The 57,137-nt window shown below is 45.6% G+C and carries 57 protein-coding genes, 3 tRNA genes, 1 pseudogene and 1 riboswitch (2 of these 62 cut by a window edge); of the genes and pseudogenes, 40 read left to right on the plus strand and 21 right to left on the minus strand.

Translation table 11 applies throughout. The features are described from left to right. A protein-coding gene (clpA, locus tag J9B83_RS05185; protein ID WP_211535679.1) for an ATP-dependent Clp protease ATP-binding subunit ClpA crosses the window boundary here: on the plus strand, positions 1–727 show its 3' end. The gene continues 1,529 nt to the left of window position 1, outside the view; 727 of the gene's 2,256 nt are visible here — the last part of the coding sequence; its start codon lies beyond the left edge, outside the window; the stop codon is at positions 725–727. A gap of 101 nt (positions 728–828) precedes the next feature. Here the strand turns inward: clpA and infA are convergent, their stop codons facing one another. Together infA and aat are read right to left on the minus strand one after the other, a co-directional pair. Then, on the minus strand, positions 829–1,047 hold the full coding sequence (gene infA, locus J9B83_RS05190; protein WP_012070936.1) for a translation initiation factor IF-1: 219 nt from the start codon (positions 1,045–1,047) through the stop codon (positions 829–831). Positions 1,048–1,275: 228 nt separating this feature from the next. Next, positions 1,276–2,019, minus strand: coding sequence for a leucyl/phenylalanyl-tRNA--protein transferase (gene aat / locus J9B83_RS05195; RefSeq protein ID WP_211535680.1), 744 nt, complete (start codon positions 2,017–2,019; stop codon positions 1,276–1,278). A gap of 571 nt (positions 2,020–2,590) precedes the next feature. Between aat and J9B83_RS05200 the strand changes: the two genes are divergently transcribed. From J9B83_RS05200 to cobA, 7 genes are all read left to right on the plus strand, one after another. Beyond that, on the plus strand, positions 2,591–3,496 hold the full coding sequence (locus J9B83_RS05200; RefSeq protein ID WP_211535681.1) for a hypothetical protein: 906 nt from the start codon (positions 2,591–2,593) through the stop codon (positions 3,494–3,496). Positions 3,497–3,670: 174 nt separating this feature from the next. Beyond that, on the plus strand, positions 3,671–6,445 hold the full coding sequence (locus tag J9B83_RS05205) for a DNA translocase FtsK (protein WP_211535682.1): 2,775 nt from the start codon (positions 3,671–3,673) through the stop codon (positions 6,443–6,445). Positions 6,446–6,525: 80 nt separating this feature from the next. Further along, a complete protein-coding gene (gene lolA, locus J9B83_RS05210) occupies positions 6,526–7,149 on the plus strand; it encodes an outer membrane lipoprotein chaperone LolA (RefSeq protein ID WP_211535683.1) in 624 nt (207 codons plus the stop codon). Then, complete coding sequence (locus tag J9B83_RS05215; protein ID WP_211535684.1) at positions 7,149–8,525, plus strand: replication-associated recombination protein A; 1,377 nt, start codon at positions 7,149–7,151, stop codon at positions 8,523–8,525. Before lolA ends, J9B83_RS05215 begins: the two co-directional genes overlap by 1 nt. Continuing rightward, a complete protein-coding gene (gene crcB, locus J9B83_RS05220; protein WP_211535685.1) occupies positions 8,522–8,893 on the plus strand; it encodes a fluoride efflux transporter CrcB in 372 nt (123 codons plus the stop codon). Before J9B83_RS05215 ends, crcB begins: the two co-directional genes overlap by 4 nt. An 83-nt stretch (positions 8,894–8,976) precedes the next feature. Continuing rightward, positions 8,977–10,278: a serine--tRNA ligase gene (serS, locus tag J9B83_RS05225; protein WP_211535686.1), complete on the plus strand. Its 1,302-nt coding sequence runs from the start codon at positions 8,977–8,979 to the stop codon at positions 10,276–10,278. 81 nt (positions 10,279–10,359) lie between these two features. Further along, entirely contained in the window at positions 10,360–11,103 is a 744-nt protein-coding gene (gene cobA, locus J9B83_RS05230) for a uroporphyrinogen-III C-methyltransferase (RefSeq protein ID WP_211535687.1), read from the plus strand. Positions 11,104–11,107: 4 nt separating this feature from the next. On the opposite strand, the gene J9B83_RS05235 is transcribed toward cobA, so the two are convergent. From J9B83_RS05235 to J9B83_RS05255, 5 genes are all read right to left on the minus strand, one after another. Further along, complete coding sequence (locus J9B83_RS05235; RefSeq protein ID WP_211535688.1) at positions 11,108–11,428, minus strand: TusE/DsrC/DsvC family sulfur relay protein; 321 nt, start codon at positions 11,426–11,428, stop codon at positions 11,108–11,110. Between the two features lie 5 nt (positions 11,429–11,433). Then, positions 11,434–11,721, minus strand: a complete 288-nt coding sequence (locus J9B83_RS05240; protein ID WP_211535689.1) for a DsrH/TusB family sulfur metabolism protein — start codon at positions 11,719–11,721, stop codon at positions 11,434–11,436. 35 nt (positions 11,722–11,756) lie between these two features. Further along, positions 11,757–12,104, minus strand: a complete 348-nt coding sequence (locus J9B83_RS05245; RefSeq protein WP_211535690.1) for a DsrE family protein — start codon at positions 12,102–12,104, stop codon at positions 11,757–11,759. Positions 12,105–12,108: 4 nt separating this feature from the next. After that, positions 12,109–12,501, minus strand: a complete 393-nt coding sequence (tusD, locus tag J9B83_RS05250; protein WP_211535691.1) for a sulfurtransferase complex subunit TusD — start codon at positions 12,499–12,501, stop codon at positions 12,109–12,111. A gap of 87 nt (positions 12,502–12,588) precedes the next feature. Next, entirely contained in the window at positions 12,589–13,242 is a 654-nt protein-coding gene (locus tag J9B83_RS05255) for a Bax inhibitor-1/YccA family protein (protein WP_211535692.1), read from the minus strand. A gap of 246 nt (positions 13,243–13,488) precedes the next feature. Here J9B83_RS05255 and J9B83_RS05260 point away from each other — a divergent pair, with 246 nt between their 5' ends. From J9B83_RS05260 to J9B83_RS05295, 8 genes are all read left to right on the plus strand, one after another. Next, positions 13,489–14,274 carry a DnaT-like ssDNA-binding domain-containing protein gene (locus tag J9B83_RS05260; protein WP_236037123.1) on the plus strand — a complete coding sequence of 262 codons (786 nt, stop codon included), beginning with the start codon at positions 13,489–13,491 and terminating at the stop codon, positions 14,272–14,274. Next, the gene (locus J9B83_RS05265) at positions 14,183–14,992 is read left to right on the plus strand and encodes a replication protein P (protein WP_236037124.1); all 810 of its coding nucleotides are present in this window, start codon (positions 14,183–14,185) and stop codon (positions 14,990–14,992) included. Before J9B83_RS05260 ends, J9B83_RS05265 begins: the two co-directional genes overlap by 92 nt. Before the next feature lie 118 nt (positions 14,993–15,110). Further along, positions 15,111–15,752 (plus strand): response regulator, encoded by a 642-nt coding sequence (locus J9B83_RS05270; protein ID WP_211535693.1) that lies wholly within the window; start codon positions 15,111–15,113, stop codon positions 15,750–15,752. An 18-nt stretch (positions 15,753–15,770) separates the two neighbouring features. Continuing rightward, a complete protein-coding gene (uvrC, locus tag J9B83_RS05275; RefSeq protein ID WP_211535694.1) occupies positions 15,771–17,594 on the plus strand; it encodes an excinuclease ABC subunit UvrC in 1,824 nt (607 codons plus the stop codon). Positions 17,595–17,650: 56 nt separating this feature from the next. Continuing rightward, entirely contained in the window at positions 17,651–18,211 is a 561-nt protein-coding gene (pgsA, locus tag J9B83_RS05280; RefSeq protein ID WP_211535695.1) for a CDP-diacylglycerol--glycerol-3-phosphate 3-phosphatidyltransferase, read from the plus strand. Between the two features lie 96 nt (positions 18,212–18,307). Beyond that, positions 18,308–18,382 (plus strand) — tRNA-Gly (locus J9B83_RS05285). 22 nt (positions 18,383–18,404) lie between these two features. Continuing rightward, positions 18,405–18,478 (plus strand) — tRNA-Cys (locus J9B83_RS05290). Between the two features lie 11 nt (positions 18,479–18,489). Next, a tRNA-Leu gene (locus J9B83_RS05295) sits at positions 18,490–18,576 on the plus strand. Between the two features lie 308 nt (positions 18,577–18,884). Here the strand turns inward: J9B83_RS05295 and J9B83_RS16080 are convergent. The 6 genes and pseudogenes from J9B83_RS16080 to nspC form a co-directional block, all read right to left on the minus strand. Next, on the minus strand, positions 18,885–19,424 hold the full coding sequence (locus J9B83_RS16080; protein ID WP_407944017.1) for a methyl-accepting chemotaxis protein: 540 nt from the start codon (positions 19,422–19,424) through the stop codon (positions 18,885–18,887). A gap of 12 nt (positions 19,425–19,436) precedes the next feature. Next, a pseudogene (locus J9B83_RS16085) lies at positions 19,437–20,198 on the minus strand (PAS domain-containing protein); the annotation flags it as partial. Between the two features lie 377 nt (positions 20,199–20,575). Continuing rightward, complete coding sequence (locus J9B83_RS05305) at positions 20,576–21,058, minus strand: hypothetical protein (protein ID WP_211535697.1); 483 nt, start codon at positions 21,056–21,058, stop codon at positions 20,576–20,578. Positions 21,059–21,130: 72 nt separating this feature from the next. After that, a complete protein-coding gene (locus tag J9B83_RS05310) occupies positions 21,131–21,769 on the minus strand; it encodes a hypothetical protein (RefSeq protein ID WP_211535698.1) in 639 nt (212 codons plus the stop codon). A gap of 163 nt (positions 21,770–21,932) precedes the next feature. Beyond that, entirely contained in the window at positions 21,933–23,171 is a 1,239-nt protein-coding gene (locus J9B83_RS05315; RefSeq protein ID WP_211535699.1) for a saccharopine dehydrogenase family protein, read from the minus strand. Positions 23,172–23,220: 49 nt separating this feature from the next. Further along, positions 23,221–24,318, minus strand: coding sequence for a carboxynorspermidine decarboxylase (gene nspC, locus J9B83_RS05320; RefSeq protein ID WP_211535700.1), 1,098 nt, complete (start codon positions 24,316–24,318; stop codon positions 23,221–23,223). Between the two features lie 289 nt (positions 24,319–24,607). Between nspC and J9B83_RS05325 the strand changes: the two genes are divergently transcribed. From J9B83_RS05325 to J9B83_RS05345, 5 genes are all read left to right on the plus strand, one after another. Continuing rightward, positions 24,608–25,123 (plus strand): PAS domain-containing protein, encoded by a 516-nt coding sequence (locus J9B83_RS05325; protein ID WP_211535701.1) that lies wholly within the window; start codon positions 24,608–24,610, stop codon positions 25,121–25,123. 4 nt (positions 25,124–25,127) lie between these two features. After that, complete coding sequence (locus J9B83_RS16000; protein WP_211535702.1) at positions 25,128–26,606, plus strand: methyl-accepting chemotaxis protein; 1,479 nt, start codon at positions 25,128–25,130, stop codon at positions 26,604–26,606. A gap of 131 nt (positions 26,607–26,737) precedes the next feature. Continuing rightward, the gene (locus J9B83_RS05335; RefSeq protein WP_211535703.1) at positions 26,738–27,325 is read left to right on the plus strand and encodes an NnrU family protein; all 588 of its coding nucleotides are present in this window, start codon (positions 26,738–26,740) and stop codon (positions 27,323–27,325) included. 131 nt (positions 27,326–27,456) lie between these two features. Further along, complete coding sequence (gene yegD / locus J9B83_RS05340) at positions 27,457–28,821, plus strand: molecular chaperone (RefSeq protein WP_211535704.1); 1,365 nt, start codon at positions 27,457–27,459, stop codon at positions 28,819–28,821. A 150-nt stretch (positions 28,822–28,971) separates the two neighbouring features. Next, positions 28,972–29,183: riboswitch (cobalamin riboswitch) on the plus strand. Between the two features lie 76 nt (positions 29,184–29,259). Beyond that, positions 29,260–29,931 carry an energy-coupling factor ABC transporter permease gene (locus J9B83_RS05345; protein ID WP_211535705.1) on the plus strand — a complete coding sequence of 224 codons (672 nt, stop codon included), beginning with the start codon at positions 29,260–29,262 and terminating at the stop codon, positions 29,929–29,931. A 106-nt stretch (positions 29,932–30,037) separates the two neighbouring features. Here the strand turns inward: J9B83_RS05345 and J9B83_RS05350 are convergent, their stop codons facing one another. Beyond that, the gene (locus J9B83_RS05350) at positions 30,038–30,919 is read right to left on the minus strand and encodes a LysR family transcriptional regulator (protein ID WP_211535706.1); all 882 of its coding nucleotides are present in this window, start codon (positions 30,917–30,919) and stop codon (positions 30,038–30,040) included. Positions 30,920–31,030: 111 nt separating this feature from the next. Between J9B83_RS05350 and J9B83_RS05355 the strand changes: the two genes are divergently transcribed. Beyond that, a complete protein-coding gene (locus J9B83_RS05355; RefSeq protein WP_211535707.1) occupies positions 31,031–32,227 on the plus strand; it encodes an MFS transporter in 1,197 nt (398 codons plus the stop codon). Positions 32,228–32,297: 70 nt separating this feature from the next. Continuing rightward, positions 32,298–32,717 (plus strand): tetratricopeptide repeat protein, encoded by a 420-nt coding sequence (locus J9B83_RS05360; RefSeq protein WP_211535708.1) that lies wholly within the window; start codon positions 32,298–32,300, stop codon positions 32,715–32,717. A gap of 62 nt (positions 32,718–32,779) precedes the next feature. Here the strand turns inward: J9B83_RS05360 and J9B83_RS05365 are convergent, their stop codons facing one another. Together J9B83_RS05365 and ppsA are read right to left on the minus strand one after the other, a co-directional pair. After that, a complete protein-coding gene (locus J9B83_RS05365; RefSeq protein ID WP_211535709.1) occupies positions 32,780–34,045 on the minus strand; it encodes an Lcl C-terminal domain-containing protein in 1,266 nt (421 codons plus the stop codon). A 321-nt stretch (positions 34,046–34,366) separates the two neighbouring features. Continuing rightward, the gene (ppsA, locus tag J9B83_RS05370) at positions 34,367–36,766 is read right to left on the minus strand and encodes a phosphoenolpyruvate synthase (RefSeq protein WP_211535710.1); all 2,400 of its coding nucleotides are present in this window, start codon (positions 36,764–36,766) and stop codon (positions 34,367–34,369) included. 216 nt (positions 36,767–36,982) lie between these two features. Between ppsA and J9B83_RS05375 the strand changes: the two genes are divergently transcribed. The 14 genes from J9B83_RS05375 to J9B83_RS05440 all read left to right on the plus strand — a co-directional run bounded on the left by J9B83_RS05375 (position 36,983) and on the right by J9B83_RS05440 (position 49,358). Continuing rightward, positions 36,983–37,786, plus strand: coding sequence for a pyruvate, water dikinase regulatory protein (locus tag J9B83_RS05375; protein WP_211535711.1), 804 nt, complete (start codon positions 36,983–36,985; stop codon positions 37,784–37,786). Between the two features lie 376 nt (positions 37,787–38,162). Next, on the plus strand, positions 38,163–40,769 hold the full coding sequence (rnr, locus tag J9B83_RS05380) for a ribonuclease R (protein WP_211535712.1): 2,607 nt from the start codon (positions 38,163–38,165) through the stop codon (positions 40,767–40,769). Positions 40,770–40,859: 90 nt separating this feature from the next. After that, a complete protein-coding gene (gene rlmB, locus J9B83_RS05385) occupies positions 40,860–41,630 on the plus strand; it encodes a 23S rRNA (guanosine(2251)-2'-O)-methyltransferase RlmB (RefSeq protein WP_211535713.1) in 771 nt (256 codons plus the stop codon). A gap of 45 nt (positions 41,631–41,675) precedes the next feature. Beyond that, positions 41,676–42,743, plus strand: coding sequence for a nicotinate-nucleotide--dimethylbenzimidazole phosphoribosyltransferase (cobT, locus tag J9B83_RS05390; protein ID WP_211535714.1), 1,068 nt, complete (start codon positions 41,676–41,678; stop codon positions 42,741–42,743). 57 nt (positions 42,744–42,800) lie between these two features. After that, a complete protein-coding gene (locus J9B83_RS05395; protein WP_236037125.1) occupies positions 42,801–43,589 on the plus strand; it encodes an adenosylcobinamide-GDP ribazoletransferase in 789 nt (262 codons plus the stop codon). Then, complete coding sequence (locus tag J9B83_RS05400; RefSeq protein ID WP_211535715.1) at positions 43,586–44,170, plus strand: histidine phosphatase family protein; 585 nt, start codon at positions 43,586–43,588, stop codon at positions 44,168–44,170. Before J9B83_RS05395 ends, J9B83_RS05400 begins: the two co-directional genes overlap by 4 nt. A gap of 78 nt (positions 44,171–44,248) precedes the next feature. Next, on the plus strand, positions 44,249–44,863 hold the full coding sequence (locus J9B83_RS05405; protein ID WP_211535716.1) for a trimeric intracellular cation channel family protein: 615 nt from the start codon (positions 44,249–44,251) through the stop codon (positions 44,861–44,863). Between the two features lie 13 nt (positions 44,864–44,876). Then, a complete protein-coding gene (gene cobO / locus J9B83_RS05410) occupies positions 44,877–45,500 on the plus strand; it encodes a cob(I)yrinic acid a,c-diamide adenosyltransferase (protein WP_211535717.1) in 624 nt (207 codons plus the stop codon). 169 nt (positions 45,501–45,669) lie between these two features. Further along, positions 45,670–46,113, plus strand: coding sequence for a tetratricopeptide repeat protein (locus J9B83_RS05415; RefSeq protein ID WP_211535718.1), 444 nt, complete (start codon positions 45,670–45,672; stop codon positions 46,111–46,113). A gap of 154 nt (positions 46,114–46,267) precedes the next feature. After that, positions 46,268–46,888, plus strand: coding sequence for a YitT family protein (locus J9B83_RS05420; protein WP_211535719.1), 621 nt, complete (start codon positions 46,268–46,270; stop codon positions 46,886–46,888). 147 nt (positions 46,889–47,035) lie between these two features. Then, a complete protein-coding gene (locus tag J9B83_RS05425; RefSeq protein ID WP_211535720.1) occupies positions 47,036–47,566 on the plus strand; it encodes a GNAT family N-acetyltransferase in 531 nt (176 codons plus the stop codon). A 26-nt stretch (positions 47,567–47,592) separates the two neighbouring features. Continuing rightward, complete coding sequence (locus J9B83_RS05430) at positions 47,593–48,282, plus strand: pseudouridine synthase (RefSeq protein WP_211535721.1); 690 nt, start codon at positions 47,593–47,595, stop codon at positions 48,280–48,282. A gap of 45 nt (positions 48,283–48,327) precedes the next feature. Next, the gene (locus J9B83_RS05435; protein WP_236037126.1) at positions 48,328–48,696 is read left to right on the plus strand and encodes a DUF2750 domain-containing protein; all 369 of its coding nucleotides are present in this window, start codon (positions 48,328–48,330) and stop codon (positions 48,694–48,696) included. Positions 48,697–48,722: 26 nt separating this feature from the next. Next, positions 48,723–49,358, plus strand: a complete 636-nt coding sequence (locus J9B83_RS05440; protein WP_211535722.1) for a TetR family transcriptional regulator C-terminal domain-containing protein — start codon at positions 48,723–48,725, stop codon at positions 49,356–49,358. Here the strand turns inward: J9B83_RS05440 and J9B83_RS05445 are convergent. Then, on the minus strand, positions 49,355–52,813 hold the full coding sequence (locus J9B83_RS05445; protein WP_211535723.1) for a hybrid sensor histidine kinase/response regulator: 3,459 nt from the start codon (positions 52,811–52,813) through the stop codon (positions 49,355–49,357). The two genes, J9B83_RS05440 and J9B83_RS05445, sit on opposite strands and share 4 nt — an antisense overlap. A gap of 126 nt (positions 52,814–52,939) precedes the next feature. Here J9B83_RS05445 and J9B83_RS05450 point away from each other — a divergent pair, with 126 nt between their 5' ends. Both J9B83_RS05450 and J9B83_RS05455 read left to right on the plus strand, forming a co-directional pair. Then, positions 52,940–53,302, plus strand: coding sequence for a DOPA 4,5-dioxygenase family protein (locus tag J9B83_RS05450; RefSeq protein ID WP_211535724.1), 363 nt, complete (start codon positions 52,940–52,942; stop codon positions 53,300–53,302). Between the two features lie 252 nt (positions 53,303–53,554). After that, positions 53,555–54,037 (plus strand): FKBP-type peptidyl-prolyl cis-trans isomerase, encoded by a 483-nt coding sequence (locus tag J9B83_RS05455; RefSeq protein WP_211535725.1) that lies wholly within the window; start codon positions 53,555–53,557, stop codon positions 54,035–54,037. 84 nt (positions 54,038–54,121) lie between these two features. On the opposite strand, the gene J9B83_RS05460 is transcribed toward J9B83_RS05455, so the two are convergent. The 3 genes from J9B83_RS05460 to J9B83_RS05470 all read right to left on the minus strand — a co-directional run bounded on the left by J9B83_RS05460 (position 54,122) and on the right by J9B83_RS05470 (position 55,981). Then, positions 54,122–54,598, minus strand: coding sequence for a GNAT family N-acetyltransferase (locus tag J9B83_RS05460; RefSeq protein ID WP_211535726.1), 477 nt, complete (start codon positions 54,596–54,598; stop codon positions 54,122–54,124). A 73-nt stretch (positions 54,599–54,671) separates the two neighbouring features. Further along, positions 54,672–55,415 carry an anti-sigma factor gene (locus tag J9B83_RS05465; protein ID WP_211535727.1) on the minus strand — a complete coding sequence of 248 codons (744 nt, stop codon included), beginning with the start codon at positions 55,413–55,415 and terminating at the stop codon, positions 54,672–54,674. Next, positions 55,412–55,981, minus strand: a complete 570-nt coding sequence (locus tag J9B83_RS05470) for a sigma-70 family RNA polymerase sigma factor (RefSeq protein WP_211535728.1) — start codon at positions 55,979–55,981, stop codon at positions 55,412–55,414. The genes J9B83_RS05465 and J9B83_RS05470 overlap by 4 nt, the downstream gene beginning before the upstream one ends. A 225-nt stretch (positions 55,982–56,206) precedes the next feature. Between J9B83_RS05470 and J9B83_RS05475 the strand changes: the two genes are divergently transcribed. Then, positions 56,207–56,758 (plus strand): DUF3455 domain-containing protein, encoded by a 552-nt coding sequence (locus J9B83_RS05475; protein ID WP_211535729.1) that lies wholly within the window; start codon positions 56,207–56,209, stop codon positions 56,756–56,758. Between the two features lie 145 nt (positions 56,759–56,903). Here J9B83_RS05475 and J9B83_RS05480 read toward each other — a convergent pair whose 3' ends face one another. Beyond that, positions 56,904–57,137, minus strand: partial view of a helix-turn-helix domain-containing protein gene (locus J9B83_RS05480; RefSeq protein WP_211535730.1) — the 3' portion only. 420 nt of this gene lie beyond the right edge of the window; 234 of the gene's 654 nt are visible here — the last part of the coding sequence; its start codon lies off the right edge, out of view; the stop codon is at positions 56,904–56,906.

The following is a 57,137-nucleotide window of genomic DNA, read 5'->3' on the forward strand; positions in this document are numbered from 1 at the left end:
TGGTTTGGAGCTTATTCGTTTCGATATGTCGGAATACATGGAGCGTCATGCGGTTTCTCGTCTTATCGGTGCGCCACCAGGTTACGTGGGGTTTGACCAAGGCGGCTTATTAACAGAAGCGGTCACTAAGAATCCTCACAGTGTGGTCTTGTTGGACGAAATAGAAAAAGCGCATCCAGAAGTCTTTAATTTGCTTTTGCAGGTAATGGATCACGGTACCTTGACAGACAACAATGGGCGCAAAGCGGATTTCCGTAATGTGATCTTGGTGATGACATCGAATGCTGGCGCAGAAGAACTGGCCCGCCGCTCGATTGGTTTCTCTAGTCAGGATAACTCAACGGATGGTATGGAAGTGATCAATCGTACTTTCACCCCAGAGTTCAGAAACCGCTTAGATGCGGTGATTCAATTCCAGCAACTTGACGAACGCATTATCTTTAATGTGGTTGATAAGTTCTTGGTTGAACTTCAAGCGCAGTTGGACCCTAAAGGTGTGTTGTTAGAAGTGTCTGACACGGCTCGTGGTTGGTTGGCGAACAAGGGATACGATCGTCAAATGGGCGCACGACCTATGGCTCGTGTGATCCAAGAGCATCTGAAGAAGCCTTTAGCGGATCTTATCTTGTTTGGTGATTTAAGCGAAGGTGGTCATGTGAAAGTGGCGCTAGATGAGAAGAGCGATGAGTTACTGTTTGATGTCATCAAAGAAGCGGTTGTTCATTGATTAGTCTGCTAACGGGCTGATTGTTTAAGACATAAAAAAACCGGATTGAATCCGGTTTTTTTATGTCTTCTGCTTACACTATTGCTAGGCAATAAAGCAAATTAGCGAGCGCGGTAAACGATACGGCCTTTTGAAAGATCGTAAGGTGTTAATTCAACTTTTACCTTGTCGCCAGTCAAAATACGAATGTAGTTTTTACGCATTTTTCCAGAGATATGTGCAATTACAACGTGTCCGTTTTCTAGCTCGACACGGAACATGGTATTAGGCAACGTATCAATGATAGTGCCCTCCATTTCTAAGCCTTCTTCTTTTGCCACAATATGTGTCCTATGGTGTTAACTTTCTATAGTTTAGTAGACGCCGACCATGTCATATTCGAAGGTCTACAGACGAAGAAGAAAAGTGTTCCTCTTGGTCGAATGAGCGCTAAATGTCTACATCATTACGGTGTATTTAGCGACGTCTGAATTTTGATCGAGCGTATTTTGCCTAAAAAAGCGCCGTAAGGCAAATACACTTGCGCATTTACACGGGCTATTTTTCTATTAGATAGGCTGCTTTTGCTGTTTTTCACCTATCTCGATGAGCATGTAGTTTTTAGTTGGTTCGGGGATTAAGCGATCTAAAGCATCACAGAATTGCGCTCGTGACAGATTCTTTGCACCAAGAGACAGCAGGTGATCAGATTCCACCTGACAGTCGATAAGCTGTATTTGGCACGTTTGAGCAAGATCGCAAAACACTTTCAATGCCACTTTGGAGGCGTTGGGCTGCAAAGAAAACATCGACTCGCCAAAAAAGAGATTGCCCATGGCGACGCCGTAAAACCCTCCCACCAAGGCAGTATTTTGCCATATTTCAATGGAATGAGCGTATCCGAGACGATGAAGCTGAGTGTAGGCCTGTTTGATGTCGTTTGAAATCCAAGTGCCTTCCTTATCGGCTCGTAGCGCCGCGCAGTGGTCAATAACTGTCTCAAAGTCTTGGTTTACGGAAAAAGACCAGTTTCCATTTCTTAACGCTTTTTTGAGCGATTTTGAGGCATGAAAATCAGAGGGCACCAGAGTGCAGCGTTCACCAGGGTGCCACCACAAAATAGGGTCTGGGTCGCTAAACCAAGGGAAAAAACCTTTACTGTAAAGATGTAAAAGTCGGTCGGTAGAAAGGTCCCCCCCTACGGCAGACAAGCCTTCAGGGTCTTCCAGTGCTTTGTGAGGATCAGGTGTGTCATAGGGCGACTCTGTCAGTAACACCAGTTCGTGTTGCTCATCGTGTGAAGTATTGGACATATTAGGAAAGAGAATCCTGAATGGTGAAGCATGTAAGTGACAAGATAATAGGCAAATTATAAGCGGTTTAAAAAAGAAAACGATCGCAGAAAAGAAAAAATCAAAAAAAAGTAAAGAAACCCAACCCTCAACCGATATTAAAACTAAGGAAGAAAAAATATTCACCTTGCGACTTGCTGACACAATGTTATGCTTAATTCATTGGAATGTGCATAGAAATAATAAGCACGGTGTCCATCTTGTTCTCTATTGGGTGTTTTTCGATCAAGGAAGAGGGCAAAATGGAAAAAAAAAGAAAAAAAGTGCAGGGAGTACTTGACCGGTTATGGAAAACTTGGTTTTAATCGATGCAGTCTTAAACGGTAGCTCAAAGCATAAGTGAGCATCGTGTTAGGAACTACAAGATAATTTGCTTTTTTGGTAATTGTCACAAAAGTGAAACTGATCGGTTTTAAGATACATGAGTCGTTGATTTAGCAACGTTTCTTGGTTACTAAAGCTTTTTTTAAAGTTAAAAAATCAGTAATACGGTCTACAAGACCACACAATATAATATAAAGGGGAATCTTGAATGAAAGCGATTAAACTTGCTTCTGTGTTTGCGGTATCAGCTGTTGCGGCTGCTGTTTCTACTACGACTCTAGCTGCTGAGCCTGTTTTTTCTGGTTCTGCTGGTCTTTACTACACTTCAAATGAAGAAGCAGGAGAAAAAGATTCAGCTTCTTCTGATGGTGAAGTAAATATCATCATGGATACTGGTGTTGTTTACTTTGACCTTGATATGGAAAATGGTTCGGACGGTGGATTCGATCTTGATGAAGCTTACATAACTCAAGGCGCTGTTCAATTTGGTGATTTTGATGGTTCTCTGATTGATTCAGCTGCTTACAGCGCTGGTGTTTGGGAAGATATCGATGACGCTAAATACACATTAGGTAACGATCTAGGTGTACGTTACGCTGTAAATGACGCGTTATCAGTTTCTGCAGAGATTGTTGAAGGCGAAAACGACGGTAGTCTTGCTTTTGCTTACGAAACGGAAATGGCTGGTTTGACACTTGGTGTATCTGGTGGATTCAACCTTTCTAGTGACGACAAGAAAGAAGGTAAAATCCTAACTCTTGGTGTTAGTGCTCCTTTAGGCATGGCAACCATGTCTACTTTCGTTCAAGTAGGTTCTGATGCTGACAGAGATGTATTGAACACAGGCGTTGGTATTGACCTTCCGTTGTCTGAGCAATTGTCTGTAGCACTTCAGTACTATACTGAGGGCGGTGAGCAATATCAGACAGATGCTAATGACGATGTTGTAACAGATGCAAATGGAAACAACCTGGTAGAAGATAAATCTGATGCAGGTATTACTGAAGCAACTGTTTACTATGCAGTAGGTGACGTAACTTACTACGCAACTTACGTTGCAAAAGAAGCTAAAGATTCTGACTACACTGTAATTGGCGCGACTGTTTCTTTCTAAGGCAGTCACGTTAAGATAATGTCATAACCCATTGTTTATGACTGTAAATCTTACTAAGTAATTGCGAAAGCCAACCCTTTGGGTTGGCTTTTTTTATGGTAAGCTTGGCAAACTTAGTGCTTCTCTTTATGAAGCGAGTTTTGTCTTGATTAGTATGAAATGGGAAGAGACGTTTTGTCAGAAAAAGTGAGTGAGTCGGTACGATCACCAATTTGGGAATTATTTGCCAAACAGGCGGCCTTTATTGCGGCCATGTTGTTTTTTGTTTTTTTTGCGTTAGCAACTTACACCTATAATGCCAATGATGCTGGTTGGTTTTATTCAGGAACTGGCGCCGCGATTCAAAATTCTATGGGGCCCATTGGCGCCACCATCACAGATTTAACCTCCAGTTTCTTCGGTTCTTTATTTTACTCTTTACCTCCCTTATTTTGTTGGGTTGCAATCATTCTATGGCGTAACCCACATGCTCTATTGCCACTGAACAACGCCTTACTTTGTACCATTGGCAGTATCTTGTATCTCTCTTTTGGTTCGGTATTATGCTTTTTACACACAGTCGGAGAAGCCAATTTACAATATGGTACCGGTGGTATTTTAGGCAGTGGGTTAGGACGATTATTGTATTCATCCATCGGCTACGATGGTGCTACCTTAGTGAGTCTGGCCTTAGTCATCCTAGCCTTTACTTTATTATCTCAGCTTAATTGGCTGAACCTCATGGATGGTTTAGGTGAGCGAGTCTATCTTTACAGCAGCCAAATCAAGCAAAAATGGTCGGCGCGTCAAGCTGCGAAGCAACAAGTACGAACCGATGCAGGCAAAGAAAACCAATCTGATACGTTGGATGTGTTTGACGATGAAGCAGAAGAGCCGGCAATCGTCCGCAAAAGGCGCAAAGCAACGATCAAAACCACCAACACAACCAGCGATCCTAACTTTTTAGCTGAAGTTCAGAGCGAGCCAGACATAGAGGAAACGCCTAAGAAAGCGCGCTTTGGTTTATCGTCTTTATTTTCGAAAAAGAAAGACAGCAAAACAGAAGATACTTTTAGTGATGATGCGCCTTTTGAGGCTAAAGCCTCTGTTCATGAAGAGCCGAGCTTTGGCGGTTTAGATGCGTTGAGCATCGACGATGATGAGGTGGATTTTGGCGACACGCTTTATATCGATGAGCCTTGGTCAGGTAAAGAGGTCAAAAAAGCGCCCAAAGAAGAGCGAGCACAAGAAAAAGCCGTCACTCCGCCAAACCATAATTCTCAAGAGTTAACCCCTAATAGTGCGAATGCACGGCTTTTTGACCAAGAAGATAACGCAAAACCAACAGAAGCCGCGCCTTCACATAGCGAATTTGAACAAATTCCGCCAGCATCTAAGCCAGCATTTCGAACGCTGTCTGAAGCCAAACAATTGGATTCTCTCGGTGGTGCGCACTCCCATGAAGAGAACACAAAAAAAACCGCAGAAACCTATTCGTTACCGGATCGCTCTGTTCTTACTAAGCCTAAACCGAAACAGGGCGGCTATTCAGAAGACGAATTGTTGTCTCTGTCTGAGCTTTTAGAGCAACGACTTATGGATTTTGGGGTCAAGGCCGATGTGGTCGAAGTGAACCCTGGCCCAGTGATTACTCGCTTTGAGATCCAACCCGCGCCTGGGGTGAAGGTCTCGCGTATTACCAATTTGGCCAAGGATTTGGCTCGCTCTTTGAGTGTGATGAGCGTGCGCGTAGTCGAAGTCATTGCGGGTAAATCCACCATAGGCATCGAAATTCCTAACCAAGTACGCGACACGGTTTATTTTTCAGAAGTGATTAATTGTGAGGCCTATGATCGATCTTCATCGCCGCTTACCTTGTCTCTTGGTCACGACATTTCTGGTGAGCCGGTGGTGGTCGATTTGGCAAAAATGCCTCACGTGTTAGTGGCGGGTACGACTGGCTCGGGTAAATCGGTCGGTGTGAACGCGATGATTTTGAGCATGTTGCTCAAATCGACCCCAGACGAAGTGCGTATGATCATGGTTGACCCTAAAATGTTGGAATTGTCGATTTATGAGGGCATTCCACACTTGTTAACCCCAGTGATTACCGACATGAAAGACGCCGCCAATGGCTTGCGTTGGTCGGTGGACGAGATGGAGCGCCGCTACAAGTTAATGTCCAAGCTTGGCGTGAGAAACATTGCCGGTTACAACAAAAAAGTGCGCGATGCGATAGACGCAGGCGAGCCAATACAAGACCCCTTATGGCAGCCTGAAATGGCCATGTTCTCAGAAGACGGCGTGGCGCGTACGGTGCCACATTTAGAACCTTTGCCTTACATTGTCATTGTAGTAGATGAATTTGCCGACATGATGATGATAGTCGGTAAAAAAGTCGAAGAGTTGATCGCTCGTATCGCCCAAAAAGCCCGCGCCGCGGGTATTCATTTGATTTTGGCCACCCAGCGTCCTTCGGTGGACGTTATTACCGGTCTTATCAAAGCCAACATTCCAACGCGTATGGCGTTTCAGGTGTCATCGAAAATCGACTCTCGTACCATTTTGGACCAAGGTGGTGCTGATCAGCTACTGGGAATGGGGGACATGCTTTACCTTCCAGCAGGGTTGCCAACGCCGATTCGGGTACACGGTGCCTTTGTGTCTGACGAAGAAGTCCATGGTGTGGTAGAAGAATGGAAGTTACGTGGGGAGCCAAATTATATTAACGATGTGGTGGTCAACCCGGAAGACTTGATGTCTGATGACAACAGTGAAGACAAAGACGCTCTGTACGATGATGCGGTAAAAATTGTCATTGAAACCCGTAAAGCGTCAATTTCCTCTATTCAACGACGCTTGAAAATAGGCTATAACAGAGCGGCGAATTTAGTCGAAGCTATGGAAGCAGCCGGGCTGGTTGGCCCAATGGGAACGAATGGTCAGCGTGATATTTTAATACCAGAGTAGCGTTGCCGACGTGCCGTGAATGTTCGGCACTGTGTGGAAGATGTTTGAGTTGTATTGTCGATTTTTGGAGAAACCCCCTAATGAAAAAAGTAATTGCTCTGATGGTTATGTGTGTCGCTGCGATTTGTCACGCCGCAACGGCTCAGGCGGAAGATATTAGCAAAACCGTTGAGAACTTGTTAGAAAGCAACCGAGATATCGAAGGAGAATTCCGACAAGTCACATATAATGAGAAGGGTAAGCAGTTGCAGGCCAGTGAAGGCGTGTTTTTATTGGCGAAACCGAATCAATTTGTTTGGGACAGCGTGACGCCTTTTGCGCAGCGTATTATTTCTGATGGGCAGTTCATCACTATTTGGGATGTGGATTTAGAGCAAGCGGTGAAAAAGCCGTTATCAGGCGCGGTAGGAAATTCCCCAGCGGCATTGTTGGGTCGACCCGCTGCTGAAGTGTTACCTCACTATACCATCACCGTGTTGGGTGAGCAGAAATTTCGTATGGAACCAAAAGGTGAAGACGATTTATTTCAAAACTTGATCTTATCGTTTCGTAATCAAACCATTTCTGCCATGAGTATTCTTGATGCGTTAGGTCAAACGACGGTGATTGAATTTAAGAACGTTGAAGCTCACGATGGCGTTGCGAAAGAAAATTTTGTGTTGGATCTGCCAGATAACGTCGATGTTCTTGTAGAAGGTCAGTAATGAAGGATCTGTTTTCTGAGGCGCCCGCATCGGCTTATCAGCCATTGGCGGCAAAGATGCGACCAGAAACGCTGGACGATTATATCGGTCAGTCGCATCTTGTTGGCCCAGGAAAGCCACTAAGACGCATGGTGGAAACAGGCCATTGTCATTCGTTTATTCTTTGGGGGCCGCCAGGCGTAGGCAAAACCACCTTTGCACAGCTTTTATCCCATGCGTTAGAGGCGCAATTTATTGAGCTTTCTGCGGTAATGTCTGGTGTAAAAGACATACGTGCAGCGGTTGATCGAGCCAAACAAATGCGGATGATGAACGGGACTCAAACGGTGCTTTTTGTCGACGAAGTTCACCGATTTAATAAATCTCAACAAGATGCTTTTTTGCCCTTCATAGAAGACGGCACTTTTCTATTTATCGGCGCAACTACCGAAAATCCAGCCTTTGAATTGAATTCTGCCTTGTTGTCACGCGCTCGCGTGTATCGCCTTAAAACCCCCACGGACGAAGAAATCATGTTGGCGCTGACCCGTGCTTTGCAGTCCGATCAAAATGGTTTAGCGGAACAGGCGTTTGACATCGATGAAGCCTTTTTATTCATTTTAGCGCAGGCTGCGGATGGAGATATTCGACGCGGCTTGAACTTTTTGGAAATATTGTCGGATCTTGTTGAGCCAGGAACTAAGGTAACACAGGAACAGCTAGAAGACGTATTGGGCGGCAGCTTGCGTCGTTTTGATCGCAAAGGGGATGTGTTCTACGATCAAATTTCTGCTTTTCACAAATCGGTACGAGGCTCTTCGCCCGATGGCGCCTTGTATTGGATGGCGCGCATGCTTGATGGCGGCTGTGATCCCCTGTACATTGCGCGGCGTTTATTGGCCATTGCATCGGAAGATATCGGCAATGCCGACCCAAGAGCATTGCAAATTGGCTTGAATGCGTGGGATGTGTTTGAGCGAGTTGGGCCTGGAGAAGGCAATCGTGCCATCGCCCAAGCGGCTGTATACATGGCGTGTGCACCTAAGAGCAACGCGGTGTATCAGGCGTTTAACCAAGCTATGTCGGATGTGGCTGCACAGCCAAGTTACGAGGTTCCCAATCATTTACGCAATGCACCCACCAAGCTTGCCAAAAACATGGGGCATGGCGAAGGTTATCGCTACGCTCATAATGAAGACCACGCTTATGCGGCTGGGGAAATTTATTTACCAGAGGAGCTGGCGACCAGCCAGTACTATTGTCCCAGCGATCGTGGACTCGAAAAAAAAATTCGCGACAAATTAGCTTGGTTGAATGAGCTAGACACACACAGTACGCGACAGCGTTATTCACTCGATGAGCCACTTGTTGAGTCACATCAAGAGCCAAAACCATGATGTATTTTATGATTGCCTTTGGTGGTGCATTCGGTGCACTTAGTCGATATAGTTTAACCAAATGGATAAATCACTATTGGTCCCATTATTTTCCCTTTGCCACCTTGGTGGTCAATGTTTTAGGGTGTTTGCTTATGGGCATGGTGTTTGTGCTGATTAGTGAGCGCCTGCCGTCTCTTGAACCATATCGTCCCTTGTTAATTGTTGGCTTTTTAGGCGCTTTCACAACCTTTTCGACTTTTTCTTTGGAAATTGTCGCGCTAATCAACATGCAAGCTTGGCTAAGTGCGTTAAGCTATTTATTATTAAGCTGTGTTTTGGGGATCGCGGGCTTAGCGGCCGGCATGACGCTGACTCGACTTTTTTGAAAAGCATTTCTAATGCTTAGTACTCACGTCGTACATCGCCCAAATTTATTTTTATCTATTGTTTAAAGGATACTGTTGCAGAAATGTTAGACATTAAAGCATTGCGCGCTGACCCGGAAGCCATCGCGGCTCAACTTAAAAAGAAAGGCTATGCGTTGGATGTGGCGACTTTTTCTTCCCTAGAAGAGCGTCGTAAAGCCATTCAAATGGAAACGGAGCAGTTGCAACAGGCCCGAAACTCGGTATCCAAAGAAATCGGTCAGGCGATGAAGTCGGGCGATAAAGACAAAGCGGCTGAGCTGAAAGCCCAAACGGCGACACTAGGCGATGATTTAGAAACCGCAAAAGCGCAATTAACACAAGTTCAGCAAGAGTTTGAAACTCTGCTTGAAGGTATTCCAAATCTACCTCATGTGTCTGTACCTGAAGGTGTTACCGAAGACGACAATGTCGAAATTCGTCGTTGGGGTGAGCCAAAAGCCTTTGATTTTGAACCGAAAGATCATGTGGATCTTGGCGAAGCCATGGAGATGTTGGATTTTGCTGCGGCGGTGAAAATCACCGGTTCACGATTTGCGGTGATGCACTCTGATCTAGCGCGTTTACATCGCGCTCTGACACAGTTTATGATCAATACTCATGTGGATTTGCACGGCTACTCTGAAGTGTATGTGCCGTATTTGGTCAATGCACATTCCCTGAAGGGAACCGGCCAACTGCCTAAATTTGAAGCCGACTTGTTTAAAGTGCCTGTGGACAAAGACAGTGGCAACAATGACTTGTATTTGATACCAACCGCCGAAGTGCCAGTGACCAATTTGGTACGTGATGAAATTCTAAATGACGCCGATTTACACAAAAAGTTTGTCGCACACACGCCTTGTTTCCGCAGTGAAGCGGGCAGCTATGGTCGTGATACCCGCGGTATGATTCGTCAACACCAATTCGAAAAAGTCGAATTGGTTCACGTGTGTCGTCCTGATCGTTCAGAAGACGTGTTGGAAGAGTTAGTCGGCCATGCGGAATCTATTCTGCAAAAGCTCGACTTACCTTACCGTACGGTGATTTTATGTGGTGGTGATTTGGGCTTCTCTGCTCATAAAACCTATGACATTGAAGTTTGGTTGCCAGGCCAAGGCAAGTACCGTGAGATCTCTTCTTGCTCAAACATGTGGGATTTCCAAGCAAGACGTATGCAAGCACGCTGGCGCAACCCAGAAACAGGCCGTCCAGAATTAGCGCATACCTTGAACGGCTCTGGTTTGGCTGTAGGTCGTACCTTGGTGGCCGTACTGGAAAACTACCAAAACGCTGACGGTAGTGTTCGTGTTCCTGATGTTTTGGTGCCTTACATGGGTGGCAAAACCGTGCTTAAAAAAGCATAAGTGGCACAAAAATCAAACGAATAATTAAAACAAAAAAAGCCTCTGAAGAGGCTTTTTTTGTGATGAGTGGAAAAGAATATTATGACGGGCAAGGTCTATTTGATTGGTGCGGGTCCTGGTGATCCAGAGTTATTAACGTTGAAAGCACATCGTTTGCTCATCATGGCCGACGTGGTGCTGTATGACCGTTTGGTTGGTAAGGAAATCATCGACCTGATTCCTGAAAACGCAGAAAAGCTGTACGTAGGCAAAGCGAAATCTTTGCACAGCCTTCCGCAAGACCAGATCAACAGTTTATTGGCAGAAAAAGCGAAGCAAGGTCATATGGTGGTGCGGCTCAAAGGCGGCGATCCGTTCATTTTTGGTCGTGGCGGTGAGGAGTTAGAAGAGCTTATTGAAGAAAATGTGCCCTTCGAAGTGGTGCCAGGTGTGACTGCGGCAGCCGGTTGTGCGGCTTATGCAGGGATTCCTTTAACGCACCGTGATTATGCCCAGTCCGTGCGTTTTCTAACGGGTCACTTAAAAGATGGTACGACGGATCTACCTTGGGAAGAGCTGGTACATCCGGCGCAAACCTTGGTGATTTACATGGGTTTAACCGGATTGAAAGAGATCAGCCAATCTTTGATTCGATTTGGTATGGAGCCTTCTATGCCAGTCGCTATCGTCGAAAAAGGCACGACCAAAGAGCAGCGCGTGTTTACCTCAACCATGAAAGACATTTACGATGTAGCAACGAAAAATGAAGTCAAATCGCCTTCACTATTGATTATCGGTGAAGTGGTAACTTTACAAAGTAAATTAGAGTGGTACGGTAAGTATTAATTCGTTATAGACAGTTCGCAGGTTTGGGTAAGCCTGCGATTTTTGCTGCAAGTTTAGGTGGACTGCCAGGAAATAAGGTCATCAAATAAATACTGCGACCTTTTTCTTTGCCAAGCTTTTTTGTCACGGCTTTTACGAGTGGGCGCATGGCGGGAGACACTTCATACTCTTGGTAAAAGTCACGCAGTAAGTGAATGATTTCCCAATGGGCGTCCGTCATCTCGATGTCTACTTCAGCCGCCAGTTGATTGGCCAGTTCTGGTGTCCAATCGCTTAGGTTGAGCAAATACCCTTCTTCGTCCAAAACCAGGCTGTGATTTGTCATTAGATTTACCAACTTATGTTTGCTTCGGCGTTAAAGGTCGTGTTGACCCAGTCTTCGTCTGACAATGCCGTACCAATGTTAGGGGAAAGGCCATATGCAACGGCATCACTTTGTAAGTAATAGACCTCGATGTTTTTACCATCAATAAGCGCTTTCACAGTATTGACTTGATGGACTAAACGTAAAATTCCCGCCTCGATAAAAAGAATATGATCGCCATCTTGTAGGCTGTTTTGCCAGTTAGCTTCCACCGAAGCTGGGTAATCGAGCTGATTGATTTGATGAAGCCGCATAATGTAAACCAAATGTTAAAACTAAAAGTGAAAAATTAAAACCGGAAAACCTGTTGGTACTGTGAAAACAGAGTCTGCCATTGTTCGGTGTCGAGTGGTGTGACGCCAGGCCAGACATTTTCGCCATTTGGGGCTATTTTGTCGCTTTCCACAAATAGGTTGTCGATGTCATAAAACTCCAGACCATCGAGCAACTTATGCAGATTTTTGCCTTGCATGGAGTCGGGTTGTTGCTGGGTCGACAACAGAGACAAAGCAGCGCCGGATAGGCAAAGGTCGACAGGTTGCTCAAAGGTCGCGAGTACCAGTGCAAGGTCGAGTCCTTCTTTCACGGCCAAACTGGAGTAAGGGCTGCTGTCTAGGTGGATCAACGTATGCTTCATGGTGCTACCTAAACTGAATGATTTTGTGGGTGCTGTTCATTAAATCTACCAAGGTACCAAGACCCTCTAGTTGAAAACCATCCGCCAAAGAGTGTTGATCTAGCTCGTAGCGCTGGCTTTCTGTTTTGTTCACTATGCCTCGTCTTACGGCGGCGGCGATGCATAAATACAGCGGCACCTTGTGTTGCTCTGCAGCGGCTTGCCATGCTTGAGTGAGGTTAATCTCATCTCTGGGTGGTTGTGCTAATGTGTTGCCAATCAGTACGGCGTCTTGATAAAAAAATACCCCTTTAATGCTGTCTGGGTAGGCTTTCATAGCAGCGTTTAGAAACCGTAAAGCAGAGTGGCAGGCCTTACTTTGGTAAGGCGAGCCTGTGATTAGCAAGGTGTATTGCATGGTAAGTGTGGCCTTCAAAAATAATGGAATGAATTTTACACATAAAAAAGGCCGCAGTCAGCGGCCTTTCATAAGAGACGTTAGTCATTAGTCACGAGACATGCCGATCAATGACAAAATACTGAGGAACATGTTGTACAAAGAAACATACAGGTTAACCGTTGCTACAATGTAGTTTGTTTCACCACCACGCACGATTTGGCTAGTTTGAAGCAGGATAACGGCGGCAGAGAAAAGCGCGAAACCGGCTGAGATGAAAATTTGCAAAGCAGGCATTTTGACGAAAATACCGGCAATAACCGCAAACAACAATACAAAGAAACCCACGGTGATGAAGCCGTTTAAGAAGCTAAAGTCTTTCTTAGACACTAAAGCGTAAGCAGATAGACCAAGGAAAGATAAACCTGTGATGCCTAAGGCGCTCATGATCATGCTGGCGCCATTCGCCATATTCATATAGGCACTTAGAATGGGCCCAAGGGTGAGACCCATGAAGCCAGTCAGTGCGAAAACACAAAGAATACCGGCGGCGCTGTTTTGGAATTTATGAGTCAAAAACAATAGACCATAAAAACCGACCAAAGTGATAATAAGGCCCGGATGAGGTAGGTTTAACGCCATGCTCATGCCAGCGGTGAAGGCACTGAACAACAAGGTAAGCGACAATAGCCCGTAGGTATTACGGAGCGTTTTGTTTGCCGCTTGTGACGAGTGCGTCGAAAGGGCTTCTGTGTAGCGCATGGAATTCTCCTTTAAGGTTTATAACGATCAATAGACGTAATATGCGGCTGAAAGTTCCAAACTTCAAGCAAGATTCTTATTAATAGGCGTAAAGCCTGCTGCTGTTCATACACGCCTTAATTTCGTTACCATATCTTATTGTTAACCATTGCTGAGCAGAAGGTTATCGTGCTTATAAGTATGGCTTTTGGTAGACTATTAGACTGAATAAACGAAGCGAGATGTCTCTTGGATAATGATTACTTTTTGCCGATATCATTTTCTATGGCCACGCAAATTGGCTTAGAAGAAACGGTATTGCTTACTTTTTTGAAGCAACAAACTTACTTGACGGGATCGTCTGTATTGCGTGTCGAAATGAGTCGATTGAGCGCTCAATTACCCTTTTGGACTGTGCCTATAATGATGCGGTTTTTGGCTAATTTGCAGATTGCTCAGCTGGTCAGTTTTCAGCGCCAAGATGACATCCTTGAAATACAGCTAGCTTCAGCACAAAAGACAGCACAGACAATAAAGCCGTCGCCGAATATGACGCAAGAGGATCCATTGATGGCGAAAATGGATCGGCTGCAAAAAGCATCGCGGGAAAAGAGTGAGGAGTTCACCCCTCAACCAAAAAGTTACCCTGCCAAGCAGCCAGTTCGACAGTACGATATGCCCTCTACACCGCCGGTGGTAAATGATCGTCGTGGTGTAACGGATTTCGATCTCTATTTAGAACAAAAAGAGCGTGCTCGACAGCCTGATCAATGGCAACCTGAAGAAGCGACACTAGAACAAATTGGACAGGCTGGCATTGCTCGTGATTTTGCTTTGTCTTTGCAGACTGAGTTTTTGCTGCGAATCAAAGAACAACGCAAAAATGTCAGAACTTGGAACAGTGAATTTTTTAAATACGTAAAACGTCAGTGGCAATACAAACAATCGGATCGATCTTCTTATGAAGGAACCTCAGGCAGTTCAAAATTTACTAAAACCTCTCGAGAACAAGTTAGCGACGCCCTCAACAACATACACGACACAGACTGGTGAGCAGGGGGCGGGGCATCGTGAATCAGGCCCTACAGCAGCCGAACAGCAGACTCGTGTTCTGGTCAACATGTTATTTGCTCGATTTAAAGCTATTTATACACACAAATTTGCCTCGGCCTACAGCACCACTGATGAGGTAAAGCTCGCCAAACGAGAATGGGCAATTGCCCTTAAAGGCTTTCAAGAGCCATTGTTGGCCTATGCGGTTGAGCGTACTAAAGAAGTGCATCCTTGGCCGCCGACAATTGCGGACTTTTTAAAACTGATCAATACCGCTTATAAAGCCTACGGTTTGGCAGATCCTCGCTCTGCGTATTTAGAAGCATGTGCCTGCCGTTCTGATCCGCTGATGTATAAATGGAGCCATCCCTCGGTATTTTTTGCTGGCTCAGAAGTGGGTTGGTACAAGATTAAGTCAGAAGAGGAGCGGGTGAGCTGGCCCTTGTTTGAAGCGGCTTACGTGAAAGTGGTGGATAGAGTTATAGCGGGTGAGCGCTTGGTAATTCCCAAAGTGACCATGATCGAAAACAAACAGACGCTCAATGTCACCGAGCTGGTTCGTCATATTTCGAGTCAGTTAGATATGCCAGAAGAGCAGGTTTTACCTCTTTTGTACTACACACAAAAAACCCAAGGCTCGGGTATTCGTTTACGCTACCGAGAGATCAGTGAAAAAAAATTACTCGATATGGGCTATAAGGAAAAACTTCCAGAATAACGGTGAGTTTTGAGTCTTTGTTCGATAACATAATTCAAGGTGGCAGGACGCCATTAGCATGCTTCAATCGATCGATGATTGAAATGAACAAGGAAGGGAGAGATTTTGTGAGGCTGTTATGTTGAAAGTACTTATTGTTGATGATCACGATGTGGTTAGCCATGGCATTAGTCGCGTATTGCAAGACGTTCAGGGTGTGAATGTGGTGGGTGTGGTTCACAGCGGTGAAGACGCCATTGTGAAAACAAAAGCCTTGCTGCCAGACATCGTTTTAATGGATGTGCACATGCCTGGCATTGGTGGTTTAGGCGCGACAAAAGAAATTAAACGCTTGTTACCAAAAACCAAGGTAATTGCTTTATCGGCGATGGATGACAACTTATATCCTGTCAAGTTACTTGAAGTCGGGGCATCTGGCTATCTTACCAAAGGTACAAACACGTCTGAGCTGTTAGAGGCCATCCAGATAGTGGCCAAAGGTGAGCACTATATTTCCAAAAGTGTGGCACAAAAAATGGCACTGTCGAAGTTCTCTATCGATGGACAAGGTTCGCCGCTTGGGCAATTGTCTGATCGAGAGTTGCAAGTGGCGCAAATGATTGTCGATTGTAAAAAATCCACTGAAATTGCCGATCATTTAAACGTGAGCCCTAAAACAGTGAGTACTTACCGCACGCGTATTTTTACCAAGCTGAACATAGAAAGCGATGTTGAATTAATTCGTTTGGCGGTTCGCTATCATGTGCTCGGTATGGGCTAGGCGAAAAACGAGGTTTGTTTGAGCCATTTAGAATTTGATCCAAAGCATTTTGTTGCCAACTTAACCACACGTCCTGGGGTTTATCGTATGTACGATGACCAGGAGGTGTTGCTTTATGTTGGCAAAGCCAAAAACCTAAAGAATCGAGTGGCCAGCTATTTTCGCGCCACTGGTTTAACGACCAAAACCATGGCCTTGGTGAGTCGTATCCACTCTATTGAAATCGCTGTTACCAAAAGTGATACCGAAGCGCTGTTGCTTGAACAGACCCTGATCAAGCAACACAGGCCGCCTTATAATATTTTGCTTCGTGACGATAAATCTTACCCTTATATATTGCTGTCTAACCATCTTCATCCTGCCTTGCTGTTTCGTCGCGGTAATAAAACGGACAAAGGCACCCTGTTTGGACCCTTTCCAAGCGGTACAGCGGTGAAAGAAAGCCTGATTACCATGCAAAAGGTATTTAAAGTTCGTCAATGCGAAGACAGTACCTACGCGAATCGATCTCGACCCTGCCTACAATACCAAATCAAACGTTGTTCGGGACCTTGTGTGGGGCTGATCAGTGATGAAGAGTATGAGTCAGATGTGCGCCATGCCAAAATGTTTTTGCAGGGCAAAGACCAAGAGTTAACGGCGGAAATTACCTCACAAATGAGTGCCGCTGCGGCTGATATGGAGTTTGAGCGTGCGGCTGAGTTGCGTGACCAAGTGATCCAACTCAAGCACATTCAAGAGCAGCAGCACGTGTATGGACAAACCGGTGACGCTGATGTGATTGCCTCGATTATTCAACCTGGTGGCCTTTGCGTACATATGATGATGGTGCGAAAGGGTAAAGTCGTTGGCAGTAAAAGTCATTACCCTAAAATGCCTCTTGAAATTAGCGAAGGGGAATTATTATCGTCTTTTATAGCGCAATTTTATCTAGGTGGTATCCAAGAGTTGCCCAAGACGCTTATCATTAGTCATGAATTAGACGATGGTGATGCACTGGTTGCGGGTATTTTTGAAACCACGAAGAAAAAAATTGAAGTAGTCAGTAACGTAAGAGGGCAGCGGGCCAGATGGCTTGAGTTAGCAAGACTCAATGCTGAACAAGGTTTACAGGCTCGTTTATCAGATAAACGTAATCATTTTAGTCGTATTACGGCGTTGCAAAAGCTGCTTGGGTTTCATGAGCCGCCTGCTCACATGGAGTGTTTCGACATCAGTCATTCCAGTGGCGAAGCGACGGTGGCTTCTTGTGTGGTGTTTGGCCCAGATGGGCCAGATAAAAAGCGCTATCGATCGTTTAATATCGAAGGCGTAGAGCCTGGAGACGACTACGGCGCAATGAAGCAAGCACTAACACGACGCTATAAACGGGTGAAAAGTGGCGAGCTCGATGCGCCTGATGTGTTGTTAATCGACGGTGGTAAAGGCCAGCTCACTCAGGCGGAAACCGTGCTGAGAGAGTTAGGGCTAGTGAATATATTTTTGCTTGGGGTCGCAAAGGGCGATACTCGAAAGCCAGGCCTTGAAACCCTATATATAGGTTCAAAAGAAGACGAAGTGGTATTACCACCCGATTCGGCTGCTTTGCACCTCATTCAACATATTCGTGACGAAGCTCACAGGTTCGCGGTGAAAAGCCATCGTCGTCGGCGCGATAAGAAGCGTCGACACTCTGTATTAGAAGATATTCCGGGCATTGGCCCGACCCGTCGCAAAGAACTGCTGATGGCGTTTGGTGGTTATCAAGAATTGTTGTCTGCCAGTCAGGAGGACATAGCAAAAGTGAAAGGAATCAGTGTGAAAAAAGCGGAAGAGATTTACCTTAATCTCCATAAAAGTTAACTCATAGCGTTACGCTTAAATAAGTGTCGGTGCACATACTCATTACTAGGAATAAAATGAACATACCCAATATTTTGACTTCCGTACGAATCTTTATGATTCCCGTTCTAGTCGCTGTGTATTATTTGCCATGGGAAGGGCGTTTTCATGCGTGCGCTATTATTTTTGCCTTAGCAGCCGTTACCGACTGGTTGGATGGCTATTTGGCTAGAAAACTCAACCAGACAACGGCGTTCGGAGCCTTCTTTGACCCTGTTGCCGATAAGTTGATGGTATCTATTGCTTTGGTGTTGCTGGTGGCGAGTTATTCAAACCCCTTACTGACATTAGCCAGTGCCGTCATTGTCGGTCGTGAGATTGTGATCTCGGCATTGCGTGAGTGGATGGCCGAAATGGGCAAACGTGCCAGTGTTGCTGTGTCTTATATCGGCAAGCTGAAAACCACTATGCAGATGTTGGCGATTTTCATTTTATTAGGCAGTCGCCCTGGCAGTTTTGAATCTCATATTGGAGAGGCCGTATTAATAGCTGCCGCGTTATTAACCTTATGGTCTATGTATATTTATTTAAAAGCGGCATGGCCAGAGCTAATGCCTAAAGAGTCGGTTGAAAAGTAAACAGATTTTTAAAAAATGCCTAAGTTATGAATTAATTTGAATTTTTCCCTTGACGTGAAAGCTCAAATACATAGAATAGGCCACGTCTTTTGAGACGCGGGAATAGCTCAGTGGTAGAGCACAACCTTGCCAAGGTTGGGGTCGCGAGTTCGAGCCTCGTTTCCCGCTCCATTCAAAAGATGATCTGATAGAAGGCCGGATGGCAGAGTGGTCATGCAGCGGACTGCAACTCCGTGTACGCCGGTTCGATTCCGACTCCGGCCTCCAATATCAGATATGCCCGGGTGGTGAAATTGGTAGACACACAAGACTTAAAATCTTGCGCTTTAACGAGCGTACCGGTTCGATTCCGGTCCCGGGCACCATTTATGGTGCCTTTTTTTTGCCTTAATTTTGTTATCCTCTTCAATCCCTCGTATTTCCTATCTTTCAGCCTTTTAATTGATTTCTCCGAATACATTCCGGTCTTTATCAATAATTTTTTATGACTTTTAAGCGTCTAAACGTCTGTACGCAAGTTGTCCATCAAATGGGTTGCTTCGAGCCATTGAATTATTCCTGAAGAGCTTTTGAAATAGAGATATCGCTAACGAAACGATTTTTGCTTAGTGCTTCGTTAGCCTTGCTTTAAGTGATGGTGAGTAGGATGTTGGTTGTGTAAAGGGGTTTGTGATTACCGCGCTTTGTTGAATTGGCCTACGGCATTGACGACTTGTTGAGACTCTAATTGAATGTCATTCATAACGTTGCCAGTATCGGTCGCTAGGTCGAGTGCCTGATGCGCTTTATCCATGCCACGCTCAATCAACAATACGGCATTTTCGGTCAGTGTTTTGTTGTCATCGACCACGTTAATGATTTCTTGAGTGGCTGTGCTGGTTCTTAGGGCAAGCTGTCTGACCTCGTCGGCGACCACAGCAAAGCCTCGGCCTTGTTCACCAGCTCTGGCTGCCTCGATGGCGGCGTTTAGTGCTAGTAGGTTGGTTTGGTCGGCAATGCCTCGTATGCTGTCTACCAGTTCACTGACTTTAATAGACTGGGTGCTTAACTCAGATACGCCCGTGCTGGCGTGTTTCATCTGTTCGGTCAATTCATTCATAATAGAGATTGTTGATGCAATCACGTCTATGCCTTTTAACGCGTTTTCATCTGTTTTCATGGATGTATCATAAGCAATCTGTGCTGCGTCAGAAACAGCGAGCTCTCGATCCATTTGTTCGGTAATCACGGTTGCGAGCTTGATAACCTTGTATAATTCACCGCTGTCGTCGTGTACGGGGTTATAAGAGGCTTCTAACCAGACCGCATTGCCTTCACTATTAATTCGTTTGAATCGCTGCGAGATAAACGCACCAGAGCGCAGTTTATGCCAAAAATCCTGATAGGCTTGTGATGACACCTCTTGTGCATCACAGAACATTTTATGGTGCTTGCCTATGACTTGGCTTTTTGTGTATTGCATGCTTTTTAGAAAGTTATCGTTGGCGTTTAAGATAATGCCATCTAAACTGAACTCAATCACTGCTGAAGAGCGGTTCAGGGCAGTTAGCATGTCTTGTGTTTCTCGAGATTGTGAAATGGTTCTGGTCAGCTCGGTTGAATAGACTTCGAGCACGGTTGAGTTGTTTTCTAGTTTTTTCGGCTGAATAATAGCGCGATACCACATTTCTTTGTTATTTTTACCTTCAAGCTGCATTGCACCATGCCAATGATGTTTACCGACGATGCTCGCCAACATGCGTTGGCAGTGTTCTTTTTGAAGAGATTTTCCAACAATAAATTGTTGGATGTTTTTGCCAATTAGTTCGTCTTTTTTTGAGTCAAAAGACGCAAGAAACAACCCGTTAGCAGACAGGATAGTGCCCTCTGAGGACATCGAAAAATACAACATTTCTTGTTGTAAATCGTCTTGCGTTTCTTGAAATGAGAGCAGTGCTTTTTCTAATTCATCGATTCGATTGAGTAATTTCTTATTGCGTAACAGCATGGCTTGAGCCTCGGATGCGTGGTGTTGAGCTGAGTAGGGTGTTTTACTGCCGCCACATCCAGTGAAGGGCTTTCTAGAACGTAAATCAGTTTACGTTGTAAGAAATCCATTCTTTTTCTGCCTCTTTGTACTTAGCTATTTAAGCAGCTTTATACTTTGCACTTGATGAAATAGGTCTGTTGTAATTTTTTGTTAACAGCGCTTTTGATTTTACTGCATATTTGGTGAATAGCGTATAAGAATTGTAGAAATGAAAGGGAAAACTTTCCATTTTGAAAGGTATCCCTTTTTTTACTGTATTGGGGAGTGTGGAAGGAATGATAATGCGCCCGCTAGTATAATTAGGCGCATTATCAATGATTTAAAGAAAATCTTTGTTACTCTATCGTTTCTATATTCTGTTCTTCATCGTTTTCCCGAACATTTTCTTCAACTGTAGCGACGTTATCCAGATCCTCTTCAGTATTCTCTGTTGCAGTAAGTGCAATGATTTTCTGCTCTAGTAAGGCGTTGTAAGCATTTTGACGTTTGAGCTCTGTTGTTAAGGTCTGCTGTGCCTGGATTGCCGCTTGTTGTTCGCTCAATTTACTCTCAATAAAAGTGACAAGGCGGTTGCCTTGTTGCTCGAAAGTGAGATCACGGTTGTCTTCTGCGTCCAAAGCTTGAGTGATGCTTAGCAGAATGTTTTCGTAATTAACCAGATAGCTCTCATAATCTTTTTGTGGCAGAGCCTTGAGTGTTTTGACGGCCACAGCGATGTTTTCCGCTCGACGGATGGAAAACATAACCTCTTCTGTATTCGCCTTAATTTGCTCTATTGCACGAGGCTGAGCTGCGATAAAGGCCGTGGCTGAGGTCAATGAGGCCGATACCTGGGATAAAGCGTTAGGCGCGTGCTGAGGTGCGTCAGTTTTAAGCAGTTTATCAAAGGCTTATTTTGCATCGGTTAAATAAATAGCCGTGACTGTTTTGACTTCCAGTGTGCGTTGTTGTGCTACCAAAGCAGGTTGCGCAGCTAGGGCGCTGTCTGTTTTGCCATCGGCCACTTGGTCAACCAGTTTCTTAAGCGTTTTGTTTAACTCTTCAACAGTGCTTGGAAAATACTCTTGAGCATCGATAAGTGTTAATTGAGTGCGGTAGTCAAACGCATCGGTAAGAATGTCAAGTGCCGTTGCCTTGATGTCTCTAGCGCTGGTTAAATGTGTGTTGAATTGCACGATGGCGTCTTCAGTTGCGCTAATATTAGTCTGTGAACTAAAAAAACCAGTGCTTTTATTGGCTTGCGTCGGGTCCATTTCGAACTCAGCATAGTACTTTTTCGCTTCCGCTAAGGCTTTATTGGCGGCGTCCATGTCGTTGCTAGCAAACCAGCTTAGTTCCTCTTCAGTAGCTTGTTTTATTTGACCTTCTGCCTCGGTAATGGCTTTTCTAACGGCGTCAATCTGAGTGATGGTTTGTGTTTGTTCGGCGTCTGTTGCAAGACTAGACGCGGAATCTGGACTGCTCGCACAGCCGGCGAGCGTTAACGTCGCGACCGCGATTAGTGCCGCTAATTGGGGTTCCTTTTTCATAACAATGTTCCTTAAGCTGTGTGGGGAGGAAATAACAATACAAATGATTGTAAAGAGGTGGGATGAGTTTTGTAAGGCTTTAGATCAGCTTCTGTGGCTATTTGCCAAATAAAAAATAACCCCGCAGCGCGAGGTTATTGGGTAACGCTTAATGGCATGACATTTAAAGCGTAAAAGGACGGTCGCCGTTTTCGTCTTTGATGCGGGTTGGTAAGCCCATGTCATTTAGCAGGCCCAAGAAAGGTTTTGGGTCAAGTTGCTCGACGTTGCGCATTTCTTTTGCATCCCAAGTGCCGTTCGCCACTAGGATGGCGGCAGCAACCGGTGGCACGCCCGCGGTGTAGGAAATGCCTTGGCTGCCCACTTCGTTGTAGGCGTCTTTGTGATCGGCTACGTTATAGATAAAGACTTCTTTCTCTTGACCGTCTTTAATGCCTTTTACCACATCGCCGATGCAGGTTTTGCCAGTGTAATCTGGTGCCAAAGAGGAAGGGTCAGGAAGCACCGCTTTAACCAATTTTAATGGCACCACTTCTAAGCCCTCTGCGGTTTTCACAGGTTGCTCCGATAACAGGCCTAGGCTTTTTAGTACGGTGAAAACATTGATGTAATGCTCACCAAAGCCCATCCAAAAACGCACATTTGGCACGTCTAAGTTTTGTGAAATGGAATGCACTTCGTCGTGGCCCGTCATGTAGGCGGTTTGTTTACCGACCACAGGTAAGTCGTCTGTGCGGCTCACTTCAAACATTTTGTTTTCTTGCCAAGCGCGGTTTTGCCAAGAGTAAACACGACCGGTAAATTCGCGGAAGTTAATTTCTGGGTCAAAGTTAGTGGCGAAGTATTTACCATGGCTGCCGGCGTTGATGTCGATGATGTCGATATCACTCACGCTGTCAAAGTAGTCGTTATAAGCAAGCGCCGCGTAGGCGTTTACCACGCCTGGATCAAACCCTACACCAAGAATAGCGGTGACGCCTTTTTCTTTACAACGCTCGCGGCGTTGCCATTCGTAGTTGGCGTACCAAGGTGGGGTTTCACAAATTTTCGCAGGATCTTCATGGATCGCGGTATCTAAATACGCCACACCAGTTTCAAGACAGGCTTCGAGGACAGACATATTGATGAACGCCGAGCCGACATTGATGACGATTTGGGATTCAGTTTGTTGAATCAGTTTTACTGTTGCTGGCACGTCAAGAGCGTCAAGAGCGAATGCTTGAATGCGGCCCTCTACTTTCATGCTGCCTTTGTCGAGGACACTGGCTACAATATCGTCGCATTTCGAAACGCTGCGCGAAGCAATTGCGATATTGCCCAGTGTGTCATTGTGTTGGGCGCATTTGTGGGCCACAACTTGAGCCACGCCTCCGCCACCAATAATGAGGACATTTTTTTTCATAATAACGCTATCTCCAAATAAAAAAGTGTTGAATTGTCTTAACTTGTGATCAAGACAAATTCTGTTCGAAATCGTTGTAATCGAATTCCCTAACGAGTTCGATGCTGCCATCCAGTTGGCGAATGGCAATCGACGGCATTTTGACGCCGTTGAACCAGTTCTTTTTCACCATGGTGTAACCGGCCGCGTCTTGAAACGACAAACGGTCACCCACTTGCAGTGTTTTATCAAACTTGAATTCACCGAAAATATCACCAGCAAGGCAGGATTTTCCGCAAATCATGTATTCATGTTCGCCATCACAAGGCGCCATTTTCGCATTTTCGCGATAAATTAATAAGTCCAGCATGTGCGCTTCAATCGAGCTGTCGACCACGGCGAGATTTTTGCCGTTAAACAAGGTGTCGAGCACAGTGACTTCAAGGGTAGTGCTTTTGGTGATGCTGGCTTCACCCGGCTCAAGGTAAACTTGGATGTCGTATTTTGCCGCGAAGACTTTTAAGCGTTGGCAAAATAGGTCGAGCGGGTAATCATCGCCGGTAAAGTGAATACCACCGCCCAAGCTGACCCATTTTACTTGCTCTATTAAATGGCCGAAGCGCGTTTCGATCAGAGTAAGCATCTCATCAAAGCGAGCAAAGTCGTCGTTTTCGCAATTATTATGGAACATGAAACCAGAGATATCGCCGATAACCGTGGCGATTTTTTCAGGATCCCATTCGCCAAGACGGCTAAAAGGGCGCGCTGGATCAGCAATTAGAAACTCTGAGGTACTGACTTGAGGATTGACCCGCAAGCCTCTCGTTTTGTCTTGGCTGATGTCTTTGAAGCGATTGAGTTGGCCAATAGAGTTGAAGATCACCTTGTCCGAGTGATCGAGAACTTCTGCTATTTCATCGTCGGCATAGGCCACGCTGTAAGCATGAGTTTCCCCATTAAACTTGGTTTTGCCCAGTTTGACTTCATACAAAGACGACGAAGTGGTGCCGTCCATGTATTCTTGCATTAGGTCGAATACAGACCAGGTCGCAAAACATTTAAGGGCGAGTAAAGACTTGGCTCCGGACTGCTGACGTACATAAGCAATTTTCTCTAAATTTTTGAGAAGGGCGGCTTTGTCGATTAGGTAATAAGGTGTCTTGATCATGGCGACCTGTCTGCGTATCAAAACGCAGTATTCTAGAGCAAAGGCAGGGGCTTTTTCTAGTTTTAACAAAAGTATTTTAGTGCTGTTTTATCGTTATTTAGGTACTGATCAGTTCGGCAAGTGTTGAGCTGAAAAAAGAGCCATTTCTAATTGCATAGTGTAATTTTCGCTCGGGAAAGGCTTATTAGCCGTTATGAATAAAAGATTTTATATCAAAAGTCTTTTTAAGATAATATCTACTTTATAAAGTGCTATTCTTAATGAAACTGTATCTGACTCGGTAGTATGTATGTCTAAAGAAATTACTTTTTTGCCCGAAGAGCTTATTGTGAGCAAAACCGATTTGAAAGGAAAAATCACTTATTCAAATCGTGCGTTCATGCGGATTTGTAACTTTCCTGAGAGCGCTTTATTAAATCAACCTCACAACTTGATTCGCCATCAAGACATGCCTAGAGGGGTATTTTATGGAATGTGGCAAGCCCTTCAGGCCGGTAATGAGTTTTTTGGTTTTATAAAAAACAGCACGTCAGATGGTAATTACTATTGGGTGTTTGCAAACGTGACGCCAGATTACGTTGGTGAACAGAAAGTAGGTTATTACTCAGTGAGACGAGTGGCGCCACCAAACGCTTTAACTGCAGTCGCAGATCTGTACAAAAAGATGAGAGAGATAGAGGCCAGCGGCGACAAAACCACGGCCGCGAAAAAGAGCTGGCAATGGCTAAACAATTATTGCCAAGAGAAAGCGGGAATGAGCTACGACGCATTTATCCTTAATCATTATCAAAGTTTCAGGCAGTAAAATAATGGCAAATAACAGGCATATCAGTAGAAACATCCCCTTTATGCAACAAAAATACGCCATCACCTGTGTGGTATTTTTTGTTCTTTCTGTGCTAATCAGCCTCGTAAATTTGTGGCAATTTGGCTTTAATTATTCCGACATTGTATTTCCTATCCTTGTTGGCATCTTTGCGGTGATTGCTTGGAATGATCACCGTAAGCCAGTTATCGCTCTTAAAACCATCAAGAGTACGCTAGATGAGGCGAAGCTTGGCAACACTCATATTCGTGTGACCGATACAAAGGGTCTTGGTGAAGTGGGTGAGGTGGCGTGGGCGCTTAACGATTTTTTAGACATAGTAGAAAGCAGTTTTAAAGAATTATCGAACAGTTTTTACGCCACAAGCAACAGGCACTTTTACCGAAAAGTACTGACTGACGGTATGCCGGGTGAGTTTGGCAAAATGATGAAAAACGTCAACGTAGCTATTAAAGGCATGGAAGATGCGGACAATTTTTCTCGTCAAAATAAATTATTAAGCCAACTTCACAGCCTAAATACTTCTAATTTGCTGGTTAACTTGAAAAACAGTCAATCCGATTTGAGTTTATTATCATCAAAAATGGACGACGTATTAAACATTGCATCGGAAAGTCGAGACGGTGCTGAAAAAGGTCGAGAAAGCGTTTCTAGTTTACGTACTTCGATAGGAGACGTTAACGAGCGCATGGCCAGTGTGGAAGTGAGCGCCCATGAGCTAGAAGAGCAGAGCCACAGAATCGCCGACACCGTTAAACTCATCAGCGACATTGCAGAGCAAACCAATTTGCTTGCCTTAAACGCCGCTATTGAGGCGGCAAGAGCAGGTGAAGTTGGCCGAGGTTTTGCGGTTGTTGCCGATGAAGTGAGAAATCTCGCCACACGGACTCGATCGTCAACGGAAGAAATCAGTGATGTTATAACGGAGCTAAGAGCCCAAATTGACACCATGGTCACACAAACACTGACGGTCAGTAAGCAAACCAAACAAATTGGCGGCGAAATTGATACTTTTCACAGTAACTTTGACGATGTAGCGACCGCCTCCCAATCTACTATTACCCTGATGACCCAAACCAAGGACCGAGCTTTTGCATCGCTTGTTCAGCTTGACCACGTGATTTACATGCAAAACGGCTACATAGGTTTGGAAAGTAACGGTCAAGGCGCTGAAGCAGAAGCCACCCAAGTCGATCACTTCAATTGTCGATTAGGAAAATGGTACTACGAGGGTGTGGGTAAAGACGCCTTCAATCATACAGCCGGCTATCGGGAGTTAGAGGCTTATCATGCGCGAGTGCATAAGCGTGTTCAAGCGGCCATGTCCTTGGTCAAAGGGGGTTGGATGAACGATGATGCCGTACTGGATGAGCTTGTTGAGAATGTGCGTGATGCAGAAGAAGCCAGTAAAGGCGTGATGTCTTGTATCACGAATATGGTCAGTGATAAGCATTATATGTAAGTCTTTTACACAGAGTAAAAATAGCCAATACAGGAATTGTATTGGCTATTTTTTTGTTTGTAGTTCATAAACCTATTCCCTAGTAAATGTTATAAACTCGGTGAAAAATCAAAGTTAAGGAAATGTTTGGTATGTTGGTGTTAGTAATTGGTTTGGTGATTTTCTTTGGTGTGCATTCGATTCGTATGTTTGCCCCACAATGGCGAGAACGAGCCATGGCTCACGACGGGGCACTGCGTTGGAAGTTACGTTTTGGCATGATTACTTTAATTGCCACAGGTTTTATTGTGATTGGTTATGCACAACTGCGCCTTGCGCCAACTTGGCTGTGGTTTCCACCTATATGGACACGTCACTTATCGGCATTGTTGATGCTGGTGGCCTTGTTCTTTGCTGGCTCGGCCTTCATTCAAAATACGACGATGAAAAATAAAATGGGCTATCCATTTTTAATTTCTATAAAAGTGTGGACCTTGGCACATCTGTTGAGCAACGGCACCTTGGCGGATGTCATACTTTTTGGCAGCTTCTTAGTGTGGGCGATTATCGGCTTTGCTGTATACCGTCGTCGTGATCGTAAAATGGGCGTGGTATACAAAACATCGGAAGGCTCAAGTTTGCTGCCTAATGTCGTCGCCCTAGTGTTTGCTGTTGTGTTCTGGGTTTTGATTGCCTTTCATTTACACCAAGCTTTGATCGGTGTGCCGGTGTTTTTATAACGCTTTATGTTTGATTTGAGAGCGCCCGACCGATGGTATCGATTGGGCGTTTTTTTGGCGATGGCTTTTGTTGAATCTTGTATTCTGCTATCTTTCGCGCCCCTTTTCTTGGTGATATCAGGTAGTAATAAATGATTTGTGGATTTGATTACGGCACATCGAACTGTGCGTTAGGTACGGTACAGGATTCAGAAGTGCGTTTGGTGGCCCTAGAAGGCGAGCATGCTTTTTTGCCATCGACCTTGTACGCGTTAGATCGTGACCTAATCACTGAAGCGGTTGGTCGCAATATGACCGGTCTTGATACGCGTCAATCCTTTGCTCATCTTAGGCAAAACGCGTTAACGCGAGCCAAGCGTGCCCGTTACGAAGAAGACATTGCCGATGAGGATCAAACCGTCTTTTTCGGCCGTGCCGCGTTTGAAGAGTATTTTCAGTGGCCGGAAGAAGGTTACTTTGTGAAATCACCCAAGTCCTTTTTGGGTGGGACAGGGTTGCGCGCCGAGCATATTCATTTCTTTGAAGACATTGTCACCTTGATGATGCAAAACATTAAGCAAAAAGCCGAGAAGAGTTTAGGGGCCGATATCACCCACACTGTTATTGGTCGTCCGGTGAACTTTCAGGGCTTGGACGCTGAGGTCAGCAACCGTCAAGCGTTGGAAATTCTTACCACCGCGGGCAAGCGAGCGGGTTTTAAAGAAATCGAATTTCTTTACGAGCCGATTGCCGCGGGTTTGGATTTTGAAGTTAAGATGACCGATAACAAAACCGTGCTGGTGGTCGATATCGGTGGGGGAACAACCGACTGTGCCATGGTGCGAATGGGACCGGGTTACGTCAAAAAAGACGACAGACGCAGCGACTTTTTAGCGCACACTGGTGAACGAGTCGGTGGGAACGATTTAGACATTCAAATTGCCGGCAAACATCTGATGCCTTTGTTTGGTATGGATTCTTTGTTAAAAACCGGTTTACCTATGCCGACGCAAATGTATTGGAACGCCATTACCACCAATGATGTGTCGGCGATTGCGACATTTAATAGCATGGAAACCAAAAACCAGATAGCGCAAATGCGTTTAGACGCTGCTCAGCCAAAATTGATTGAGCGCTTTCTGCGCATGCGTGAAGAAAAGCATAACTACCACATAGTACGAAGTGCCGAAGAAGCTAAGATTGCTCTGTCAGATGATCAAGAGCACCAGGTTTTATTGGATTATATAGAAACCAATTTAAACACAAGTATCAGTCGTGATGCCCTAGCGCACTCCATTGCGTCACCACTGGAAAAAATGCTGAACTTGATGATGACCGCCATTGCGCAAGCAGGGGAAAAACCAGACCTAATCTATATGACGGGCGGCTCGGCAAAATCCCCTGTAATCCGCCAGGCGATTCAGCAACGCATTGGTGATATCCCCGTGTTAGATGGAGATCACTTTGGTAGCGTCGCAGCAGGATTAACGGTTTGGTCTGAGCGTCTTTTTAGGTAGGTTATTTAGCTACACACTATCTGACAATGAATGAGTCTCTTCTTTGCATGAAATGCGTTGTATTGCTCATAAGTATTTCTTCTACTTACATTGCTTAACATTATGTAAAGCCTTACTCTTCATATCTGTGATAGGTGGCCAATTAAGCGACTTATCCATTCTTGTAAAGGTGCTCTTTGTTGAGTGAAACGGGAAACAGGTACAAGCCATGTCTCAATTCCTGTGCTGCCCCCGCAACGGTAGATCAATGATGTGTTTGTTCTTATTGCCACTGTCTTAGTATGGGAAGGAATAAGTGCCGTAAAACACAGTGTTAACCCACATTGATGAGCCCGGAGACCGGCCTTTATTATCCGATTTTTATAGGCAACCCTTGTCTAAGAAGTCATTAAATCTGAATCATACGGGTGAGTATGATATCTATTTTGGAGGCACATTGTGCATATTGAACCAGGCGTTGTAGACGGCGCAAAAATTGTTTTGAGTTACGCCACCGCGTTGGCGGCTTTTGGATTTTCCGCAAAAGCGTCCATCGAGATGATTAAAAAAGACGGCATGATGTCGTTGATGGGGCGCAGCGTTTTAACGACCTTATTGGTGTTTGCTTTTTTTGAAGTGCTTCCTCATCAAGCCGTCGGCGTGTCGGAAGTTCATCTGATTTTAGGCTCAACCTTGTTTTTGATGTTTGGGCCGGCGGCGGCGTCTATTGGTCTGATATTGGGGTTACTGACTCAAGGGGTGTTCTTTGCACAGTTTGACTTACCTCAATATGGCATGAATGTGACCACTTTGCTGTTGCCTTTGTTTACGATGTCTGCGATTGCACGTCGCACTATTGCGGAAAATACCGCGTATGTAGACATTTCCTACAAGCAAGCTCTGCAACTTTCTTTGACCTACCAAGGTGGCATTGTGGCGTGGGTGGCTTTTTGGGCTTTTTACGGACAAGGCTTCGGTGCTGAAAACCTCACTTCCGTGGCAACGTTCGGTGTTGCTTACTTGAGCGTTGTTCTGCTTGAGCCTGTGTTGGATCTTGCGGTACTGGCCGGGGCGAAAAGCTTACAGCGTTTTAAAGCGTCTTCTTTGTTGGAACGTCGCTTGTTTCACTGATCATCGCGTGTTTTGAATAAACAATGAGAACCCAGATGACGGATGCGTCATCTGGGTTTTTTATGTGTTTCTTATGGGTTAACGGCAAACACTAACTGGCAAATCATTACGCATGGCGTTGACTGTGTTCAATAACGAAATCGAGAAACGCACGATTCGCCATGGACAAGTAGCCGTCTTTTCGCCATGCAATGCCCAGATCGAGCCAAATAGGCGGATCAAAAGAGCGTGTAATGAGTTGGTCGTCTTCTTCAATCACCATGGCGAGTAGAGTCGACACACCAAAACCTTGCTGGGTAATGGACTTAATCAGGGGGATGAGATTGGTTTCAAAACCAATTTTTGGCGTGCGTTTACAGACTTTGGCTAATTTATCGACAATGCGTCGGTGGAAGAACCCCTCTTTAAACATCACCAATTCTTCATCAAAAAATGCCTCGGGCGATACTCGCTCTAATGCGCTAAAAGGGTGATCGGTTGCTATGGTCACCAGCATTTCTTCTCGCAATAAGGCTTGGGTTTCTAGGCTGTCTGGTAGGGTTTCGGCAACGATGACGCTAAGGTCCAGTTCGCCGCTTTCGAGCATTTTTTGCAGTTGCCAAGTCCCCCCTTCAATGACTTTTAGCGTCAGAGTAGGGTATCGGTGACGAAACGCCATCAAAATGGGCGGAAAGTAATAAGACCCCAACATGCTGGGAATGCCCACACGGACTTCCCCCTGGCTCAGCCCCTTAAGTTCGCTCATTTCGAGTAAAGCATCGTCGGTGGCTTGTAGGATTTTTTCGGCGTGCACTAACAACTTTTTGCCTTCATCCGTGAGGCCAATATTGCGATCGGCACGATGAATCAAGGTTAAGCCCAAATCTTGCTCTAATTTCTTGATCGCCATGCTGACCGCTGGTTGAGCAACGCCCAATTGCAGTGCGGCCTTGGTAAAACTTTCGGTTTTCGCGATGGCGATAAAATAGCGCAGTGGCTTAATATACATCAATAACCCTTATGGTTTGAATAAGATAGATATATTTTATTGATAAATTGCGCGCGAGTATAGTGGCATCATTGTTTTCATCTTGTTTGGGTTTATCCCTATGGAGTCGTTGTGATCGAAGTGGGCAGTAGCGTTTTTTGGCGAGGCACCTTGGCGCTGGTCATCGGGTCTTTTATGATTTTTGCCAATGTGTATGTGACGCAGCCCTTGTTGCCGATGATCGCCAATGAATTTGCGATCACGCCGCTGCAGGCCAGTGGCAGCTTTACCATTACGACGCTGACGCTGGGTATTTCCTTACTGTTTTATGGGCCGATTTCCGATGCACTAGGACGTAAAGGCATCATGGTGATGACCATGGTCGGCATCACCTTGACCACGTTTGGCTTATCTCTAGTACAAAATTATGAAACCTTGTTGGCGTTACGTGGCTTACAAGGTTTTTTCCTTGCTGGATTGCCCGCCATTGCGGTTGCTTACTTGGGTGACGAATACACTCCAGAAGCCTTGCTGGTGGCAGTGGGTTTGTACATCAGCGGAAACACGTTAGGTGGCATTGGAGGGCGCTTAATTGGCGGCTTTGTCGGCGAGTGGCTTGGCTTTTCGGCGGCGTTTAGTGTGATGAGTGTGCTCAGTTTGATGTGTTTATTGGCGTTCTTCTTTTTGCTTCCTAATTCTCAACACTTCGAGCCTAAGCCCTTGCGAGTCGGTCATATCGTATCCAACATGAAAAGCCATTTGCAGAATCGTCGTTTGCTTAGCTGTTATTTTATCGGAGGTTTTAGCTTTTTTATTTTTATTAACCAATACAGCTATGTGACCTTCGTACTGGAAGCGGCACCGTATAATTTATCGGCAAAATACGTGGGATTGTTATTTCTTACCTACTTGTCGGGCACTTTGGGGTCGGCGATTTCAGGCAAGCTGGCAAAGCGTTGGAGCCAGCCGACCATCATGATACTGGGTACAGGGATTTTTATGCTGGGCTCTTTGGTGACTCTTGGCGATTCATTGTTGGCGATTATTTTAGGTCTTTTGGTCAACTGCTTTGGTTTTTTCTTATGTCATTCGACCACCAGCGGCTTTGTGAGCCGTAATGCAACACACGCTAAAGCCAGCGCCTCGTCTTTGTATCTGGTGTTTTACTATCTAGGGGCCAGTTTAGGTGGCTTTTATCTCGATCCGTTCTGGCAAGCTGATGGATGGCGTGGGGTGATTATGGGCTCTTGGCTGATACTGGTATTGGTTGTTATCGCTGAATTGGGCTTAATTCGTAGCCACAACAAGTCCAACCTAGTGACACAATAAACTGTCATAACGGCGCGGTTAAAACTAACATAGGCATTAAATTTCGTTTAACGCCTATGTTGAGTACATTATGAACACCAAAATCTATAAAGAAGTACTGTTTCTTGCCAAAGAATTGATGAGTTGCGCTCACAAAAAAGACCAAGCTGGTTTTGATGGTTACTATCAAGAGCTGACCGAGTTGTGCCAAGAAAACGACGGCACTGACAAAGATCATCCTGTGCAGTGGGAAACCCTTGGTGATTTTACCGACGATCTAGAAGAAGCGATTGTGATCTACGATAAAGCGCTTGCAAGAGCCTTAGCGATCAATTCAAAAGATTATCTATCGTCTGTTGGCTTTTCGGCGGCCACGCTCAAAAAAGAGCTGGGCGATACCGACGGCGCGATTGCGTATTTAGAGCAAGCTAAAATTCACAGTAATAAAATCATCGACAAACAACTCAAAGCGGAAATTCACGATTTACTCACGTCACTTAAGGCGATCTAATGTGTTGCCTTCGTGAGATTCGTCACGAAGGCAACAAGACAGCTTTTTTACAACTTGATGGTCTAATTAATAGAGCGAACCATCAAGGTGTAGTTTTTCGTCATGACCAGATCGGCCGCATTTTCAGATGCCATCTCGTAATCCTCTGGTGTACCTGATTTAGGATCGCTGCGCTGAGCACCCGCACCGTGCCAGTCGTAGTAGGTTTGAGCGGAAGAGTTCTTCTTACTAAATGCCTTACCAAATGAAATGTAATCCGCAGAATATTTAAAATCACCTTGTGTGGTACTAGACCATACCCACATAGGGTCTGCCACAGTGTTTTCACTGCTTAAGGTGAAAACGTTGGTATCTATAGCCGGCCAGCCGTTTACACTACCTTCGTATTTCACAAGGCTTTGCAGTTCTTTAATATTGGGCAGACGCCAATCTGAATAGCCAGCCAAGGTAGAGTTTTCAGCATAGGCTAAAGACGCTTGCCAATCTCTACGAGTGCCATCGTCGGTCTGTTGCCACATGAGGTCAGTGGCTTTATCACTGACTGTACCATTGTTGTTATCCACAAACTCTGACACGCCATAGACGTTTTCTTCGCCACGAGTACAGCGCACAAAGTTTCCTGGTGCAAAGACTCCCGAGTTGTTGGTGCCGAAGATATAACCAGTTTCATAGCCTTTGATATGACCATCGGCGAAATTAAAGCCAAATGCCGCATCAACGTTTTGCGTGTCATGCAAAGGTCCCATTGGGTACTTAGTGATTGACCAGTATTGTCCTATGTAGGCCATTCTATGGTCGTACTGAAAATCAAAATATTGCGTGTCTATGTAAGGCGTATTTTTGGTTTTGTCTCTTGGGTCAACAATTTCACCGCGAAAATCAGCGATAGAATACAGTTCTTTTATCGTGGGTAAGCGCCAATCCTGATAGCCGGCGACGGTTAAATTTTGGCAATAAGCAATGGCTTGATCATAAGAGTGGTGCTTGAAGTCAGGTGTTTTTTGCCACATCAATCCAGTGTTTTTATCGGTGATGGTTTGGTCACCATTGTTTGTAAAAGCATTTTGGACTCCCTGATATTGCGCGTCTTGTCCGTACAGGGCGTCGCCTATGCTTGGGCAATTGATGGTATTGCCATCATTATCGTAGCAGTTTTCTTGCTGAGTATCTGTTAACACATACCGAACGGAAGGCGTCGATTTGTCTAAGGTCGCCATAGAAGCAGAATGAGTTGAATTTGCTTCGCTAACTTCATGACATCCTGACAAAAATCCCAATGACGCAGTGAGTGGGATAAAGAGAAGGTACTTGTACGGTAATAGTTGCATGTTAGCCTCGTGGACATGTTTGATAAATACATATCTTGCTAATACTAAAACGTATATTAGAGCTAAATATGGAGAAAGTGATGTTTTTTTAATATTTATGCTTCTTTAAGTGCGCCTTGATTGATGTAAAGGGAATACGTTGTAAAAAAACAAAAAAAAGCCTCGCAAAGCGAGGCTATCAAACTAGGGAGTGACTCACGATAAGGTCACGCGCTGTGCTGACACAGCATTCTGATTCAAGTATATGCCTTTCAGCACACGCCTGAGATACAGCTGGGTATATGATTGGGTCGTTTAATCGACCCAATCATATCTTTGTACTTAAATCACTTGGTCTTTCTGATCCGCATTTTTCAACACGTCGTCTAGGTGCAACCAGGTTTCAACAACCGTGTCTGGGTTCAATGACATACTTTCGATGCCTTGCGCGACCAACCAGTCAGCGAAGTCCGCATGGTCAGAAGGGCCTTGACCACAAATGCCCACGTACTTGCCTTTTTCACGGCACGCTGTGATGGCCATTTTTAATAACTTCTTAACCGCTGGGTTACGCTCGTCGAACTTATCGGCGATCAATCCAGAGTCACGATCCAAGCCAAGGGTTAGCTGAGTCAAATCATTAGAACCAATGGAGAAACCATCGAAGTATTCCAAGAACTCATCGGCTAACAGGGCATTGGATGGCAGTTCGCACATCATGATGACTTTCAGACCATTGACGCCGCGTGCCAAGCCTTGTTCTGCAAGCAGTTCAGTGACTTGTTGCGCTTCTTCAAGGGTGCGCACAAATGGGATCATGATTTGTACGTTGGTCAAGCCCATGTCGTTGCGTACGCGACGAATCGCTTCACACTCCAAGGCAAAACAATCACGGAAAGAATCGTCGATGTAACGCGCCGCGCCACGGAAGCCCAACATTGGGTTTTCTTCATCCGGTTCAAACAAAGGCCCGCCCACAAGATTGTGGTACTCGTTGGATTTAAAGTCAGACAAGCGAACGATGACCGGTTTTTGCGAGAAAGAACACGCCAAGGTTGCAACACCTTCAACCAACTTGTCGACGTAAAACTCAACGGGGCTGTTGTAACCGGCGATACGGTGATTGATTTCTTCCTGTAGCGCTGGTGTCATTTCTGCGTAGTTCAACAGGGCTTTCGGGTGAATACCAATCATGCGGTTGATGATGAATTCTAAACGCGCTAAACCGATGCCAGCATTTGGTAGCATTGCGAAGTCGAAGGCACGGTTTGGGTTACCGACGTTCATCATGATCTTAACCGGAAGCTCTGGCATATTGCCCACTTCTGAGGTGATCACATCGAAAGGTAATGCGCCTTCGTACACAAAGCCCATGTCGCCTTGAGCACAAGAAACAGTGACTGTTTGGCCATCTTTTAATACGTCTGTGGCGTCGCCACAACCGACGACAGCAGGGATGCCTAATTCACGGGCAATGATCGCCGCGTGGCAAGTACGTCCGCCACGATTAGTGACAATCGCAGAAGCACGCTTCATGATGGGTTCCCAATCTGGGTCGGTGATGTCGGTCACCAAGATGTCACCTGGCTGGATACGATCCATGTCTGCGATAGAAGACAATACTTTTACTTCACCAGAGCCGATCTTATGACCGATAGCACGACCGGTAATCATCACCTGAGAGGTTTTCTTCAGGTTGTAACGTTCCATGCTTTGCGCGTTGCCTTGGCTACGAACCGTTTCTGGACGCGCTTGAACAATGTAAATTTTGCCGTCAATGCCATCTTTTGCCCATTCAATGTCCATCGGACGTTGGTAATGCTTTTCGATGATGCAAGCTTGACGCGCTAGATCTTCAATTTCTTCGTTGGTTAAAGCGAAACGATTCTGATCGTCTAAAGCAACAGGGACAATTTTGACGAATTCGTCATCGCTGCCGACTTCTGCGTATTCCATTTTTTGAGCTTTGCTGCCTAGGCTCTTACGCACAACAGCAGGGCGTTCAGCGGCTAGGGTGGGCTTGTGAACATAGTATTCATCTGGGTTAACCGTACCTTGAACAACCATCTCACCAAGGCCATAAGCGGCGGTAATGAAGACCACTTCGTCAAAACCAGATTCCGTGTCCAGTGTGAACAAAACACCAGAGGCGCCAATATCGCTGCGCACCATTTTTTGAATGCCTGCAGACAAGGAAACGCCTTGGTGCTCAAAACCTTGGTGAACACGGTAAGAAATAGCGCGGTCATTAAATAAAGATGCAAACACGCGCTTAATAGACGCTTTTATATCAGCTAACCCTTTCACGTTAAGAAAGGTTTCTTGTTGGCCGGCGAAAGACGCGTCTGGCAAATCTTCCGCTGTCGCCGATGAGCGGACGGCAAAAGAAGTATCGTCAGCGTTGTCTTCGCATAAAACAGCGTAAGCGGCTTCGATTTCTTGGTCGAATTCTGCTGAGAAAGTGGCGTCTTCAATCCACTGACGAATTTGAATGCCGGTTTGTGCTAAAGCTTGCACATCGTCTACATCTAAAGCATCCAATGTTTGGTGGATTTTTTCGTCCAGACCACTTTCTGTAATAAAGCTTTGATAAGCATAGGAGGTGGTTGCGAAACCGTTTGGTACTTGAATACCAAGGTCTGTCAGGTTGGAAATCATTTCACCCAAAGAGGCGTTTTTACCGCCAACTTCACCGACATCTTCCATATGAAGATCTTTAAACCACTTTATAAACTTGCTCACAAGAGACTCCAGTTTTTTATAAATGAATAGCAGAAATCGTTTTAATTTGTTTTTTTACGTTTGGTTCCAATCAAGATCACACACTTGTCAAAGTGCTTGATCTGGGTTCATTGTATGTAGGCGGGTTACTATGAATAAAATCGATTATTCGATGTAGTTTTATTTCAATCGAAAAAACGAATGTCGTTAGATAACAACAAAATAGAGGCGTTTTTCATGAAAATATATTTTGTCTCGGATGGGACAGCGATCACCGCAGAAGTGTTTGGTTTGGCCATGTTATCGTTTTTTGATGTGGCCGTAGAAACCAAAAGTGTGCCTTTTTTGAGCACAAAAGATCAGGCGGAAGGACTAAAGCAACAAATTAATTTAGAGGTCAAAGACGCCGCCGGTTTGATGGTGTTTTATACTATTTCTGATGTGGCCATTCGCGAAATCATCGAGTCATCCGATTGCCATTGTTACAATGTATTTGGCGATTTATTGTCGCCCATCGAGCAGGCATTGGGAGTGAAAGCGCAACCAACAGCGCAAAAAGCCCACGGCATGAAAGAAGGTATTTACGATGGGCGTATGGATGCGATCAACTATGCTCTGGCCAATGATGACGGGGCTTCTGTGAAAAACTTCGCTGAAGCCGACATTATTTTGCTAGGCGTGTCGCGATCAGGCAAAACACCGACCAGTTTGTACCTAGCGATGCAATATGGCATCAAGGCAGCAAACTATCCGATTACCGAAGATGACTTCTCTTCGCCTGGTTTGCCAAAGGTATTGAAAGAGCACAAGAAAAAGCTCTTTGGCTTAACCATTGAGGCCCAGAGATTGCATGAGATTCGCACAGGGCGCATGGCGGCGAGCAAATACGCTTCGGCTCGACAATGTCGTTATGAAGTAGATGAAGTGGAGTCTTTGTATCGTCAAGAGCGCATTCCTTTTATAAATTCCACCAAATTGTCGGTGGAAGAAATTTCCACCAAAGTGATGGCTGAGATGAATTTAGTACGTCATAGGCAGTAAGTGGCCAGAGTGTATATATCGAATAATTCGATATATACATCTTTCTTGCCCAAAATTTAGACAAAAATGGAATAAAAATATCTTCTTTAGTTCAAATCTGACTGATCTGTTTTTATAAAACGGTCATTAATACCATCAGAAATGAGGGTTTTGTTGTGTAATTACCAAATACCCGTTGGGTAAGTGTGTAGATAATGCTTAGAGTCGAGCGAATATGCAGAGTATTACAAGAATATGCTCTATAATGTCGATAAATTGAACGCGCAAGAGTCGTCAGATGTGACACACGAACGATAAGCGCGCACTTCCTAATGAGGCCTTTTTAGAATGAAATTGATTGAGGGTACCTCATTAAAAAACCAAGGATAAAAACACATTGAGTAAAAAAATTAACGATCCCCATAAACAACGTGAAGCCTCTAAGTACGATAACCCCGTACCAAGCCGTGAATTCATTTTAGAGTTTCTTGCCACACAAAATAAAAGCATGGGTCACTTTGATCTATGTGACGCGTTTTCACTGACCGGTGAAGACGAAATCGAAGCCCTTCGCCGCCGTCTCATTGCTATGTGCCGAGACAACCAAATGACCAGTAACCAAAATGACGAGTACACCCCGATTTTAGAAAGTGACCTAATAGAAGGCTACGTTCAGGGTAATAAAGAGGGTCATGGTTTCTTGTTGCGTCAAAACGACGACGATATTTTTTTGTCCGCCCGCCAAATGCAAAACGTTATGGATGGCGACAAGGTCAAAGCCCGCTTGTCTGGTCGCAGTGTAAAAGGCCGTTTAGATGGTGTTGTGGTTGAGGTTATAGAGCGCAAACACAGTCAGCTTGTAGGTCGATATTACGAAGAAAGTCGCGTGGCTTTTGTGACGCCAGAAAACCCTCGAATTGCACAAGACATTTTAATCACCACAGAATCTGGCCTAACACCGGCTCATGGGCAGTATGTATTGGCTGAAATCGTCAGCTACGCCGAACGCGGCAAACCCGCTCAAGGCTTGGTGAAAAAAGTGCTGGGCGATTTTATGGCGCCAGGCGTTGAAATCGAAGTGGCGATGCACCGTTACGAGATCCCAAATGCTTGGCCTGCCGCCGTTGAAAAGCAGATCAAACAATTTAACACCGAAGTGGCCGACGAAGACAAAGCTCATCGTGTGGATTTGCGTGACACACCGTTTGTCACCATAGACGGCGAAGATGCACGAGATTTTGACGATGCCGTGTATTGTGAAAAAACACCTGGTGGCTGGAAATTGTTCGTCGCCATTGCCGATGTGTCCCATTACGTGAAAAAAGACACCGCCTTAGACGAAGAAGCCATTGTTCGTGGCAACTCGGTGTATTTCCCTGGTCGCGTGATTCCTATGTTGCCAGAAGTGCTGTCTAACGGCTTGTGTTCCCTTAATCCAGATGTGGATCGTTTGGCAATGGTGGCAGAAGTTTCTCTGACAACCAAAGGCAAAATGCGCGGCTTTAAGTTTTACGAAGGCCTGATTCGCTCCCATGCCCGCTTGACCTACACCAAGGTCGCGAAAATGATCGCTGCTGAACCGGAAGAGCAGGGCCTTGAGCTGCGTGAGCGTTATGCGTCCATCGTGTCACATATCGACGACTTGAGCGGTTTGTACAAAGTGTTGAAAGGCGCCCGTGATGAACGGGGTGCGATGGAGTTCGATACGATAGAAACGCGCATGGTGTTTGATGAAAACTCGAAAATTGAACACATTATTCCAGTAGAGCGAAACGACGCCCATAAGCTAATCGAAGAATGTATGTTGTGCGCCAATGTGGCGGCTGCAGAATTATTGATCAAAGCTGATTTACCGGCTTTGTTCCGTGTTCACGAGGGGCCAAAAGACGATCGATTACTGACTTTGCGCACCTACCTTGGTTTGCTCGGTTTAGAATTGACTGGCGGTACTAAACCAACGCCAGCGGATTATGCGGCGTTATCAGAGACCATTAAAGACCGCGCCGACGCGCGTAGCATTCAAACCATGATGTTGCGCTCCATGTCACAGGCGGTGTATCAGGCGGATAACTTAGGTCATTTTGGTTTGAATTATGAGGCTTATACGCATTTTACCTCGCCGATTCGCCGTTATCCTGACTTATTAGTACACCGTGCGATTCGTTATTTGATTCGTGGTGAAGGTCGCCCAACGGTGCGCCAAGCCCATCGAGTGGCGGGCAGCCCAGAATTAAAACAGCGTAAGATTTATGGTTATGATCATGCTGATATGGATGGTTTAGGAGATTCTTGTTCCTTAACCGAGCGCCGTGCCGACGAAGCGACACGCGACGTGGAAGCCTGGTTGAAATGCCAATACGTAGAGCAACATCTTGGTGATGCCTTCGATGGCGTTGTGACCGCTGTAACCTCGTTTGGTTTGTTTGTTGAGTTACAAGGTTTGTTCGTCGATGGTTTGGTGCATATTTCTGGGTTGGGACAAGATTACTTTGTTCACGACATGGAGCATCAAGCGATTATTGGCGAGCGTACCGGAAAAGTCTTCCGTTTGGGAGACAAGCTAAAAGTGCGCGTGGCCAGCGTTAATTTGGAACAGCGCAAAATTGATTTGAGCCTTGATGAAGCGGCGGCGCGTCCAGTGCGCAAAAAAGTGCAGCGCGACGACCAAACCGAGTTAGAAATGCAACTGGCTCAGTTACCGCCGATTGAATTAGGTGGTCGTCCGAAAGCGAAAAAAACAGCGGCGAAAGCCGAGAGCGATAAATCTAAAGATGCTAAGCCTCTAAAAGAAGGGAAAGTGGGTAAAGAGGGAGAGGGTAAAGAGTCAGACGGAAAGGCGAAGAAAAAGCGCCGTCCGCCTATTTCCAAAGGTAAGCGAATTCGCCAGAAGAAAACCGCTTCTGCGGCGAACGCCAGTGGCAAGCCAGCATCCGCTGCGGCTAAGAAGCCAAAAAAGCCGAAAAAAGCCAAAAAGGCGAACGCCAAACCGAAAGCAAAAGATTGATCTCACTTGATCTTTCAAGCGTTTGAATGACACATAAGTTAGATAAGTAGAAACAAGGGGGCGTAAGCCCCCAAATTAATAGAGTAGAGAATGTCAGATTTAGAATGGATATACGGTATTCACGCCGTGGAAAATGCGTTAACCCAGCAACCTGAGCGCATCAAGGAAGTACGCTTCCAAGAGGGTCGTGACGACAAAAAAACGCAGCGTTTATTGCAGCTTTGTAAGTCTAGCAAGGTACGTTTTAGTCTAGTTCCTCGTCGAGACTTGGATCAATTGTTTACCAAAAACAAAGACCGCGTTGTTCACCAAGGCGTGGTGGCTTATACCGAGCTAAACAAAGCTGGCAACGAAGCCGATTTACACACGTTAGTCGCAGGACTCGATGAAAATCCTCTGATTATTATTCTTGATGGGGTAACCGATCCTCATAATCTGGGCGCTTGTTTGCGCAGTGCCGACGCCGCTGGTGCCCACGCCGTGGTCATGCCAAAAGACAATTCCGCGCCATTGAACGCCACTGTCAGTAAAGTGGCCTGTGGCGCGGCAGAAAGTATGCCCGTCTATGCGGTGACCAATTTGGCTCGCACCATGAAGAAGTTGCAAGACCAAGGCGTGTGGATTTTTGGCACCGCAGGCGAGGCGACACAAACGGTATACGAGCAAGATTTCACTATTCCAACCGCCATCGTGATGGGGGCAGAGGGTGAAGGTATGCGTCGTTTAACGCGTGAGCAATGCGATTATCTGGTGAAACTGCCTATGGCCGGTGTGGTGTCTAGCTTGAACGTATCGGTTGCAACAGGCGTTTGTTTGTACGAAGTGGTACGTCAGCGTGCCGCAGCGGTAAAAAGCCAATAAAAATATTTAAAACAAACATTTAAGGAAGAGGTTTAAGGAATAAACATGTTTACATCGTTTTCTATTCAAGCGCCATTGACGGCCAAAGATTCCGAACTACAGCAAAAAATTGACAATAAAACCAAACCACTTGGGTCGTTAGGGTCTCTTGAAAAGCTGGCCTTTCAACTCGGTCATATTCAGCAGACCACCTCGCCAGAGGTGTCTAAACCGAAAATGATTGTTTTCGCTGCCGATCACGGTGTGGTGGCACAAGGCATCAGTTTGTTTCCTCAAGAAGTGACGCCACAAATGGTGATGAACTTCTTACAGGGCGGCGCGGCGGTGAGTGTATTTTGTCAGCAGCACAATGTGCCTTTACGAGTCGTTGATGTTGGCGTTAACGCTGAACTGGGAACGCACCCATTATTGGGGTCGCGCAAAGTCGCCTTTTCATCCCAAGACTTTAGTCAACAAGCGGCCATGACCAGTGAGCAATTAGCGCAAGCCATTCAAGCGGGTGTCGATGAAGCGAATTTGGCTATTGAGGAAGGGGTGAATTTGCTGATGTTTGGTGAGATGGGCATAGGCAATACCTGTGTGTCTTCTTGCATGATGGCGGCCTTAATGGGCGTGAGCCCTGAAGACAGCGCTGGCCCAGGCACAGGTTTAAATGCGACTGGTGTATCTCATAAAGCGAAAATTATAGAGCAATCTTTGGCCCGAGCCGAGCGAGACACCGGCTTGCCTATGGCGCAATGGAGCGCTCAGACCCTGGCTGAACAGGTGGGTGGTTTTGAAATTCTGGCTATGGCGGGCGCCATGCTGCAATCGGCGCAGCGTCAAACTGCGTTTGTGGTCGATGGCTTTATTTGTACTGTGGCTTTGTTGTTTGCCCAAAAAGTTGCCCCCAATGTGGTGGCTTATGCGGTGTTTTCTCATCAGTCCAATGAAAAAGCCCATACACAGTTATTGGCGCATTTTGGTGCGATGCCTATTTTGTCATTGGGTTTGCGTTTAGGTGAAGGCTCTGGCGCCATTTTGGCGTACCCATTGATTCAAAGCGCCTGTGTGTTTTTAAACAAGATGGCCAGCTTCGACAGTGCGGGTGTGACAGAAGCCAAAGGTGACTGATGAAGCATTGTCCAGCGGCGTTTCTTTTCTTTAATTTTTTTGAGTTAGGCAACACACATGATCAAAGGCATGATAATCGGCCCCTATTGGCAAGGGTTTAAGCGCAGTCTGGTGACTTACACGCGTATTCCGTTGCGGGTAAACTGGCAAGACGAGGTAAAACACGTTTCGCCAGTGTGCTTTTTGCCGTGGATCGGTCTCGTTGTGGCGCTGTTGAGTGCTTGGCCTTTGTGGTTTGATTTGTCTTCGTCGTTACAAGCCTTACTGATGTTGCTTACCGCCGTCTTGTTGACCGGTGGGTTTCATGAAGATGGCTTGATGGACAGCTGCGATGGCTTGGTAGGAGGATGGGACAAAGAGCAACGTTTGACTATTATGAAGGATTCGCGCATTGGCAGTTACGCGGCCTTGTCTATTTGGTTTTCTTTAACGTTGAAATGGCTGTTGCTGAGCGAATTGTTGGATGCGATACCCGATTCCTTTTTGGGCTTCATTTATACCTTGAGCGGTTGGTGCGTGGTGCATGTATTGGCGCGGGTGTTTCCTTTGGCGCTAATGACCACACTGGAATACGTCACCTTAGGGAAAAGTAAAGCAATAAGCATGATTGCCAAGTTAGATCTTCATCAATGGATTGTCGCCCTAGTGCCCTGTGTTTTCTTCGGCATCGTGGCGTTTAGCCTTTTTGGTTTGGTGATGACCTTCTTATTTAGCCTTGTTTTAATCGCCCTGATGCATGTGTATCTACACAAAAAAATCGCTGGATTTAATGGCGACACACTTGGGGCAAGTGAACAGGTTGGCGAAATTTTTATTATCTTATGTTTGCTGGTTTCCTACGCATGAAGCTGTATTTGATTCGACACCCTCAGCCAGATGTTGAAAAAGGCTTGTGTTATGGGGATATGGACGTGCCCTTGCTAGCAGGCTGGCGAACCGGCGCACATTCGTTAAAAAACGCTTTGTCGTTGGATTTTAGTGCTGATTCCACCCTGTGTTTTCATAGCCCTTTGAGTCGCGCTGCATTGCTTGGCGAGTATTTGAGTGACGGGCATTCTCAATCGGTTACCGCCTTAAAAGAGCTGGATTTTGGCGATTGGGAAGGGCAGTGCTGGCAGAATCTTCCCCGTCAAGAAATAGACGATTGGGCTAACGACATTGTGCATTCTGCGCCCTATAATGGCGAGTCTTTGCAGGTGGTGGCTGACCGAGTTTGGCATTGGTGGTTATCGGTGAAGGACACGCCGATGGAGCATTGTGTGGTGGTGGCGCATTCTGGCGTGATTAAGGTCTTTGTAAGTTTGCTTTGTCAGTGGCCACTAAATCAGTGTCATCGCATTGATGTGGGGTTCACCAGCGTCACAGAGTTTGCCATCAATGGTGAGTTTGTTGCTTTGAAGCGTTTAGGAGCGGGAGATTGGGTGTAATACTCATTATCGTCGTTTAGCTTGATATTCGGTTTAGTGTTCACTAAACCCTCTTAGGTTCAGTTGAGAAAATACATAATGTTGCTCTATTGGTTAGGTATGTTTGGTATCGCGGCGTTTGCGATTACCGGGGTCATTTCGTCCGGCAAAAAGGATATGGATTTATTCAGTGTGGTGTTTTTGGGCATGGTTACGTCATTAGGTGGAGGCACTATTCGCGACACTGTATTGTCGGTTGAAACCGTGTACTGGGTAAAAGATACTTCTTATTTATGGGTGGCTTTTTTGTCATCTGTGTTGGCATTTTTTACGGTGCGTTTTATCGACGACAAGCAGACGGTGTTTCATTATGCCGATTCCTTCGGTTTGGCGCTTTTCACGGTCGTCGCAACGGAAAGGGTGTTAATGATGGGCTTTCCACCGACGATTGCTATTACTATGGGGATTGTCACTGGGGTTGCAGGCGGCATTATTCGTGATGTTTTAAGCCATCGCCCACCCTTGGTGTTAGGGCGAGAGTTCTACGCAACGCCGGCTTTTCTTGGCGCTCTCTTGCTGGTTTTGCTTGAAAATAACATCCCTACACATGAATTCAACTCGATTTACGCAGTGGCATTAGTCTTTATACTTAGGGTATTCGCCATTCATAAGGATTTATACTATCCAAGTTGGCTGTTGTACAAAAAACGATAAAGCGAGAAACACTATGTCAGAGCAATCGAATACAGAGCAACCTAATCAAGATGCGGTACATGAAGCCCGTTTATTGCAGAAAAAAGCCATTGTCGATCAACGTATCGCGGCCGCCACAGAAGAGCGCGGAGTAACCATTTTGCTGACGGGGAATGGCAAAGGCAAAAGCTCCAGCGCCTTTGGCACCATGGCACGAGCTTTAGGCCACGGTCAGAAAAGCGCTGTTATTCAGTTTATCAAAGGGCGCAAAGCCACGGGCGAGCAGTTGTTTTTCGGCTCCCATCCGCTGGTAGATTTTCATGTTATGGGGCACGGCTTTACATGGGAAACGCGTAACCCTGAACTGGAAAAACAAGCCGCTGAGCAAGCCTGGGCGTTGGCCAAGCAGACCTTGTCTGATCCGAGTGTTTACTTTGTGTTGTTGGATGAAATTACCTACATGTACAAATATGGCTACTTAAACGAAGACGACTTGGTAGCGGCACTGGCAGCCAGACCGGCTCATCAAAACGTGATGATGACTGGCCGCACAGCTCCACGCGTGCTGCTAGACAGCGTCGATACCCACAGTAAAATTGCTAACGAGCGACATGCTTTTGCCAATGGAGTAAAGGCGCAAGTTGGGATCGAGTGGTAGTTTGACTTTCTTCTTTACCGACTTGAGTGTTTGTTTACTCTTTTTATCTGTTGTTAAAACAAATCGATTAAAATGAGATTAATTCTCAAATAGGCTGGCTTTTCCTATGCTCTTTATTGATAATAGTTCTCGTTAACTAAATTCATTCTAGTCAATGCCGGAGAACGCTATGCAAACTTGGGAACGTTTAACCAGACAAGCTAATAGAGCCTATTCGAATCAGGATTACTTAGAAGCGGCGGATCTGAATCGTCAGGCATTAATGCAAGTCGAACGCAGTTTCGATGACGATTTTTACCGTGATGCTGAATCCGCTGTCGCCGCCGCTGCGGTGAGCTTCTTGAATATTGCCGAGTCTTACACGGCATTGGGGGATTTCATTTCAGCCAATACTCAATTTGAAAACGCGGTAAACTTTTTGCAGACGGTGATTGCGCGTCCAGATATGGCCGACGATCAACGGGACTTGATCATGAGAACCGCAACTCATATTCGTTTCGAATGGGAGCTTTTCACCACCAGCTACAGTAAACAAGTATCGGCACAGAGTCGTGCCTTGATGTTGTCCTTAGCGAATGCGGTGAGTGCTCCTGCTGCTTCTGCTTATCATTGATGCACGCTACTTTACTGTACAGAAACCAAGACACTTTTGAATATGGGCGTCAAATGGCTTTAGGTTGAGGTGTTGGTATGGCTAGGGTTTTTCTCTAAAATCCACGCCATACAGCATCCACTTCCGTTTCATCCCATTAGCCTGAGAGAGCATCATGTCGACCGTTGAATTACCAAAAGTGAGCAAACACACTCGTCTTGAAGATATCCAAGCCATTGTTCTTGGTACCATGATCATTGCTATGGGAGTAAATCTTTTTACTCACGCAGGTTTGCTGACAGGCGGTTCAGCCGGCTTAGCTTTTTTGATGAAGTACTCTACACCTCTTACGTTTGGTGAAGCGTTCTTTTTAATTAACCTGCCTTTTTATGTGCTGGCGATTGTGCATTTTGGTTGGGAATTTACCATCAAAACCTTTTTGGCGGTGTTTTGCTTATCGGTCTTCGCGGACGTAACGCCCATGTTGGTCAGCTTTGAGCAAGTGAACCCTTTTTACGCCAGTATAGCGGGTGGCTTTTTGATGGGTGTTGGCTTCTTAATGTTGTTCCGCCATAACGCAAGCTTGGGCGGGTTGAATATCCTAGCCCGTTATTTGTCTGAAAAATATGGGATTTCCATGGGCAAGTTTCAAATGGCGGTGGATTGCATGATAGTGCTGTTGTCGGTGTTTGTTGTCGATTACACCTTGATCCTGATTTCATTTGTGGGTGCCATCGCGTTGAATATGATCATCGCGGTGAACCACAAACCCGGTCGCTACATGGGCAACGTATAGAGCACGCGAGATAATCACCGAAACAGTATGAAAGGCGACTTAGGTCGTCTTTTTTGTGACTTGCGTTCGGGTAATTGGCACGGGCGTTTCCTAACGGCGGCGCGCTCAGGTATTATGAGCACCATCATAATGTGAGAGGAAACACGCTTGGAACTGCTCAAAGTAGACAACCTAAACCCCTACATGGACGACCTAATCGAATTATTGTGCGATGCGGTGGATTCTGGGGCCCCCATCGGTTTTTTGCCGCCCATGAGCGACTCAGAAGCTAAAGCCTATTGGTTGAGTATCAACGACGATCTACAAGCTAATTCTCGCCAAGTATTGTTGGTGCGTGAAGACGACAAAGTGGTCGGTAGCGTGCAAATCGGCATGTCTCCAAAAGCCAATGCCTTACACCGCTGCGACGTTGAAAAACTCATGGTGCACACTCAAGCACGAGAAAATGGTTTAGGGGGCATTTTAATGCAAGGCGTAGAACGCGTCGCAGCGTCTATGCAGAGGCAGCTACTGATTTTAGAAGTAAGAAGCGACGATATCGCTCATGATATGTATGTCAACATGGGATATATTCCGTTTGGCGAAGTACCCGGCTATACCCGCAGCGCCAATGGTATGCTGCACAATTCGACGTTCTTTTATAAAGAAATCGAACCTACCCATGAAGTATTTTCTTAATATAAACAAAGCCATAGGCGATTCTCTTGAGACTTGATTTTTATTTATCCCACGTGACTGATTTGGCACGTAAAGCTGCGAAAATCGCGGCATCCAAAGGCCGTGTTACCGTGAACGGTGAAGTGATCAAAAAGGCCAATTACACCGTAAAAGAAGGTGATCAAATTTGCCTAGATGATACTCTGTTGGCGTGGCCCTCTGAAGGTTATTACATGCTACACAAGCCAGCTGGCTATGTGTGTGCCACTGAAGGTGCTGATCACCCAACGGTGCTGGATTTGGTGCCGCCGCACTTAGGGCAAGACCTGAAGATCGTCGGACGTCTTGATAAAGACACCACAGGGCTGTTGTTGCTCACCACAGATGGGCAATGGTTGCACCGTATTACTTCGCCACGTAGTGCCTGCAATAAACGTTACAAAATGATGCTAGCCGAACAGATTAGCGACGAGGATCTACAGCAACTCGAAAAAGGCGTGATGCTCAATGGCGAATCGCAACCCACGTTGTCGGCTTTAGCGCAGCGTCTCAGTGAATGTGATATTTACCTGACGATTCAAGAAGGTAAATACCACCAAGTCAAACGCATGTTGGCGGCGGTTGGTAATAAGGTTGAAGAATTGCATAGGGATCAAATAGGCCCGCTAGAGTTAGATGCAGAGTTGGCGGTTGGTGAGTTTCGTGCCTTAACCGATGCTGAAGTTGCATATTTCTAACCCGTGTATTTATAACAAGCTCGTAGGTTAATAAGAGAGTAAATAATGAAAGAATTATCGATGGACGAACGCGTACAACTCTTGGTCGCGCCAGACAGTGAGCGATTAGCGTATTTTGTTGAACAAGCGAAAGCCACGCAATTAGTGTGGAGCTTGAGCAACGAAGAAGGTTTTGTCATGGTTGAAACTGACGATGGCGACTGCGTGATGGTGTGGCCCGATGCAGAATTTGCCAGCCAATGGGCGATTGAAGATTGGGATGACTGCGAGGCGGTCTCTGTCCCTTTAGAGCAGTTTAAAGCCGAATGGCTACCAAGCCTTGCCTTAGACAATATTACCCTAGCCGTGTTTCCAAACATTGAAGACGAAGGTAAATTGTCCACCGCCCAAGAAATAACGGATTTATTGGCTTAACAGATTATTAAGGATGTATTCACCCCATGAGTAAGCGTCAGAATCACCGCGAAGAGGTATTTGAGAAAATCCTCGAGGCCGCCGAAATGGAGTTTGGACTTAAGGGCTACAATGGCGCCAGCTTGCAGCACATTGCAGAGCGTGCCGGTCTGCCTAAACCGAATATTATTTATTATTTTCAATCCAAAGCGAATCTATACAAACAAGTATTGGATCAAACACTAATGGGCTGGAATGATCTCTTTGATCGCGCCACACTAGAAGACGATCCAGCCGTTGTGTTAGATCGTTTTATTCGCGTGAAACTTAAACAGAGCATTGAAAAACCGGGCACTTCTCGGTTGTTTGCGATGGAAGTGATTGGCGGTGCATTACACATCGGAGACTACTTAAAAGAAGAGCTGCGACCTTGGTTTACGTCTCGTACAAGCTTGTTACAAGGTTGGATGGACGCCGGTAAAATGCGTCCGTGTGATCCTGCCAGTGTGATTTATATGATCTGGGCAACGACTCAGCATTACGCGGATTTTGAAGCGCAAGTATTGGCGTTAAGTGGCATTGAGTCCTTGTCTGAGGATGATTTAACCCGCATTGGCGATACCATCAGTGGCATTATTTTAACGGGCTGCGGACTGAGTTTACCTGAGAAAACGAGCAACTAGGGTTCGTTTTCTCTTAACTGATGAATGTGTTGAACCAAAGCCCGCAGTTTTGCGGGCTTTGCTGGTTTTGCCATATAGGTAATGTTTAGGCGTTTGCACTCTTCGATCAATTCAGGGTCACGCATGGCGGTAATCAATACAGCCGGAAGCGGTTTGCCAGCTCTTTCTCGAAGGGTTTTAATCAAGGTCAAACCGTCCTTGTTGTCGTCAAGGTGATAATCCACCAGTAACAACTCAGCTTCCCCTTGTGCTTCCATAGCATCGCTAAAACGATTAAAGGTTCGACAATCACATTGCCAATGGGTCAGCAGGGTGCTCATGGCAGTTAGGTTGTTTTTCTCATCGTCAATGCACCAGACGTAGCAGGTAGCTAATTTACTTTCTTTTGTCTGGCTAATGTTTGTTGTTGCCAAGGCAACCGTTTGATCGCCCTGAGCAAGGGGGATCCCTATACTAAAACAACTGCCCTTACCGGGCGTGGAATGAATTTCGGTGGCCAAGCCGAGTTGCTTTTGCATGCGTCTAACCAAGCCTAACCCTAAACCCATTCCCGGTTCTTGGGTATTTTCCCAACGGTAAAAATCATCAAATATTTTCTTTTGTTCGGTTTCGGGTATGCCGACACCCGTGTCCCAAACCTGTAAATACACGACACCATTTCGTGGTCTTACACTCAGTAATACTCGGCCTTTTTTGGTGTATTTCACTGCATTCGAGACAAAATTCTGAATAATACGACGCAAATAAATCGGGTCAGAATGGACTCTAAAGGGGCGTAAATGGGTGGTGAGACGGATATTTTTACTGTCGGCAATCACGTCAAACTCTTGCACGATAGGAGCGAGAATCTCTTGTAAATCGCAGTCGACCAATTTTGGCTGAATGGCGCCTTGGTCCAAACGAGCGATTTCCAATAGGGTGGAAATCAGTGCTTCAGTGGATTCCAACGAGTCGGATAAGCGTTCAATTACTTGGCTGGTGTCATCGGGCAAGCTGGTGGATTGCAAAATTCCCATGTAGAGTTTGGCCGCGTTAAGGGGCTGCAGAATATCGTGACTGGCCAGGGCGAGAAACTCTGTTTTTGACGCGTTAGCTTGTTCTGCTTCTGCTTTGGCACTGGTAAGGGCTTTTTCCGCTTGGTTACGACGCTCAATTTCTTGCAGCAGCTCTTGGTTTACTCCTTGAACCTCTTCGGTGCGCGCTTCCACACGCTTTTCCAAGTCGATATTGGCGTCTTTGAGCGCTTGTTGGCTTTCGATGTGTTCGGTGACGTCGGTGAAGCTGGTCACAAAGCCGCCGTCTGGAAGAGGGTTGCCGACCATTTCGATGACTCGCCCGCTGGCACGACGACGTAAAAAGCGGTGGGTGGTGCCCTTGCGCAAATGTTCAAGCCGTTTGTTGACCAGATCTTCAATGTCACCAACGCCGCATTCTCCACGTTTGGCATTAAAGCGAATTAACTCTTCCACAGGAAGCCCGACTTTTAGCATGCTTTCTGGATAAGGATAAAGCGCTAGGTAGGTTTTGTTCCATGCGACGATGCGCAAATCTTTGTCGACCACGCTGATGCCTTGATCCAAGTTGTCCATGGACACAAACAAAAGGTTTTGGCTGAATTGAATGGCTTGGGTGGTCTCATCTAAATAGGTCACCATTTCTTCGACCTTGATTTTTTTATCCACCAAGATGGAGTTAATAATAGTGCGTGCTGACGAGCCACCGAGAACGCCACCCAAAATACGTTCGCAATAATCGATGAATAAGCGATTAGGCGACAGGTTGTTGATCAGGGTTTCACCATAATCGCGCTCGAAGTTAAAAATGACCTGTTGGCTTTTTTGTTTGCCTAGAAAGGTTTCTAAAAGCACCATAAAGTCACTGTTGGTGGCTTTGCTTTTCGGCTTAAAAAAGCCTTTTTCCAGTTCTGTCGTAGGGCTAACAAACGCAGTGGCTTGGATTCGGTCAATCAGGCGTTCTGTCGATAATAAAGAACCCACAATGTAGCCAATTAGGTTTGAGACTAAGCTGATAAAAGCGCCGTAACTGATTAGCTCAGAGCGAGATTGCGCATTGTCCAAGGCCCAATCCATACTGCCGGTTAGGGGGAGCGTCATCAGTAGGGCCCAGGTTAAAAAGCCGAGCGTTAATCCTGTGTAAACGCCGTAAGCATGAGCACGTTTCCAATATAAGCCACCGATTACCGCAGGCATAAGCTGTAACACGAGAGAAAACGCCAACACCCCCGTGCCCGCTAACGATTCGTTATTGGCCATTTTTTGATAATACAAAAAAGACAGCGCCAAAATGCCCATCATGGCGAAGCGACGTATGATCAAAATACGACGACGATACAAGGGCAAAGCCTGATGTTGAGCGTTGGCTCTAGCGAGCATGATAGGCAAGATCACATCGTTACTGATCATGATGCTTAGAGCAAAGGTCGCCACAATGATCATGGCGGTCGTCGCCGACATACCGCCAAGGAAAATAAGCATTTGCAAAGGCAAATTATCCGATGCCAGAGCAAATTGGATCACATAGGTATCTGGGTTGATATCGGCTGAAAACAGGCTCTGTCCAGCGATGGCAATGGGTGGAATGATGACTGCGAAAATTAATAGGTACAAAGGAAACAGCCAACGTGCCATGTCGGATTGTTTTTTATGTTGATGGTCCACCACGGTCACATGAAATTGACGGGGCAAACAAATGACCGCCGCGGCTGACATAAAGGTTTGCATCAAAAATGAGAAAGACAACAGAGTATTTGTATTCCAAACAGACAGTTGCTCGCTGTGCTGCAAGTCGGTAAAGGTTATATCTTGGGTCATTAAGACGGCAACCACGCCCACCGCGACGATGGCCAATAACTTAAACAAAGATTCTGTGCCAATGGCGAGCATCATGCCAGAGCGGTATTCAGTGACTTCCACCTTGCGTGTGCCAAACAGCATGGCGAACACGCCGATGGAAATCGTCGCGATCAAAACCACCAAGCTGGCGGAAGATTCGTCTTGGTTAACAAACAGCGCAAAATTGGAACCTATGGCCTTGAGCTGCAAAGCAATGTAGGGAATCACCGCCAACATGCTTATTAAAATAACCAAGGGTGCGGTAATAGGGCGTTTGCCATAGCGAGATGAAATAAAATCCGCAATGGAGGTGATGTTTTGTTTGTGGCTCACCGCAATGAGCTTGCGTAATATGGGATAGGCAAATAAGTAGAGTAAAACAGGCCCTAATAAAATGGGTAAATAACTCCACCCAGAGCGCGATGCTTCACCAATGGAGCCGTAAAAAGTCCATGCCGTACAGTAAATAGCCAGTGATAAACTGTAAACGATAGGGTGCCGGGTCAGTTTTTTAGCCGTTTGGCTTTCTTTGTCTCCCCAGATGGCAATCCAGAACAAACCAAAGATGTATAAAATGGCTAACAGAACCCAGAAAACAGTCATGAAATGCATTACCCGAGAGAAGCAGAAAGGTCGTTGTTTGTGTTATTAAATGTAACACAGCCAGTGTAAAAATCCTCTACGACTTAGGTCGTGGCAGTACAAGGCCATTATTTTAAAGGAAGTGGAATGAACCCAGTACTAGTACAACAAAATGTAAAAGCGTTTCATGCCCATCTTTATTACCAAGATGAGCAGGGCGTTGAGATGGCGAAAGCCGTTGCTGAGCAAGCCGCGGTTTTGTTTGACATAAGAGTGGGGCGTTTTCACCAACAAGCGGTTGGCCCTCATCCCGTGTGGAGTTGTCAGTTGTCTTTTAAGGCGGAGCATTTAGGCGACATAGTGACCTGGTTGATGTTGAATCGTCGTACTTTGGATGTGTTTTTGCACCCAGTAACCGGAGACGATTACCTTGACCACACCCAAGGCTGTGCTTGGTTAGGTCGCTCTTATACATTGGATTTGTCCCAATTTACGCTATCTAACCAGTGAAAATCGAGTGTTTTACCCAACCAGAGCACTTTTTTTAAGGGAATCTGACATTATCCCTTTAAAAACCATTGAACGTACCAATCTTGTAAAAGTATGCGGTAGTTATTGCGCTTATGGAAAGTTATCATATTGCCACCAACTATTGTTTGGGTTCGTGTTGTGGCAGTGTCGCGCTTATTATTGAGATTAAGGTTTGCTTGTATCAAACGCTCGTTCCCTTATAACTTATTATTTATTACTTAGGAGAATACAATGCAAATTACTGAAAACGCCGTTGTGAGCATGCACTACACATTGACCGATGAAGCTGGTCAGGAATTGGATTCCTCTGTTGGTCAAGAGCCATTAGTGTTTCTAAGCGGTGCGCAAAACATCATCGACGGTTTGGATAAAGCCCTTCAAGGCAAAACAGCGGGCGAAAAGCTAGCTGTGTCTGTGGCTCCAGAAGAAGGCTATGGTGAAGTGCATCAAGAATTGATCCAAAAAGTACCGACTGAAAACTTCCAAGGCGTGGATGAAATTCAAGTGGGTATGCAGTTTATGGCGCAAACGCCAGGCGGTCAGCAGCCAGTTACCGTGATTGCGGTAGAAGATGATGGCGTCATGCTAGACGGCAATCACCCGTTGGCAGGTAAAACGCTGAAATTTGACGTTGAAATCATTGATGTGCGTGAAGCCCTAGCCGAAGAGCTAGAGCATGGCCATGTACATGGTGAAGGCGGTCATCAGCACTAAGTTTTTTACTTTTCAAAAAAGTAATGAGAAACAGCGTCTGGCAACAGGCGCTGTTTTTTTTCGTTTTGCTAATGGGGTTGAGGTTTATAACGGGGGGTCTTGAACCGGTAGGCTTTTTATCATGGTGTAGTGTTCTATGCCGTCTTCCATGTAGGGTTCGGAAGCTGTGATAAACCCATGAGATTGATAAAACCCTTCAAGATGCGACTGCGCACCAATTTTAATCGGCCACGAAGGCCAGCGCTTTTCGATGTCTGCAGTGGCGTGGTGCATTAAAATATGCCCCAGCTTGGCTTTACGGTGGGACGGGGCGACCACTACCCGACCTATACTGGTGTGGTCAGTATAGGAGTCACCTTGTGCTAACAATCTAGCGTAGGCGACTATGTTTTGTCCTTCTAATGCATAAAGATGCTGGGTATTGGACAACTTATCTAGGTCGTCTAAATCGGAAAAAACACAGTTTTGCTCCACCACAAAAACATCACAACGTAACTTTATGATGTCGTACAGGGTCTCGACCGAGAGTTGCTTAAAAGGTTGGCAGTGCCAAGTTATCATGAAGGATTACCTATTCTATTCTTTAAAGCCATATGCTTAAGTCACTTATCAAAAAATACGTGAAGTCACAGCACTAGAGCATGATGACACCACGACCAATAGACGTAATAGGACCGGTTGGGCGACCTGTTGGTGAGCCAGTTTCTTGTTCTAGTGTTAACTCGAATAACTGGTTCTCGGTAAGTGGTGGCAGCTTGTCTAACGCCACTCTGAGTGTTTCGCCTTTTTTCACGAGCCCTAAAGAGACGGGCGCATCCCAACCATCGGCCTTTGTCCAAAACTGCAAGGCTTTTCCTTCAGGGATTTCAATGGCTGCGAGGGGAACCAGTTGCATTTGATTGGATTGGCTGGTCTGAATCACCCAGCCTGGGGTTTTATCCTCTGGCGCCACCAAGACCGCAATATAAGTAGGCTCACTTAACGTTGGCTCTATGGTTTGTAGCTGCACCGCGAAAAACACCGCCAACGCCATGCCTGCTCCGGTTAGTCCTCGCCAGATGGGCAAACTTTGCCAAAATGACGTTTTTTCTTTAGTAGGTTTAGACTTCGCAGGTTGATCAAGTTCATCTAGGCTGCGCTCTATGCGAGCCGATAAAGGTTGAGGTGCAGACAGTGGTGGTAGTTTATCGGTAATGGAAACAAAATGGTTTTGCCATTGATTAACCATTTTTTGCAATGCTGGACTCTCTGTCAGTCTGGCTTCAAACGCTAATCGCTCGGTTTTGTCTAAAGTCCCCAGTACATATTGCCCAGCAAGATTACTGTCGGTGTCTGGGGTATCCAAGTTGGTGTCTGATAGGTTGGTGTGTTGGCTCATTGTAAGCACTCCTTCAACGCATTTAAGCTGCGTTTGATCCACGACTTGACGGTGCCTAGGGGTTTGTCGAGTAGGGTGGCGATTTCATCTTGCGTATAGCCATCCACATAGGCGTGCAATACACAGAGTTTTCGCTCGGGCTCAAGGTGATTTAGGCAATTGGTGAGAGAGGTTTGCGCCATTGGATCTTGTGCTAAGGCTTCCACCTCATCGGCGTGATGTTCGTTTTCTTGCAATTGGTTATCGCACAGATCGAGCAAAAATTCAGGCTCAAACAAAATTTGTCGGTTGCTGTATTTAAGTGCGTTGAGCGCCAAATTGCGGGTTAGGGTATAAATCCAACCGCGGGCTGAGCCCAGGTCGCTATGATAATGTTGAGCGTTTTGCCAAATTTTAATAAAGGCATCGTGCACCACGTCTTCTGCCAGTGGGCGATTTTGTAGAATCCTCAGCACCACAGTGAGCAATCTCGGCGCTTCTTGTTCATACAACTGCATTAAAGCCCGACGATTCCCGGCGGCGCAATGCTTGAGCGTGGTTTCGTAGTCAAAGATGGATGGAGACACGCTGATCCTACCTAATGAAAAAAACCAGTGTACAAAACTGACTCTTTGAAGTCATTAAACGCGGGGCAAGAAGCGTGTTTTTTAAAGTATTCATCTTTTTTAAAATCTTTTTTAATTTTTTTTTAAATATTTTGCATCCAAACAATCATCTCGATTGTTGTACTTATAACAAACCGTCAAACGGACTGTTTTTTCATTAAAACTAGCTAAGTAAAGGAAACGACAATGAGTAATAAAATGATGTTTAAAGGCCTTCAAATCGCAGCGGTATCCGCTTTAATGGTCACAGCAGCGCAATCACACGCTTGGACTTTTTCTCAAGACAACTTACCAGCTTCCGTACAAGTACCAGCGGGTAACAAGGTAGCTATGTTTACATCAGCAGAAGGTAACATTACGTGGGAATGCAAAGCTGATGCGAAAAACATGGATCAAGCAAAATGGGCATTTGCCGGCCCTCGTGCGATCTTGAGTGATAACAAGGGTAACCACCTTGTTTCTTACTTTGGCCCACCAGCAACATGGGAATCTCTAGACGGTTCTTCTATTACAGGTAAGCAATTGGCAGTGTCACCTTCTGAAAAAGGCAGCATCCCAATGCAACTGGTTAAAGCCAACGCATCATCACGCCCTGGTGCGCTAGAAGGCGTTACTTATGTACAGCGTATTAACTTAAAAGGCGGCGCAGCACCAGAAACAGGCTGCAACATGGATAAGATCGGCCATAAAGTCGTTGTAAACTATTCTGGTGAATACTTATTCTGGAAAGCTAAGTGATTCTTATTTGACAATGGTTTAAATGGCTAACCAAGTTATTAATCAAAACCATTACAAAGTTCAAATCGTTACGAATGAAAAGCAGTCTGTCCTAAAATGGGGCGACTGCTTTTTTGTGTTAAGTGTGTCTCTATTTAAAAGAGGGTTAACTTTTATTATCGTGCATAATAAAAGACAGCAATTTAATTGGCACTTCTTCGAGTACTTCTGGCCCATGAGATATTTCTGCATCAAAAGAGAGGGAGTCACCGGCTTCCATTTTATAAAGATGATTACCATGTCGATACAGTAATTTACCTTCTAGTAAATGAATGAATTCTTGCCCGCGGTGAGAAAAGGTCGGGAAGACTTCGCTGGCGTCGTCCATGGTGATTAAGAA

The organism is Marinomonas vulgaris (assembly GCF_018145875.1).
Taxonomy (GTDB): domain Bacteria; phylum Pseudomonadota; class Gammaproteobacteria; order Pseudomonadales; family Marinomonadaceae; genus Marinomonas; species Marinomonas vulgaris.

Excerpts from the sequence above, each read along its gene's own strand:
- J9B83_RS05450 (WP_211535724.1), top strand. The coding sequence starts at position 52,940 with ATGAACCCAGTACTAGTACAACAAAATGTAAAAGCGTTTCATGCCCAT.
- J9B83_RS05420 (WP_211535719.1), top strand. The coding sequence starts at position 46,268 with ATGTCGACCGTTGAATTACCAAAAGTGAGCAAACACACTCGTCTTGAA.
- J9B83_RS05315 (WP_211535699.1), bottom strand. The coding sequence starts at position 23,171 with ATGAAAAAAAATGTCCTCATTATTGGTGGCGGAGGCGTGGCTCAAGTT.
- aat (WP_211535680.1), bottom strand. The coding sequence starts at position 2,019 with ATGTCCAATACTTCACACGATGAGCAACACGAACTGGTGTTACTGACA.
- J9B83_RS05255 (WP_211535692.1), bottom strand. The coding sequence starts at position 13,242 with ATGCGCTACACAGAAGCCCTTTCGACGCACTCGTCACAAGCGGCAAAC.
- J9B83_RS05460 (WP_211535726.1), bottom strand. The coding sequence starts at position 54,598 with ATGATAACTTGGCACTGCCAACCTTTTAAGCAACTCTCGGTCGAGACC.
- J9B83_RS05375 (WP_211535711.1), top strand. The coding sequence starts at position 36,983 with ATGAAAATATATTTTGTCTCGGATGGGACAGCGATCACCGCAGAAGTG.
- J9B83_RS05445 (WP_211535723.1), bottom strand. The coding sequence starts at position 52,813 with ATGACTGTTTTCTGGGTTCTGTTAGCCATTTTATACATCTTTGGTTTG.
- J9B83_RS16000 (WP_211535702.1), top strand. The coding sequence starts at position 25,128 with ATGGCAAATAACAGGCATATCAGTAGAAACATCCCCTTTATGCAACAA.
- J9B83_RS05405 (WP_211535716.1), top strand. The coding sequence starts at position 44,249 with ATGTTGCTCTATTGGTTAGGTATGTTTGGTATCGCGGCGTTTGCGATT.
- J9B83_RS05265 (WP_236037124.1), top strand. The coding sequence starts at position 14,183 with ATGAAGGAACCTCAGGCAGTTCAAAATTTACTAAAACCTCTCGAGAAC.
- J9B83_RS05475 (WP_211535729.1), top strand. The coding sequence starts at position 56,207 with ATGAGTAATAAAATGATGTTTAAAGGCCTTCAAATCGCAGCGGTATCC.
- J9B83_RS05335 (WP_211535703.1), top strand. The coding sequence starts at position 26,738 with ATGTTGGTGTTAGTAATTGGTTTGGTGATTTTCTTTGGTGTGCATTCG.
- J9B83_RS05400 (WP_211535715.1), top strand. The coding sequence starts at position 43,586 with ATGAAGCTGTATTTGATTCGACACCCTCAGCCAGATGTTGAAAAAGGC.
- J9B83_RS05465 (WP_211535727.1), bottom strand. The coding sequence starts at position 55,415 with ATGAGCCAACACACCAACCTATCAGACACCAACTTGGATACCCCAGAC.
- J9B83_RS05310 (WP_211535698.1), bottom strand. The coding sequence starts at position 21,769 with ATGAAAAAGGAACCCCAATTAGCGGCACTAATCGCGGTCGCGACGTTA.
- cobO (WP_211535717.1), top strand. The coding sequence starts at position 44,877 with ATGTCAGAGCAATCGAATACAGAGCAACCTAATCAAGATGCGGTACAT.
- nspC (WP_211535700.1), bottom strand. The coding sequence starts at position 24,318 with ATGATCAAGACACCTTATTACCTAATCGACAAAGCCGCCCTTCTCAAA.
- J9B83_RS05240 (WP_211535689.1), bottom strand. The coding sequence starts at position 11,721 with ATGCGGCTTCATCAAATCAATCAGCTCGATTACCCAGCTTCGGTGGAA.
- J9B83_RS05365 (WP_211535709.1), bottom strand. The coding sequence starts at position 34,045 with ATGCAACTATTACCGTACAAGTACCTTCTCTTTATCCCACTCACTGCG.
- rlmB (WP_211535713.1), top strand. The coding sequence starts at position 40,860 with ATGTCAGATTTAGAATGGATATACGGTATTCACGCCGTGGAAAATGCG.
- J9B83_RS05350 (WP_211535706.1), bottom strand. The coding sequence starts at position 30,919 with ATGTATATTAAGCCACTGCGCTATTTTATCGCCATCGCGAAAACCGAA.
- J9B83_RS05435 (WP_236037126.1), top strand. The coding sequence starts at position 48,328 with ATGAAAGAATTATCGATGGACGAACGCGTACAACTCTTGGTCGCGCCA.
- J9B83_RS05455 (WP_211535725.1), top strand. The coding sequence starts at position 53,555 with ATGCAAATTACTGAAAACGCCGTTGTGAGCATGCACTACACATTGACC.
- yegD (WP_211535704.1), top strand. The coding sequence starts at position 27,457 with ATGATTTGTGGATTTGATTACGGCACATCGAACTGTGCGTTAGGTACG.
- cobA (WP_211535687.1), top strand. The coding sequence starts at position 10,360 with ATGACGGGCAAGGTCTATTTGATTGGTGCGGGTCCTGGTGATCCAGAG.
- J9B83_RS05215 (WP_211535684.1), top strand. The coding sequence starts at position 7,149 with ATGAAGGATCTGTTTTCTGAGGCGCCCGCATCGGCTTATCAGCCATTG.
- J9B83_RS05415 (WP_211535718.1), top strand. The coding sequence starts at position 45,670 with ATGCAAACTTGGGAACGTTTAACCAGACAAGCTAATAGAGCCTATTCG.
- pgsA (WP_211535695.1), top strand. The coding sequence starts at position 17,651 with ATGAACATACCCAATATTTTGACTTCCGTACGAATCTTTATGATTCCC.
- J9B83_RS05440 (WP_211535722.1), top strand. The coding sequence starts at position 48,723 with ATGAGTAAGCGTCAGAATCACCGCGAAGAGGTATTTGAGAAAATCCTC.
- crcB (WP_211535685.1), top strand. The coding sequence starts at position 8,522 with ATGATGTATTTTATGATTGCCTTTGGTGGTGCATTCGGTGCACTTAGT.
- J9B83_RS05360 (WP_211535708.1), top strand. The coding sequence starts at position 32,298 with ATGAACACCAAAATCTATAAAGAAGTACTGTTTCTTGCCAAAGAATTG.
- J9B83_RS05245 (WP_211535690.1), bottom strand. The coding sequence starts at position 12,104 with ATGAAGCATACGTTGATCCACCTAGACAGCAGCCCTTACTCCAGTTTG.
- J9B83_RS05395 (WP_236037125.1), top strand. The coding sequence starts at position 42,801 with ATGATCAAAGGCATGATAATCGGCCCCTATTGGCAAGGGTTTAAGCGC.
- tusD (WP_211535691.1), bottom strand. The coding sequence starts at position 12,501 with ATGCAATACACCTTGCTAATCACAGGCTCGCCTTACCAAAGTAAGGCC.
- J9B83_RS16080 (WP_407944017.1), bottom strand. The coding sequence starts at position 19,424 with ATGGATCGAGAGCTCGCTGTTTCTGACGCAGCACAGATTGCTTATGAT.
- lolA (WP_211535683.1), top strand. The coding sequence starts at position 6,526 with ATGAAAAAAGTAATTGCTCTGATGGTTATGTGTGTCGCTGCGATTTGT.
- J9B83_RS05200 (WP_211535681.1), top strand. The coding sequence starts at position 2,591 with ATGAAAGCGATTAAACTTGCTTCTGTGTTTGCGGTATCAGCTGTTGCG.
- serS (WP_211535686.1), top strand. The coding sequence starts at position 8,977 with ATGTTAGACATTAAAGCATTGCGCGCTGACCCGGAAGCCATCGCGGCT.
- cobT (WP_211535714.1), top strand. The coding sequence starts at position 41,676 with ATGTTTACATCGTTTTCTATTCAAGCGCCATTGACGGCCAAAGATTCC.
- J9B83_RS05325 (WP_211535701.1), top strand. The coding sequence starts at position 24,608 with ATGTCTAAAGAAATTACTTTTTTGCCCGAAGAGCTTATTGTGAGCAAA.
- J9B83_RS05235 (WP_211535688.1), bottom strand. The coding sequence starts at position 11,428 with ATGACAAATCACAGCCTGGTTTTGGACGAAGAAGGGTATTTGCTCAAC.
- J9B83_RS05270 (WP_211535693.1), top strand. The coding sequence starts at position 15,111 with ATGTTGAAAGTACTTATTGTTGATGATCACGATGTGGTTAGCCATGGC.